General features: G+C 33.6%; 61 protein-coding genes and 1 tRNA gene (2 of these 62 only partly in view). 24 read left to right on the top strand and 38 right to left on the bottom strand.

Features of this window, described 5'->3' with window-relative positions:
• On the bottom strand, positions 1–145 hold the start of the coding sequence (locus tag DRF58_RS04120; protein ID WP_116033186.1) for a glycoside hydrolase family 3 protein. 1,604 nt of this gene lie to the left of the window's left edge; 145 of the gene's 1,749 nt are visible here — the first part of the coding sequence; it begins with the start codon at positions 143–145; its stop codon lies off the left edge, out of view.
• A gap of 114 nt (positions 146–259) precedes the next feature.
• Here DRF58_RS04120 and DRF58_RS04115 point away from each other — a divergent pair, with 114 nt between their 5' ends.
• Complete coding sequence (locus tag DRF58_RS04115; protein ID WP_116033183.1) at positions 260–775, top strand: hypothetical protein; 516 nt, start codon at positions 260–262, stop codon at positions 773–775.
• Between the two features lie 135 nt (positions 776–910).
• Positions 911–1,546: a peroxiredoxin gene (locus DRF58_RS04110; RefSeq protein WP_116033181.1), complete on the top strand. Its 636-nt coding sequence runs from the start codon at positions 911–913 to the stop codon at positions 1,544–1,546.
• A gap of 75 nt (positions 1,547–1,621) precedes the next feature.
• On the opposite strand, the gene DRF58_RS04105 is transcribed toward DRF58_RS04110, so the two are convergent.
• From DRF58_RS04105 to DRF58_RS04095, 3 genes are read right to left on the bottom strand one after another with little or no spacing between them, the layout of a single operon-like run.
• Entirely contained in the window at positions 1,622–2,371 is a 750-nt protein-coding gene (locus tag DRF58_RS04105) for a hypothetical protein (RefSeq protein WP_116033178.1), read from the bottom strand.
• Between the two features lie 25 nt (positions 2,372–2,396).
• The gene (locus DRF58_RS04100) at positions 2,397–3,479 is read right to left on the bottom strand and encodes a putative type IX sorting system protein PorV2 (RefSeq protein ID WP_116033175.1); all 1,083 of its coding nucleotides are present in this window, start codon (positions 3,477–3,479) and stop codon (positions 2,397–2,399) included.
• A gap of 10 nt (positions 3,480–3,489) precedes the next feature.
• Positions 3,490–4,389, bottom strand: coding sequence for a DMT family transporter (locus DRF58_RS04095; protein WP_116033173.1), 900 nt, complete (start codon positions 4,387–4,389; stop codon positions 3,490–3,492).
• 294 nt (positions 4,390–4,683) lie between these two features.
• Between DRF58_RS04095 and DRF58_RS04090 the strand changes: the two genes are divergently transcribed.
• From DRF58_RS04090 to DRF58_RS04065, 6 genes are all read left to right on the top strand, one after another.
• Positions 4,684–6,312, top strand: coding sequence for an acyl-CoA carboxylase subunit beta (locus DRF58_RS04090; RefSeq protein ID WP_116033170.1), 1,629 nt, complete (start codon positions 4,684–4,686; stop codon positions 6,310–6,312).
• A 141-nt stretch (positions 6,313–6,453) separates the two neighbouring features.
• Positions 6,454–6,720 (top strand): DUF2089 family protein, encoded by a 267-nt coding sequence (locus tag DRF58_RS04085; protein ID WP_116033169.1) that lies wholly within the window; start codon positions 6,454–6,456, stop codon positions 6,718–6,720.
• A gap of 5 nt (positions 6,721–6,725) precedes the next feature.
• Positions 6,726–7,130 carry a PH domain-containing protein gene (locus DRF58_RS04080; RefSeq protein WP_116033165.1) on the top strand — a complete coding sequence of 135 codons (405 nt, stop codon included), beginning with the start codon at positions 6,726–6,728 and terminating at the stop codon, positions 7,128–7,130.
• Positions 7,131–7,133: 3 nt separating this feature from the next.
• Positions 7,134–7,703, top strand: a complete 570-nt coding sequence (locus DRF58_RS04075; RefSeq protein WP_116033162.1) for a YIP1 family protein — start codon at positions 7,134–7,136, stop codon at positions 7,701–7,703.
• A 15-nt stretch (positions 7,704–7,718) separates the two neighbouring features.
• Positions 7,719–7,868, top strand: coding sequence for a hypothetical protein (locus DRF58_RS18350; RefSeq protein ID WP_157966704.1), 150 nt, complete (start codon positions 7,719–7,721; stop codon positions 7,866–7,868).
• Between the two features lie 391 nt (positions 7,869–8,259).
• Positions 8,260–8,565 carry a serine hydrolase domain-containing protein gene (locus tag DRF58_RS04065; protein ID WP_123902355.1) on the top strand — a complete coding sequence of 102 codons (306 nt, stop codon included), beginning with the start codon at positions 8,260–8,262 and terminating at the stop codon, positions 8,563–8,565.
• Between the two features lie 100 nt (positions 8,566–8,665).
• Here the strand turns inward: DRF58_RS04065 and DRF58_RS04060 are convergent, their stop codons facing one another.
• A complete protein-coding gene (locus DRF58_RS04060; protein ID WP_116033158.1) occupies positions 8,666–9,013 on the bottom strand; it encodes a winged helix-turn-helix transcriptional regulator in 348 nt (115 codons plus the stop codon).
• A gap of 166 nt (positions 9,014–9,179) precedes the next feature.
• Between DRF58_RS04060 and DRF58_RS04055 the strand changes: the two genes are divergently transcribed.
• On the top strand, positions 9,180–9,812 hold the full coding sequence (locus DRF58_RS04055) for an NAD(P)H-dependent oxidoreductase (RefSeq protein WP_116033155.1): 633 nt from the start codon (positions 9,180–9,182) through the stop codon (positions 9,810–9,812).
• A 75-nt stretch (positions 9,813–9,887) separates the two neighbouring features.
• Here DRF58_RS04055 and DRF58_RS04050 read toward each other — a convergent pair whose 3' ends face one another.
• The 3 genes from DRF58_RS04050 to DRF58_RS04040 all read right to left on the bottom strand — a co-directional run bounded on the left by DRF58_RS04050 (position 9,888) and on the right by DRF58_RS04040 (position 12,590).
• Positions 9,888–11,279 (bottom strand): type III PLP-dependent enzyme domain-containing protein, encoded by a 1,392-nt coding sequence (locus DRF58_RS04050; protein ID WP_116033152.1) that lies wholly within the window; start codon positions 11,277–11,279, stop codon positions 9,888–9,890.
• Positions 11,280–11,369: 90 nt separating this feature from the next.
• On the bottom strand, positions 11,370–12,002 hold the full coding sequence (locus DRF58_RS04045) for a thiamine diphosphokinase (RefSeq protein ID WP_116033150.1): 633 nt from the start codon (positions 12,000–12,002) through the stop codon (positions 11,370–11,372).
• Positions 12,003–12,017: 15 nt separating this feature from the next.
• Complete coding sequence (locus DRF58_RS04040) at positions 12,018–12,590, bottom strand: cob(I)yrinic acid a,c-diamide adenosyltransferase (protein WP_116033147.1); 573 nt, start codon at positions 12,588–12,590, stop codon at positions 12,018–12,020.
• Positions 12,591–12,838: 248 nt separating this feature from the next.
• Between DRF58_RS04040 and DRF58_RS04035 the strand changes: the two genes are divergently transcribed.
• Positions 12,839–14,566: an ABC transporter ATP-binding protein gene (locus DRF58_RS04035; RefSeq protein WP_116033222.1), complete on the top strand. Its 1,728-nt coding sequence runs from the start codon at positions 12,839–12,841 to the stop codon at positions 14,564–14,566.
• A gap of 134 nt (positions 14,567–14,700) precedes the next feature.
• A complete protein-coding gene (locus DRF58_RS04030; RefSeq protein ID WP_116033145.1) occupies positions 14,701–15,663 on the top strand; it encodes a helix-turn-helix transcriptional regulator in 963 nt (320 codons plus the stop codon).
• 45 nt (positions 15,664–15,708) lie between these two features.
• Here DRF58_RS04030 and DRF58_RS04025 read toward each other — a convergent pair whose 3' ends face one another.
• The 3 genes from DRF58_RS04025 to lptB all read right to left on the bottom strand — a co-directional run bounded on the left by DRF58_RS04025 (position 15,709) and on the right by lptB (position 17,709).
• Positions 15,709–16,191: a DinB family protein gene (locus DRF58_RS04025; RefSeq protein ID WP_116033142.1), complete on the bottom strand. Its 483-nt coding sequence runs from the start codon at positions 16,189–16,191 to the stop codon at positions 15,709–15,711.
• Between the two features lie 123 nt (positions 16,192–16,314).
• A complete protein-coding gene (locus tag DRF58_RS04020) occupies positions 16,315–16,953 on the bottom strand; it encodes a hypothetical protein (RefSeq protein WP_116033140.1) in 639 nt (212 codons plus the stop codon).
• Between the two features lie 27 nt (positions 16,954–16,980).
• On the bottom strand, positions 16,981–17,709 hold the full coding sequence (lptB, locus tag DRF58_RS04015) for an LPS export ABC transporter ATP-binding protein (RefSeq protein WP_116033137.1): 729 nt from the start codon (positions 17,707–17,709) through the stop codon (positions 16,981–16,983).
• Between the two features lie 92 nt (positions 17,710–17,801).
• Between lptB and DRF58_RS04010 the strand changes: the two genes are divergently transcribed.
• Positions 17,802–18,572 (top strand): TrmH family RNA methyltransferase, encoded by a 771-nt coding sequence (locus DRF58_RS04010; RefSeq protein ID WP_116033135.1) that lies wholly within the window; start codon positions 17,802–17,804, stop codon positions 18,570–18,572.
• 51 nt (positions 18,573–18,623) lie between these two features.
• Here DRF58_RS04010 and DRF58_RS04005 read toward each other — a convergent pair whose 3' ends face one another.
• Positions 18,624–18,836, bottom strand: a complete 213-nt coding sequence (locus tag DRF58_RS04005) for a hypothetical protein (RefSeq protein WP_116033132.1) — start codon at positions 18,834–18,836, stop codon at positions 18,624–18,626.
• A 169-nt stretch (positions 18,837–19,005) separates the two neighbouring features.
• Between DRF58_RS04005 and DRF58_RS04000 the strand changes: the two genes are divergently transcribed.
• Together DRF58_RS04000 and DRF58_RS03995 are read left to right on the top strand one after the other, a co-directional pair.
• Complete coding sequence (locus DRF58_RS04000; protein ID WP_116033129.1) at positions 19,006–20,103, top strand: hypothetical protein; 1,098 nt, start codon at positions 19,006–19,008, stop codon at positions 20,101–20,103.
• A complete protein-coding gene (locus DRF58_RS03995) occupies positions 20,087–20,683 on the top strand; it encodes a hypothetical protein (protein ID WP_185144527.1) in 597 nt (198 codons plus the stop codon). The genes DRF58_RS04000 and DRF58_RS03995 overlap by 17 nt, the downstream gene beginning before the upstream one ends.
• Positions 20,684–20,715: 32 nt before the next feature.
• On the opposite strand, the gene DRF58_RS03990 is transcribed toward DRF58_RS03995, so the two are convergent.
• From DRF58_RS03990 to trhO, 5 genes are all read right to left on the bottom strand, one after another.
• Entirely contained in the window at positions 20,716–20,952 is a 237-nt protein-coding gene (locus DRF58_RS03990) for a hypothetical protein (protein ID WP_116033126.1), read from the bottom strand.
• Between the two features lie 147 nt (positions 20,953–21,099).
• Positions 21,100–21,681, bottom strand: a complete 582-nt coding sequence (locus DRF58_RS03985) for a 5-formyltetrahydrofolate cyclo-ligase (RefSeq protein ID WP_116033123.1) — start codon at positions 21,679–21,681, stop codon at positions 21,100–21,102.
• A 1-nt stretch (position 21,682) separates the two neighbouring features.
• Positions 21,683–21,913, bottom strand: coding sequence for a ferredoxin (locus DRF58_RS03980; protein WP_116033121.1), 231 nt, complete (start codon positions 21,911–21,913; stop codon positions 21,683–21,685).
• Between the two features lie 36 nt (positions 21,914–21,949).
• The gene (locus tag DRF58_RS03975; RefSeq protein WP_116033118.1) at positions 21,950–23,194 is read right to left on the bottom strand and encodes a peptidase U32 family protein; all 1,245 of its coding nucleotides are present in this window, start codon (positions 23,192–23,194) and stop codon (positions 21,950–21,952) included.
• Positions 23,195–23,202: 8 nt separating this feature from the next.
• Positions 23,203–24,564, bottom strand: a complete 1,362-nt coding sequence (trhO, locus tag DRF58_RS03970; RefSeq protein ID WP_116033115.1) for an oxygen-dependent tRNA uridine(34) hydroxylase TrhO — start codon at positions 24,562–24,564, stop codon at positions 23,203–23,205.
• A 316-nt stretch (positions 24,565–24,880) separates the two neighbouring features.
• Here trhO and DRF58_RS03960 point away from each other — a divergent pair, with 316 nt between their 5' ends.
• Positions 24,881–27,019 (top strand): S9 family peptidase, encoded by a 2,139-nt coding sequence (locus DRF58_RS03960; protein WP_116033217.1) that lies wholly within the window; start codon positions 24,881–24,883, stop codon positions 27,017–27,019.
• Between the two features lie 349 nt (positions 27,020–27,368).
• Here the strand turns inward: DRF58_RS03960 and DRF58_RS03955 are convergent, their stop codons facing one another.
• Positions 27,369–27,626, bottom strand: a complete 258-nt coding sequence (locus DRF58_RS03955) for a hypothetical protein (protein ID WP_116033110.1) — start codon at positions 27,624–27,626, stop codon at positions 27,369–27,371.
• Positions 27,627–27,715: 89 nt separating this feature from the next.
• On the opposite strand from DRF58_RS03955, the gene DRF58_RS03950 reads away from it, so the two are divergent.
• Positions 27,716–29,386 carry a peptide MFS transporter gene (locus DRF58_RS03950; protein ID WP_116033108.1) on the top strand — a complete coding sequence of 557 codons (1,671 nt, stop codon included), beginning with the start codon at positions 27,716–27,718 and terminating at the stop codon, positions 29,384–29,386.
• 40 nt (positions 29,387–29,426) lie between these two features.
• Here DRF58_RS03950 and DRF58_RS03945 read toward each other — a convergent pair whose 3' ends face one another.
• On the bottom strand, positions 29,427–29,918 hold the full coding sequence (locus DRF58_RS03945) for a GNAT family N-acetyltransferase (protein WP_116033105.1): 492 nt from the start codon (positions 29,916–29,918) through the stop codon (positions 29,427–29,429).
• 110 nt (positions 29,919–30,028) lie between these two features.
• Between DRF58_RS03945 and DRF58_RS03940 the strand changes: the two genes are divergently transcribed.
• The 3 genes from DRF58_RS03940 (at position 30,029) to DRF58_RS03930 (ending at position 33,952) form a co-directional block, all read left to right on the top strand.
• The gene (locus DRF58_RS03940; protein WP_116033103.1) at positions 30,029–31,744 is read left to right on the top strand and encodes a peptide MFS transporter; all 1,716 of its coding nucleotides are present in this window, start codon (positions 30,029–30,031) and stop codon (positions 31,742–31,744) included.
• Between the two features lie 97 nt (positions 31,745–31,841).
• Entirely contained in the window at positions 31,842–33,353 is a 1,512-nt protein-coding gene (locus DRF58_RS03935; protein ID WP_116033100.1) for a peptide MFS transporter, read from the top strand.
• A 65-nt stretch (positions 33,354–33,418) separates the two neighbouring features.
• On the top strand, positions 33,419–33,952 hold the full coding sequence (locus DRF58_RS03930; protein ID WP_116033097.1) for a thioredoxin family protein: 534 nt from the start codon (positions 33,419–33,421) through the stop codon (positions 33,950–33,952).
• Positions 33,953–33,981: 29 nt separating this feature from the next.
• Here DRF58_RS03930 and DRF58_RS03925 read toward each other — a convergent pair whose 3' ends face one another.
• Both DRF58_RS03925 and DRF58_RS03920 read right to left on the bottom strand, forming a co-directional pair.
• Positions 33,982–34,239 (bottom strand): Txe/YoeB family addiction module toxin, encoded by a 258-nt coding sequence (locus tag DRF58_RS03925; protein ID WP_116033095.1) that lies wholly within the window; start codon positions 34,237–34,239, stop codon positions 33,982–33,984.
• Between the two features lies 1 nt (position 34,240).
• Positions 34,241–34,495, bottom strand: a complete 255-nt coding sequence (locus DRF58_RS03920; protein WP_116033092.1) for a type II toxin-antitoxin system Phd/YefM family antitoxin — start codon at positions 34,493–34,495, stop codon at positions 34,241–34,243.
• A 128-nt stretch (positions 34,496–34,623) separates the two neighbouring features.
• Between DRF58_RS03920 and recG the strand changes: the two genes are divergently transcribed.
• On the top strand, positions 34,624–36,714 hold the full coding sequence (gene recG / locus DRF58_RS03915; RefSeq protein ID WP_116033090.1) for an ATP-dependent DNA helicase RecG: 2,091 nt from the start codon (positions 34,624–34,626) through the stop codon (positions 36,712–36,714).
• Positions 36,715–37,216: 502 nt separating this feature from the next.
• Here the strand turns inward: recG and DRF58_RS03910 are convergent.
• The 6 genes from DRF58_RS03910 to DRF58_RS03885 form a co-directional block, all read right to left on the bottom strand.
• Positions 37,217–37,705: a GNAT family N-acetyltransferase gene (locus DRF58_RS03910; RefSeq protein WP_116033087.1), complete on the bottom strand. Its 489-nt coding sequence runs from the start codon at positions 37,703–37,705 to the stop codon at positions 37,217–37,219.
• 5 nt (positions 37,706–37,710) lie between these two features.
• Entirely contained in the window at positions 37,711–38,388 is a 678-nt protein-coding gene (gene recO, locus DRF58_RS03905; RefSeq protein WP_116033085.1) for a DNA repair protein RecO, read from the bottom strand.
• A 3-nt stretch (positions 38,389–38,391) separates the two neighbouring features.
• Positions 38,392–40,641: a type IX secretion system anionic LPS delivery protein PorZ gene (gene porZ, locus DRF58_RS03900; protein WP_116033083.1), complete on the bottom strand. Its 2,250-nt coding sequence runs from the start codon at positions 40,639–40,641 to the stop codon at positions 38,392–38,394.
• A 1-nt stretch (position 40,642) separates the two neighbouring features.
• Positions 40,643–41,593 carry a bifunctional metallophosphatase/5'-nucleotidase gene (locus DRF58_RS03895; protein ID WP_116033081.1) on the bottom strand — a complete coding sequence of 317 codons (951 nt, stop codon included), beginning with the start codon at positions 41,591–41,593 and terminating at the stop codon, positions 40,643–40,645.
• Positions 41,593–42,354, bottom strand: coding sequence for a 5'-nucleotidase C-terminal domain-containing protein (locus DRF58_RS03890; protein ID WP_116033078.1), 762 nt, complete (start codon positions 42,352–42,354; stop codon positions 41,593–41,595). The genes DRF58_RS03895 and DRF58_RS03890 overlap by 1 nt, the downstream gene beginning before the upstream one ends.
• Before the next feature lie 81 nt (positions 42,355–42,435).
• Positions 42,436–42,978 (bottom strand): class I SAM-dependent methyltransferase, encoded by a 543-nt coding sequence (locus tag DRF58_RS03885; RefSeq protein ID WP_245955359.1) that lies wholly within the window; start codon positions 42,976–42,978, stop codon positions 42,436–42,438.
• 449 nt (positions 42,979–43,427) lie between these two features.
• Between DRF58_RS03885 and DRF58_RS03880 the strand changes: the two genes are divergently transcribed.
• Complete coding sequence (locus DRF58_RS03880) at positions 43,428–44,957, top strand: hypothetical protein (RefSeq protein ID WP_123902354.1); 1,530 nt, start codon at positions 43,428–43,430, stop codon at positions 44,955–44,957.
• A gap of 83 nt (positions 44,958–45,040) precedes the next feature.
• The gene (gene dapA / locus DRF58_RS03875; protein ID WP_116033071.1) at positions 45,041–45,916 is read left to right on the top strand and encodes a 4-hydroxy-tetrahydrodipicolinate synthase; all 876 of its coding nucleotides are present in this window, start codon (positions 45,041–45,043) and stop codon (positions 45,914–45,916) included.
• 38 nt (positions 45,917–45,954) lie between these two features.
• On the opposite strand, the gene DRF58_RS03870 is transcribed toward dapA, so the two are convergent.
• Positions 45,955–46,350, bottom strand: a complete 396-nt coding sequence (locus tag DRF58_RS03870) for a hypothetical protein (RefSeq protein WP_116033068.1) — start codon at positions 46,348–46,350, stop codon at positions 45,955–45,957.
• An 18-nt stretch (positions 46,351–46,368) separates the two neighbouring features.
• Positions 46,369–47,850: a malate dehydrogenase (quinone) gene (gene mqo, locus DRF58_RS03865; RefSeq protein ID WP_116033066.1), complete on the bottom strand. Its 1,482-nt coding sequence runs from the start codon at positions 47,848–47,850 to the stop codon at positions 46,369–46,371.
• A gap of 169 nt (positions 47,851–48,019) precedes the next feature.
• Between mqo and DRF58_RS03860 the strand changes: the two genes are divergently transcribed.
• Both DRF58_RS03860 and DRF58_RS03855 read left to right on the top strand, forming a co-directional pair.
• On the top strand, positions 48,020–49,708 hold the full coding sequence (locus DRF58_RS03860) for an ABC transporter ATP-binding protein (protein ID WP_116033063.1): 1,689 nt from the start codon (positions 48,020–48,022) through the stop codon (positions 49,706–49,708).
• A 136-nt stretch (positions 49,709–49,844) separates the two neighbouring features.
• A complete protein-coding gene (locus DRF58_RS03855) occupies positions 49,845–50,180 on the top strand; it encodes a DUF3276 family protein (RefSeq protein WP_116033060.1) in 336 nt (111 codons plus the stop codon).
• A 102-nt stretch (positions 50,181–50,282) separates the two neighbouring features.
• Here the strand turns inward: DRF58_RS03855 and DRF58_RS03850 are convergent.
• The 9 genes from DRF58_RS03850 to DRF58_RS03810 all read right to left on the bottom strand — a co-directional run.
• A tRNA-His gene (locus DRF58_RS03850) sits at positions 50,283–50,358 on the bottom strand.
• Between the two features lie 33 nt (positions 50,359–50,391).
• Positions 50,392–51,114, bottom strand: coding sequence for a bacillithiol biosynthesis deacetylase BshB1 (gene bshB1, locus DRF58_RS03845; protein ID WP_116033058.1), 723 nt, complete (start codon positions 51,112–51,114; stop codon positions 50,392–50,394).
• Between the two features lie 85 nt (positions 51,115–51,199).
• Positions 51,200–52,852: a tetratricopeptide repeat protein gene (locus DRF58_RS03840; RefSeq protein WP_116033055.1), complete on the bottom strand. Its 1,653-nt coding sequence runs from the start codon at positions 52,850–52,852 to the stop codon at positions 51,200–51,202.
• 94 nt (positions 52,853–52,946) lie between these two features.
• Entirely contained in the window at positions 52,947–53,813 is an 867-nt protein-coding gene (locus DRF58_RS03835) for a PstS family phosphate ABC transporter substrate-binding protein (RefSeq protein ID WP_116033053.1), read from the bottom strand.
• Between the two features lies 1 nt (position 53,814).
• Positions 53,815–53,997: a C4-dicarboxylate ABC transporter gene (locus DRF58_RS03830; RefSeq protein ID WP_116033050.1), complete on the bottom strand. Its 183-nt coding sequence runs from the start codon at positions 53,995–53,997 to the stop codon at positions 53,815–53,817.
• A gap of 72 nt (positions 53,998–54,069) precedes the next feature.
• Positions 54,070–54,897 carry an energy transducer TonB gene (locus tag DRF58_RS03825; RefSeq protein WP_116033047.1) on the bottom strand — a complete coding sequence of 276 codons (828 nt, stop codon included), beginning with the start codon at positions 54,895–54,897 and terminating at the stop codon, positions 54,070–54,072.
• Between the two features lie 36 nt (positions 54,898–54,933).
• Positions 54,934–55,473 (bottom strand): ExbD/TolR family protein, encoded by a 540-nt coding sequence (locus tag DRF58_RS03820; RefSeq protein WP_116033045.1) that lies wholly within the window; start codon positions 55,471–55,473, stop codon positions 54,934–54,936.
• A gap of 7 nt (positions 55,474–55,480) precedes the next feature.
• Complete coding sequence (locus tag DRF58_RS03815; RefSeq protein ID WP_116033042.1) at positions 55,481–56,086, bottom strand: ExbD/TolR family protein; 606 nt, start codon at positions 56,084–56,086, stop codon at positions 55,481–55,483.
• A gap of 70 nt (positions 56,087–56,156) precedes the next feature.
• Positions 56,157–56,857, bottom strand: partial view of a MotA/TolQ/ExbB proton channel family protein gene (locus tag DRF58_RS03810; RefSeq protein WP_116033040.1) — the 3' portion only. 163 nt of this gene lie beyond the right edge of the window; only the last 701 of its 864 coding nucleotides appear in the window; its start codon lies off the right edge, out of view; the stop codon is at positions 56,157–56,159.

Raw genomic sequence — 56,857 nt, 5'->3', positions numbered from 1 at the left:
TTTCATCCTGCGAAAGTGAGTTGTATGTTTTATCAACCCAGTCATTAGCTTTTTTAATATCCGAATTGGAAATATTTTTAGGCTGATACTGAGTGAAATAAATTTGTGAAATAAAAGTTATTAATAGAAGACTTAACCTTTTCATATTTTGAAAATCTAAAATTCAGAAAGTTTCCATAAAGATATTAATTCCACGGAAATTAGCTATTTTTATGGTCTGTAATTTGTAATTAAATTTTAACGTAAAATATTTATACCTATGAAAAAGTTTTTGCCCCTTTTATTATTGTTAGTTGGTAGCTTATTTATCTTCAGCTGTAAGGATGACGATGATGTTTATGTACAAGTAGATGTGGATTATCCTGCTGTATATGACCTTAGAAATGTTAATTTTTCTTATAATAATGACTTGGGATGGCATTATGGTCAGAATTTTAACAATCCAATGTTGGATCAAGATTATGTTGTTATATTCAGACAAACAGGAACATCTGGCAATGCTCCAGTTTGGCAACAAATCCCAAGAACACTTTATTTAGATCAGGGAGAATTAGATTATGATTTTGATTTCTCTAAGAATGATTTTATGATTTATGCCGGAGGAACTTATGATCTTAGTACAACTCCGCAATATTTGAATAACCAAACATTCAGAGTGGTGTTAGTTCCAGCGGTATATGGAAAAAACGCTACCTTGGAAGATTTAAAAAAATTGTCTTACGAGGAGATTATTGCTAAATACAATATTGATGAAAGCAAAGTTGGAACATTGTAACCCCAACCTCACAAAAAAAGTAAAACCACAGAATTTGTGGTTTTTTTTGTGACTAAAAATAAATAATACTAAATTAGTATGAATTAAATTTTTTATATTAAATTTGTTATTCATTAATCAAAAAATGTAAATATTATGTCTATAAAACTTGGCGATACCGCTCCGGATTTTAATGCAGAAAGCAGTTTAGGAAATCTTAATTTTTACGAATTTCTCGGAGATTCCTGGGGAATTTTATTTTCACATCCAGCAGATTATACACCCGTTTGTACAACTGAATTGGGAAAAACATCACAACTGAAACCAGAATTCGATAAAAGAAATACAAAAGTTTTAGCGTTAAGCGTTGACGGAATTGACAATCATAAAGGTTGGATCTCCGATATTAATGAAACTCAAAATACAGAAGTTGAATTCCCGATTATTGCAGATCAGGACAAAAAAGTTTCAGAATTATACGATTTTATCCATCCGAATGCGAGCGCAACTCTGACTGTAAGATCATTATTAATTATTGATCCCAATAAAAAAGTAAGACTCATCATCACTTATCCCGCTTCTACAGGAAGAAACTTTACAGAAATCCTGAGAGTTTTGGATTCTTTACAACTCGTAGATGGTTATGGGGTTGCAACGCCAGTTGATTGGAAAGATGGAGAAGATGTGATAATTCCACCAGCTGTATCGCAGGAAGATGCCGAGAAGAAATTTACAAAAGGCGTGAAAGTTATAAAACCATATTTGAGATATACTCCACAACCTAATAAGTAAGGTCAAATTTTTCTAGTTCTAATTGAAAAAAGCTCCAACATTTGGAGCTTTTATTATATTCGATAATTGTGGAAATTAATTTACTGAGAAAACTTCTTTAGAAAATTCATCATTGTTTTTTGGAATTTCGATGACAATATTTCCGTTTTCATAATAACCAATTGTAGAAACACCAGAGGCTAATTTTACTCGAAAAACATCTTGCTTGGTTGTCGCTCTGAACGTTGCAAAAGGAACAGAACTGTTTCCATCTACCAAGATAAATTGACTATTATCAATTTGAATCCTTTGCAAACTCAAACTTCCGTTCTTATATTTTTGCGCTGCTGGAGATTGAGCAACTTTTACATCATCCACCTTTTTAATTTCTTCAACAGGCTTTGATTCTGCTATTTTTTCTATTGTCGCACTAGGATTTGAAATAGGAACTTTAGCCAAACCTTGTTTCAAAGCATCTTGAAAGCCAGGCTCGAATTCTTTAATTGTACTACTACCCTTTTCTGTAAAAACAACTTGATTATTACAATCTTTAAAATTCAAAATAATTTTGTTTCTGAACATACTTTTATCATTCAGAACGTCTGTTGCTAATACTTTACAAGGATTCGTAAGTGCCTCTGCTGGCCAACTTGTTTTGGTTTCAGAAAGAACAACATACTTTTTTCCTTTCAAAGATTTTTCCATGATAATACCTAATCCATAATCTTTGTTGTCTTTGAAATCATTGAATTCTTGTGGAATCAAAATGTATTTGTAATCGGAAACTGTTTGAGCCTTTATTAATACAAGAAAAATAACGGATAAGAAAATGGATATTTTTTTCATAATAACGAAGTTATAAATAATATTATTAATTTCTGAAGCCTTGCATATCCAACTTCAAAGAGAAGAAATTGGAGTAAAAATTGGAACCACCAATTCCAGAATTGGTGATGGCATAATCCAAAGTTAAGCCTTTATATTTGATTCCAATCCCTGCGCTTGGTTGGAAAGATACTTTTCTTTTAAGATCCTCGATGTCAGAAATCGTTTGAAATCTATTGAAACCTAATCTCACAAAAATCATATCTTGGAAAATCAATTCTCCACCTGCATAAGGTGTGATACTTGCAAAATCTGTAGAAATTAAAGCTGCAGTTTTTGCAAAATCTATATTAACGCCAGCTTCTGGTAATAATTTCAAATCTCTATTGAATTCAAAGGTTTTGCTAATACCGACATTAAGTTTCGGCATTGTGATTTCCATCTTATCCGCAGGAGCTGGATTAAATTCTTCTCCATTCACGACTGTTGATAATTCTGCCTGATTAATTGTCCAGAAATTGACTGTTGTAGTCGCATCTCTTAGCATAAATCCATAATTCCAATCTGTATCTGTATGGTAAATTGCACCAACATCAAATCCAAATCCATAGCCACTTGCAAACTTCCCAATATTTCGGTAAACTATTTTTGCGGTTGCACCAACGTCCAATTTTTGATTTCCGTTGGGATGAAAAGCGTATGAAAAAAGAGCAGCATAATCTGCTGTGGAAAAGGAACTGATTTTATCATAATCAATATTACCTTCAGAATCGATTAATTGAGTTGTATTAAGGATATTATCTACACCTAATCTCACTAATGAAATGGCAAAAACACCATTTCCATAATCCAAAGGTTTGGCATAGGAAAGATAATCGTATTTGGCAATCGACTCAAAGTATTCTGCATGCATCGCAGCTACTTGCCAATCCTGATCTATTTTCATCAGACCAGCAGGATTCCACATTGGAGAATAGACGTCATCTTGGTTAGAAACTACAGCACCTCCCATTGCAAGACCTCTAGCTCCAGCACCGATATTCAGGAATTCATTAGAATACTTTCTGATGATTTGAGCATCAGAAAATTGGGCCAAAATAATCAGTAAAAAAAATAAAATTCTTTTCATTAACAAGTGTTTACAGAGATTCTGAATCTGTAATTGCAACTTCTTTTTTTCTTTTCGATTTTATAATTCCATTCACTACAATCGAGGCAATCATTATAAAAGAAGCGCCATAAAAAATAGGACTCATATGCTCTGATGCTCCAAAGATAAAAAAAGCTAAGATAATCCCGTAAACTGGTTCAAGATTTACTGTCAAAATCAATGTGAAAGGGGAAATGAACTTCATCAATTTAACACTTTCAAACATTGGATAAGCCGTAAAGACAGAAGCCAACAATAATACTAACGCAATATCTGTATAACTTATTTCGCTGATAGACGAAATTTGTCCTGTAAAAAGAAAAAACAAACTGATAACCAACCAACCTCCTGCGATCTCATAAAAAATAATATTTCCTGAACTGGTTTTGCCAAAAATTTTTCCATTAAAAACAGAAAAAATGGTTCCAAAAAGTGCACATAAAATTCCGTAGATGATTCCTTCCTTATATTTAAGTTCCGCATTGAAGATTAAAGAAATACAAACCACAATAATGACTCCAATGATAATCTCTGTCCAATCTGGCTTTCTTCTGAAAACCAAAGGTTCTATCAATGCTGCAAATAACGTTGATAAAGAAAGACAAGACAAAGCGATGGAAACATTAGAAACCTTAATAGATTGAAAAAAGAACAGCCAGTGAAAAGCCATTACACTTCCAATTCCAATTAATTTGAATAATAAATTCTTAGAAACTTTGATGCTTTCTTTTTTTACTAATCTTAAATAGAAATAAAGAAAGATTGCAGCAAACAACATTCTGTAAAATACAAGAACCTGAGCCTCCGCCAAAATCAATTTTCCCAAAATAGCTGTGAATCCCCACAAAAACACAATAAAATGCAACCTCAGCAAATAAGAATTCTTCATTAGAACTATCGATTTTTCAATTTGCAAAATTAGAATAAAAAAGGGACATTTATCTATAAGAATTAGATTTGAAATACAAATAATATAAAAAATCCGTATAAAACTATACGGATCTCTTAATAAGAAAACTTATTAAAAATAAACATAAACTAACTAAAATTCATCTTATTCTAAACCTCTAACGATAAAATATTCAGATTATTATATTGGATGAGTTTACTCTAAGAAAAACAATATTGAATCTTATTTTAGTATCAATCAAAAAATTTTATCTTTAAGCCCAAAGAAAACCTTATGGATTTAGAATTCAATAAAAGAGAGGACATCAACAAACTGAAACTTTCTGACACCAAAAAACTCTTGGCAAAAATCAAGTTGGGCGGAGGTGAAAAAGCACTTCAAAAACAGCGAGATCAAGGTAAATTGACTGTAAGAGAAAGATTGGAATATCTTTTTGATAAAAATTCTGATTCTATAGAAATTGGAGCATTTGCTGGTTACGAGATGTACGAAGACCAAGGTGGTTGTCCTGCTGGCGGCGTAGTTGTGATGATGGGATATATATCTGGAAAACAATGTATTGTAGTTGCAAACGATGCCACTGTAAAAGCTGGTGCTTGGTTTCCAATTACTGGGAAGAAAAATCTAAGAGCACAGGAAATTGCCATGGAAAACCGTTTACCAATTATTTACTTAGTTGATTCTGCCGGAGTTTTCTTACCAATGCAGGATGAGATTTTCCCAGATAAAGAGATGTTTGGAAGAATTTTCCGAAACAACGCCAAAATGAGTTCGTCTGGGATTATTCAGATTTCTGCGATAATGGGAAGTTGTGTCGCTGGTGGCGCATATCTCCCAATTATGAGCGATGAAGCTATGATTGTAGACAAAACCGGAAGCATCTTTTTAGCCGGAAGCTATCTTGTAAAAGCCGCAATTGGCGAAAATATTGATAACGAAACACTTGGAGGCGCAACCACACATTGCGAAATTTCTGGCGTTACCGACTATAAAGCTAAAAACGACAAAGATGCTTTGGATAGAATTAAAACTATCCTGAAATCTATTGGTGATTACAACAAAGCTGGATTTGACAGAACCGAAAGTTTTCCTCCAAAAGAAAACCCTGACAATATTTTCGGTATAATGCCAGCTGAAAGATCTGAACAATATGACACTTTTGAAATCATCAAATGTCTGGTCGACAATTCAGAATATGAAGAATATAAACCCGATTATGGGAAAAGTATTATTTGTGCAACCGCAAGAATCGACGGTTGGAGCGTGGGAATTGTTGCCAATCAAAGAAAATTAGTCAAAAGTGGAAAAGGTGAAATGCAATTTGGAGGTGTGATTTATTCCGATTCTGCAGATAAAGCAACACGTTTTATTGCTAACTGTAATCAGAGAAAAATCCCGTTGGTTTTCCTTCAGGATGTTACAGGTTTTATGGTGGGTTCCAAATCCGAACACGGCGGAATTATAAAAGACGGCGCAAAAATGGTAAATGCAGTTTCTAATTCTGTGGTTCCAAAATTCACGGTGATTACAGGAAATTCTTATGGCGCAGGAAATTATGCGATGTGCGGGAAAGCCTATGATCCAAGATTAATTGTTGCTTGGCCGTGGGCAGAATTAGCGGTTATGGGCGGATCCCAAGCAGGAAACGTATTATTGCAAATCCAAGAATCTTCGCTTAAAAAACAAGGAAAGGAAATTTCGGAAGAAGAAAGAAAAGAAATTCTTGATAAAATCCTGAAAGATTACAACAAACAAATCCAGCCAACTTACGCCGCAGCAAGACTTTGGACAGACGCAATTATCAACCCTCTAGATACCAGAAAATGGATTAGTATGGGAATAGAAGCAGCTAACCATTCTCCAATTACGGAAAAATTTAATCTTGGAGTGATTCAAGTTTAAATTAAAAATACAATAATTGAAAAACTCTCTTCATTGAGAGTTTTTTTTATGACTATAAATCAAGATTGATTTTAATAAAATTAAAATTATTTTTAATTTTATTAAAATAATTATTACATTTGTAAAACAAAATTAAAATTAATGAAACTTCCTATCATCTGTCCAAGTTGTGACCATACGCTTAATGTTAGCCAAATGACTTGTCCATCTTGCGCAACTCAAGTGAATGGTGATTATGAACTTCCTACTCTTTTGAAACTGAATAGAGAAGAGCAGGAGTTTGTCCTCAACTTTTTTCTTTCCAGCGGAAGCATCAAAGAAATGGCGAAACAAGCAGAACTCTCCTACCCGACGATGAGAAACAAAATGGATGATCTCATCGAAAGAGTAAAAAAACTTCAAAACTGAAAACGATGAAAAACATTCCTGTAAGAGTCGGTTGGGAATTATTGCTTTTCGTTTTTGTGGTAATGATTTTTTCAACTTATCAAGAAATTTTAAAACATAATTGGAAAGCTCTGACATTTTCAATGATAATTTTTGGATTGGTTTTAGGTCTTTGTTTTTCAATCAAATATAAATTAGACCAAGAGTTTTTCTATATCAAAAATTCGATTTTTGGAACCACAAAAATTGATGTGAAAGAAATCTACAAAATAGAAAAAACCTGGAATCAACTTTCTTCACCGGCTCCGAGCGTTATTGGAAGAGTTGAAATCTATTACAGAAATAATAGCATCGTAATCTCTCCAAAAAACTTCGAAGAATTCAAAAATGAACTTCTGAAAATTAATCCAAATATTAATGTAAAAGAATAAACTATGACCTGGAAAACTATTTTTAATCCGTTTGAAAAATATGATGAGAAAAACCTCCTGATTACAGGAATACTATTTTTCATTCTGAACATCTTTGGTTGTTATTATGCCGGAAATGTGAATGACAGTATTTTTCACCTTTCTCATTTGGAAGAAAACCAAACAATTTGGGATGTTTTGAAAATCAACACCTTGAGTTATATTTTGGCAATCATCGTTATTTTTATTCTTGCTAAATTCCTTAATAACAGAACAAGAATTATCGATATTATCAATACTGTTTTGATTTGTACCATTCCTATGATCTTGATAATGCCAATTTCCGGAATGTCTTTTTTGAAAAATGCAACTGAAAGTATTACGAAAAGCGCCGGCAACCCAAATCAAATAGAAACAATCAACCTGATCGTTGTTACAGTTTTTGCATTAGCAACTTTACCATTTATGATTTACAGTTTCGTACTCTACTATAATGGATTCAAAACGGCTACAAATATCAAAAAGTGGCAACATATTGTACTCTTTGCAGTGGTTTCATTAATATTAACAATCTTTAGTCAAACTATACTTTAAACAAAATATAATTCTATGAAAACCAAATTTTTATTGGTGCTGATTTTATTAGCACAGACTTTTTACGCCCAAGACTTAACGGGTTCTTGGCAAGGAGAAATCGATCTTGGCGCGATAAAACTCCCTCTGATTCTGAATAAACTTTGGTCAAGATCAATTGCCTAATGTAAAATGGGATTCTAATACCAGATATCAAGTTGGTTCCATTAGCAAATTATTCAATTATGTTGATGCAACAAGTAGAAAAAGGAAAACTGAACCTCAGCGACAAACTTTCCTAATATTATCCAGATGCTCCAAATGCTGACAAAATCACAATCGAAAATCTTTTAACTCACAAAAGTGGTCTAGGAGATTACGCAGGAGAACATTACATCACCAGCAAAGCTAATCTGAAAAACACTTTTTCAGTTCTTGACAATCAAACTAATGTTTTCAAATCTTACGAGAACCAAGACGGAAAATGGGTAGAAGTTGAAGATTTTGTCTAGGCGACATTGTTTCAACGCCTAATGATTTGAATCTTTTCATTAATGCTTTATTCGATGGAAAGTTTTTGAAAAAAGAAACGCTAGACAAGATGTTGCCAAATCCTAAAAAACCTATGAATTTTGGATTAGGAATAATGGCTGTTCCGTTTTACAATCAGGTTTCTTTTGAACACGGTGGTGATAGTGCGGGAAGTCACGCTATCACATCTTATAATACGAAAGAAGATTATTCGGTTTCAATGATTATTAATGGAGAAAAATATCATCATAATGAGTTTGGAGCAGGAATATTGAGTATGATTTATGATGCAGATTATACTTATCCAAAATTCGGAAACGACGGAAAAATTTATAACTATACCAAGAAATAAGCAATAGAGATTGACTAATTAAAAATTAACAGGAAATTTTAAAAACACAATTCATCAATAAAAAACGAGGCTTTTCATTTCTGATAAGTCACGTTTTTGTTCAATTTTCTAAAACTTTCCCCGTAATCTGTTTACGATGCTGAATTCCCCATTCGGCAAGATGTTCTATGATTTTTTTCAGCGTTCTTCCGTAGTCTGTCAATTCATATTCTACACTGATTGGTTGAGTATTGAGAACGGTTCTTTTTACCAATTGATTGATTTCTAAATCTTTCAATTCGCTGCTCAGCATTTTCGCAGAAATGCCTTCGATTTCTTTCTGTAAATCCGAAAAGCGCATTTTATCGTAACACAAAGCCGCAATGATTGCGATTTTCCATCTTCCTTTCAGGATATCCATCGTATCCTGAACAGCTGCAAGATTTGATTTTGGGCATTTTATTTTCATAAAGAATTTTTATTTCAGATTATATTAATTTTCATTAAATCAAATTTATAAGAATCTGATTTTCAAATAAGTTACTTTTTCGTAACGGTAACTTTTTGTAACTTGATTACAAAAATAAACTTTTCTTATTTACCTTTGACTCTTCAAATCAAAAAATTATAAAAAAATGAGTTTATTAGAAGACTTGAATTGGCGTTATGCAACTAAAAAAATGAACGGGGAAATCGTTCCTCAAGATAAAGTAGATTACATTGTGGAAGCCGCGAGATTAGCTCCATCTTCCTCAGGTTTGCAACCATACAGATTATTCGTAATCACTAACAAAGAATTATTGGAAAAAATCCAGCCGATTGCTTTCGACCAAGTTCAAATTACTGGAGGTTCTCATCTTTTAGTTTGGGCAGCTTGGGACGGTTATTCTCATAACAGCATCTCCGAAGTTTTCGAAAAAACCACATCTGAAAGAGGAATTCCAAAAGAAGCGATGGACGATTATAAAACCAGACTTTGGGGAATGTACGAACCACTTGGCAACGAATGGCACGCAACTCACGCAGCAAAACAAGCTTACATATCTTTTGGATTGGCAATTGCTGCAGCTGCTGAACAAAAAGTGGACGCAACTCCAATGGAAGGATTTAACAATCAAGCTCTAGACGAATTATTAGGACTCGCTGAAAAAGGTTTAAAAAGTGTTGTGATTTTACCTTTAGGCTACAGAGATACAAGCGATGACTGGCTGGTAAATCTGAAAAAATACAGAACTCCAAAAGAAGAATTCATTACAGAAATCAAATAAATTAAAAAGCGTCCTGATATTTTCAGGACGCTTTTTTGTCTATTATCTTTTATCTAAATGTCTATTATCTAAAACTTAATATCCCAAAAGTTTCAAGACATCTTCAGCTCTTTGCTCTTCTCGGAACAATTCGTAAGTGATATTTCCGTCCTCGTCTTTATCAATCAAAATATGCTTTGGCTGAGGCATCAAACAGTGATGAACACCACCATAACCACCAATCGTTTCTTGATAAGCTCCCGTATGGAAAAAGCCAATATATAACGGTTTTGTCTCATTGAAAACAGGAAGATAAATAGCGTTCGTATGTTGTTCAGAATTATAGTAATCATCTGAATCACAAGTTAATCCGCCAAGAAAAACCCTCTCGTAAGAATCATCCCAACGATTAAGTGGCAACATAATAAAGTGACGAGAAATCGCCCAAGTATCTGGCAAAGTAGTCATAAAAGACGAATCAATCATATTCCATTTTTCTCTGTCGTTCTGACGTTTCTGAGAAATAATTTTATATAAATGTCCTCCACTTTCTCCAACTGTGAAACTTCCGAATTCTGTGTAGATATTTGGCTCTTCAACACCTTCTTCTTCACAAAATTTCTTGATCTGAGACACGATTTCGTTCACCATATATTGATAATCGTAATCGAAATTAAGTGAAGTCTTGATTGGAAAACCGCCACCAATATTCAAGGAATCAACTTCCGGAGCAATTTTTTTCAATCTTGCATAAACACGAAGACATTTGTACAATTCGTTCCAATAATAAGCCGTGTCTTTGATTCCCGTATTGATGAAAAAGTGAAGCATTTTCAGCCTAGCATTCGGATGTTCAGCAATTTTTTGGCTGTAATAAGGAATAATATCTTTGTATCCGATTCCTAATCTTGAGGTATAAAATTCGAACTTCGGCTCTTCCTCAGATGCAATTCTTATTCCGATATTGAAAGTTTTATCAATGCTTTCCGTAAGTTTATCTAGCTCTCTGTAGTTATCTAGAATAGGCGTTATATTTTCGAAACCTTTGTTGATAAGGTCAGAGATTTTTGCCAGATAATCGTCAGTCTTGAAACCGTTGCAAATCACCTCGATATCTTTATCAACTTTCCCTTTCTCATAAAGCGATTTCACGATATCCATATCGTAAGCCGAAGACGTTTCCAAACTGATGTCATTCTTCAAAGCTTCCTCTACAACGAAGGCAAAATGACTGGACTTTGTGCAGTAGCAATATCTGTAATTTTTCTGATAATCGTTCTTTTCAAAAGCTTCTTTGAACCAGAATTTTGCCCTTTCTATATTCTGAGATATTTTTGGTAAATAATTGAACTTCAAAGGAGTCCCGAATTTTTCCACAACTTCCATCAGATTGATGTCGTGGAACTTCAGATTATTTTCTTCTACACTGAATTCCTCAGTCGGAAAATAAAGCGTTTGGTCAATTAGTTCAGAATATTTTATTTTCATTTCTGGCTAAAAAAGTTTAATTGTTTTACGATGCAAAAATGATGAAATAAACTGAATATTCACGTTAATAATTCCATAAAAATTAATGAATTAATTCCCGACAAAAATCAGCAAATCACCTTTTTTATACTTGATTGTAACATCTTTATTTTCAGCAATATTCCGAGTTCCGATTCTTTCTCCGAGAATCAAATCTTCCTTATACAAAGGCCATTTCAATCCTTTTGTTTCGATATTTTTGGCAATTGGAAAAGGCATCAGGGAAATCATTTTCCCTTTGACATCAGAAATTGTGAATTTTTTCGGAATAAAGTAATATGATGAATATTCATCAAAAAAATGAAGATTCACTTTATCTTTAAATGCAAAAGCAACACTCAGATTCCCGAGAAAATGGTCCTGCTCTCCTCCACTTCCACCAAAAACATCGATGTTATCAAATCCTTTTTCGATAATGATTTCTAAAGCTTTATGAAAATCGGTTTTATTTTGGTCAGGAGTTTCTATGATTTCAAATTGATAATTCTGAGCTTGCTGAATAATTTCTTCTTCAATTTTATGTGAATCGAAATCTCCCGAGATAAAATCCAGCTTATCCAAAGGAAATTTCAATTGTTTCAAATAATGAAAAGCGCCGTCTGTACAAGCAATCAAATCATAACCTGACAAATTAGGAATCGCTTTTGGAGAATCTCCGTTGATGAAAAGAAGTGCTTTTTTCATTTAAAAAATTTAATTCTAACTTCTATAATTAGGATTCCAATATTCTTCTGGCTCATTATGAAGTTTCGAAATATATCTTGCCAAAACAAAAAGATAATCAGACAAACGGTTCAGATACTTGATTAATTCCGCTCTCACTTCTTCGGATTGATTAAGGAAAACCAAACTTCTTTCTGCACGTCTGCAAACCGTTCTCGCTACGTGAAGAAAAGTCGCCGCTTTTCCTCCTCCAGGCAAAATGAAATATTGCAAAGGTTCCACTTTCTCTTCCATTTCGTCCATCCAATTTTCCAGCTCTTCAATTTCTTTGTCGGAAATCACGAGGGGCAATCTTGCTTTTCCATTAGCCAAAAACAATTTATCAATTGGCGTCGAAGCTTCAGAACCGACGGTAAACAAATCAAACTGAATTTTTTTGAGCTGATTAATAACATTCTCATCCTCGATATGAGATTTTGCAACACCAATACAAGCATTCAATTCATCGATGTTTCCATAAGATTCTACTCTTGCGCTGGCTTTAGAGATTCTGCTTCCGCCGTAAAGTCCGGTTTCGCCCTTGTCGCCTGTTTTTGTATATATTTTCATTCTGAAATATTATTGGATAAAATTAACCTTTTTATTTTTGAACCACATACGCACAATAGAATTTAAAATGAATTTTTTCTAAAAGTTCAAATAGCTATTTAAACTTAATTCTGTTAAGCATTTCCTATGTGTCTATGTGGTTTTAAATTAATTCTTAACTTGCTGTTATGAAAAAACCTTTTCAGAAAACAACCAATCTTATCCACATTTTCAATCAATTGAAAAGTTTTATAAAACCTTACAAATGGATGGTTTTCGGAACTTTGGCATTGACTTTTATCGGCGCTTTATTTGCACAAGTCAACCCGATTGTTTTAAAATATACAGTTGATGAAGTCACAAAATTGACACAACTTCCTCATCCAATGTCAGAAGGAATTCACGTTTTGATTCTGATTTCGATTATACTTTTAGGAAAAGAATTGGCTAATATTTTTATTCAGTTTGGGCAGAAATTTTATGGCGAAAAAATTAGAATCAATGTTAGCTCAGAATTAGCGCAAGCGGCAATTGACAAAATCCTGACTTACAGAATCGCTTATTATAACGATGACCGACACGAATCAGGAAAACTTCAAATCCGCATCGACAGAGGAATTGAAAGCTTGACAAAACTCGTCCAAAACTTTTTCATCGATATTCTTCCATTATTTTCAACTGCGATTATTGCATTGATTGTAATGTATATGCAGAATCTTTATGTTGGTTTGGTTTCGACATTTGTAATTCCAATTTACTTTTATGTGACATCAAGACAAGCGAAAAAACTAGGAAATGTAAGACGAACTTTAAGAAATCAAAGAGAACAAAAAACTTCCGGGCTTCTGAATCTCATTAATTCGATAATGGTGATTAAGAGTTTTGTTCGTGAAAAATTTGAAGGCAGAAAACAATACAATCTCCAGATGCAATTGATGGAAAGTCAATTGTACACAAGGCGAACCAGTTTTATTTTCGATGGATTGAAAACGTTTATCGAGCAATTTGGCGTCGTTTTGATTATCCTTTTGACGGTTTATCTTGTACTTGACCAGCAGATGACGATTGGTGCGATTATGCTTCATATTATGTTGTTTAATAATGTTTCTGCGCCTATCCGTCAGCTTCACAGGATTTATGATGATATGAATGATGCTTTCATTTATGCCGAAGGTTATTTTGAAATTCTGAATGACGACGATGAAACCGAACCGAACGGAACAATTAATAATATTCCAATCCAAGGCAGTTTCGAAATCAAAAATGTAGATTTCACTTATCCAAACGGAATGAAAGCTTTGAAAAATGTTTCTCTCAAAATCGAAAATGGAAAAACGACGGCTTTGGTTGGATTAAGCGGCGCTGGAAAATCAACAGTTATCAATTTGCTTTGTAAGTTTTACGAACCTGATTCTGGAGAAATTCTTTTGGATGGTAACAATCTAAATGATTTCGACAATGAATATCTGCGTGATGACCTCGGTTTGGTTCTTCAGAAAAATCACATTTTCAAAGGAAGTATTGAAGATAATATCCGATATGGAAATCTGGAAGCCACTCTTGACCAAATCAAAGAAGCGGCGACAAAAGCTTATCTTCACGAACAGATTTTGGATTTACCGGATGGTTACAATCACGATGCAACACAACTTTCCGGAGGTCAACAACAAAGAATTGCCATAGCAAGATTATTCTTAAAAAATCCGCCAATTATTTTCTTGGATGAGCCAACGGCAAGTCTGGATGCGATTGCAACAGAGCAAATCAAAAACTCTCTGGACGCAATTAAAAAAGACAGAACTGTGATTATTATTTCGCATTCGTTGTCGCAGATTTTGGATTCGGATATGATTTATGTGATGAAAAAAGGCGAAGTTGTAGAAAACGGAACGCACGAGGAACTTTATGAAAAAGAAGGAACTTACCGAGAAATCTTCGATGCTTCTGCAAGAAGTCTGAATCTTGATAGACTCGTGAAAACTTACAAAGATGAATGATTAAAGTCTCGCAGATTGAGCAAATTGAGCAGATTATTTTGTTAAATCTGCAAAATCTAATTAATCTGCGAGAAAATTAACTTCAAAAAATTACTAAAATCAGTTTCTATTAATGAGTCATTGAAAACCCAAAAATGAACGAAGACCATTACATTAAAAAAATAGACCGAGTCACATCGATTCTGACACAACTGCAAACTAAATCAATTGTCCGTGCTCTGGATTTGGCGGAGAAATTTGATGTAAGCATCAGAACGATTTACAGAGATATCAAGACTCTTGAAAATGCAGGGATTCCAATTTTTGGAGAAGCTGGTTCAGGTTATTCTTTGGTTGACGGTTACAAACTTCCGCCTGTGATGTTCACAAAAGAAGAAGTTTTGAGCTTCATTACTGCCGAAAAATTGATGCAGAAATTTTCTCACGAAAGTCTCGATTCTCATTACAATTCTGCAATGGAAAAAGTAAAAGCGGTCATTAGAAATTCGGAGAAGAATCTGGTTCAGAATATTGAAAATCAAATTGACATCTATTCTTATCGACCTGAGAAATCTGATAATATCAAAAATATCATTCCAACAATTTTGGAAAGTATTGCTGATAAAAAACAATTGAAATTTCATTACCAAAATGTTAAAGATGAGGCTAGTGAAAGAATCATCGAAGCTGTTGGGATTTTCTACGAAGTCAATTATTGGTATGTGATGGCATTTTGTACGATGCGAAAGGATTTCCGACAATTTCGTGTGGACAGAATTTTAAAAATTGAGAAAACTGAAAATCCGTTTCATCAAGAATATGGAAACGTTGGCGATTATCGAAAAAAATCTAAAAATCAGAAAGTTGGTGTTAAGCTTTTGGTTGAGAAAAAAATCTTGCCTTTTCTCGTCAATTCGAAAAAATATTACGGGCTGATTTCTGAAGAAGAAATTAATAAAAAAGTACTGATGACTTTTGAAACCGAATGGATTGAAGAAGGTTTTCCGCGTTGGCTAATTACGTTTGCAGACTTTGCAGAAATCATAGAACCCGATTATCTCAAAGATACAATGAATGATTTAATCAGTAAAATTTCTAGCCAATTGAACAAAAAATAAAGCCTGCCAAAAAGCAGACTTTAAATTCAAATCAAGCATATAAAATTATCTTTCTCTCTCCCAGAAAAACGGAGGTTCAATTCCCAACGCTCTCAGGTAAACATAACCTTGTCCTCTGTGATGAATCTCGTTGTCCACGAAATAAAGAATATTCTGATAAATCGGAAATTCATACTGTCCAAAAAGATTGAACATCTCCTGAAAACGCTCTTCCGAAATTTGAGAAAAATATTCATTAATCGTTTCTGTTTCTTCATCCCATTTTGCAAGGATTTCTGCTTTGGTTGTTGGTTGGAAAGCTTCTTCGTTGAAAGCATCAATCGTTTGTCCAACGATACTTTTAAGTGCTGGTCCGCCAATAGCCAATAATTCTAAAGCCAATTTTGCGAAAGGTCTCATTCCGCCAATTGAAAACTCGAATAAATCTTTCTCTGGAAAAGCTTCGATCACTCTTCTTGTCAGATTTCTGTGGCCTTGCCAATGGATTAAAAGCTGTTGTGAGTCCAAGACTTTTGCGTTTGCGTTCATAATAGTTTGTTTTATTTGATACAAATTTATGGCGCAGTTGTGACAATAGTATGTCAGTAGAGTTTTGGGAAGATTAAATATTATTGAAAATAAATTTTAAAAAAATAAGATTATTCCGACCGCCTAATAAAAATCATTAATTGTTGAATCTTTGTCAGCACGTGCTGGATAATCTGGGTCAAAATCATAAATTGGTTCTTTACTTTGTCCTGTGATTATTTTTTTAGCAAACACCCATTTATTATTTACCCACTTACCTCTAAAAATTATTGTTGGAGTTCCGTTATTAGTAAAAAAGTGAAATTGTAGATAAACACCTAAATTTTTATCAAACTTAAAATTTTCAATTTCCTTAATTCCATTTTGTCGAAAATACCCCAAATTACTTAATGTACTATGTCTGCTCCTATTTTGATATTCACTAGCTTGCATACTACTCATTTTATCCCATCCATTCATATTTATATACCACATTTCAACATTTGAAAGGGGATATTTTCCTTTTTGTATTATAATAAATTTGAAAAAATCATTTCCTAACATTACTGGCATCATATCCAAATAACTATCTCCTCCAGTTGAATATCCCGTCAAATCATCTTTGAGTATCTGATTCTGTTGCTTTAAAGAAGTTATCTCTAATTTTTGCTTATCAGAATCAACTCGGGAAGAAATACTTTTTCTCCAAGTTCCAATACCTGCAGTTAAAGCTCCTAATACACTCAAAATTACACCAATAAAAATAACGTTATCTGGTTTCATAATTAATATCTATATAATTCCATCCATTTATATCTTCTCAAACCGAAAATTCTCTCCAAGATAAGCTTTCCTTACATCTGGGTCGTTTGCCAAATCTTCAGGAAGACCTTCTTTCAGGATTTTCCCTTCGAACATAATGTAAGTTTTGTTTGTAATTGCCAAAGTCTGCTGAACGTTGTGGTCGGTAATCAGAATTCCAATATTCTTCTCAACCAAAGACCTTACAATTTTCTGAATATCTTCCACCGCAATCGGGTCAACTCCTGCAAAAGGTTCATCCAAAAGAATAAAATTAGGACTTGTAGCCAAACAACGAGCGATTTCGGTTCTACGCCTTTCACCTCCGGAAAGCAAATCACCTCTGTTTTTACGAACGTGCTCCAAATGAAATTCTTCAATCAATTCATCACATTTTTTCTGCTGTTCTTTTTTGGAAAGCTTCGTCAATTGCAAAACACCCAAGATATTATCTTCAACAGACAACTTTCTGAAAACTGATGCTTCCTGTGCAAGATACCCAATTCCGTTCTGCGCACGTTTGTACATCGCATCTTTCGTAATATTTTGCTTATCCAGAAAAACATTGCCCAAAGTTGGCTTCACCAATCCTACAATCATATAGAAAGAAGTCGTTTTCCCTGCTCCATTTGGTCCCAAAAGTCCAACAATTTCTCCTTGCTGAACCTCCAATGACACGCCTTTCACCACCTTTTTCGGTCCGTATTCCTTGATTAAATTTTCTCCTCGTAAAATCATAAAACAAAGATATATATTTTTTTGTTGGAAGACAGATGTCAGAAGATGGAAGTTAAACTTTTACAATTTATTATCTTTGCAAAAATCTTAAAATGCTCATAGAAAGCCTTCAAAACGAAAAAATCAAAAGACTGACAAGACTTCTATCCAAAAATCAAGACAGAAGAAAAGCTGGCGTTTTCATCGTAGAAGGTCAACAGGAAAACGAAAGAGCATTACATTTCGGGAATCAGCCAGAAGAATATTATATCTGCGAAAGCATTTTCAACGGAAAATTACCAGATTCTAAAATTCATTTTGTTTCCGAAAAACTTTATGAAAAAATCGCTTATCGTGGAACAACGGAAGGGATTATCGGGATTTACAAATTAGAACAAAGAAATCTTGACGAGTTCAAACCAAAACAAGATTCTGCAATCATCATTTTAGAAAGTGTAGAAAAACCGGGAAATCTTGGTGCAATCTTAAGAAGTTGTGAAGCTTTCGGAATCAACGCTTTGATTATGACAGACCCAAGAACAGATTTCTATAATCCAAATGTGATTCGTTCAAGCGTAGGTTGCTTATTCGGAATGAATATCTTTCAAGCTTCCAACGAGGAAACTTTAGAATTCCTTAAAATCAATGATTATAATATCTTCACCACTTTTATGAGTGATGATGCGAGAAATATTCAAGAGAAGAATTTGAAAACCAAGTCTGCTATTTTATTTGGAACTGAACATTCTGGCTTAAGTGATTTTTGGAAAGGAAAAGGAGAAAATGTTTTAATTCCAATGTCAGGAACAATAGACTCTCTAAATCTAAGCAATGCCGCAGCGATTATTTGTTATGAAATCCTAAGACAGAAATTAGAGAAATAAAAAAAACCGCTTCTCGAAAGAAACGGTTTCAAATTCTTAACTGGGTTAAGATTATTTTTTAGCAGCAGCAGAGTCTACTTTAGCAACAGCTGAATCAGCAGCAGCTTTAACAGAATCAACACCAGCAGTAGCAGCTGAATCAACTACAGCAACAGCTGAATCAGTAGCAGTAGAATCAGCAGCAGCAGTATCTACAGTTTCAGTTTTTTTACAAGCTACAAGAGCAACAGCAGCGATAGCAGCTACGAATAATGACTTTTTCATAATAATAAAAAAATTTAAATTGTTAGTTAATAGATTGTCCTTATTTGAACGGCACAAAATTATAACGAGAAAAAATTTTTGTTTTGAAAATTAATTGTAATATATTTGTAAAACACGATTTACAAATAACAAATACTGTAAATCAACGAATTAAGAATAAAACAGAATTTTGAGCGATACCGAATTTTTACATTTTCAATCCTTAAAAAAGGCTGTTCAGGACAAATATCTTGAAACGCATTCCCCAGCATATGATGATATTTCCAAATGGAAAGGAATAGATATTATTTATTTCCAAGAAGATTTGAGACAAAAGGCTAAAGGAAATATAAGTGAGAAAACTTTTTATACTTACTTCAAAAATAATTCTCAGGAAAAAATCCCGCGAATCGATATGCTTAATATTCTAGCTGTCTATTCTGGATACAGTTCTTGGTCTGACTTTAAAAAGAAAAACCCTATAATTACAACTGAACAAAGAGCTGTAATTGAACCTAAAACTACTATTGAAACCGAATCACAAGTTTCTGAAATTATAAAAATTGAAGAAAGCAATCTTTCAGAAAAAATTACAAAACCTCTTGTTTCTATAGACAATCAAGCTTTTGATGAAATCAATCAAAATATTAATTTTAAAAGTGAAAAGCAGAGTTTTCTCAGAGGATATCTTTGGTTAGGAATTTCGGCATTTTTATTTGCTGTAGTTCTTGTATTGATTTTTTATGACAATCTCTTCTATAAAAAATACACTTATGCTTTTACTGATGCAGATAGAAACTCATCTATAAAAGGAGAGCTGGATGTGAAAATCATTAGAGAAAATGAGTCTCCTATTCTTTTCAAGGTAAAACCAAATTCGCCTTTTGTTTACGAGACAAAAAGTAAAAGTTTAAAAATGGTAATTTCTTCTCCTTTCTACAGGACAGATGTTGTTACTAGAGATCTCACGAATGCTCCTGAATCAGAAAACATAGAATTGAAACCGAACGATTATGCTATTCAGTTATATTATTATTCAAAATCAATCATAGATTTTAAGAAAAAAACGAGTGAACTAAATCGACTCATCAGCGACAACGCACTTATTTACCAAGTGGTTGATAGTGATATCTATGGCATTGAGACCTTAGATAAACAGAAATACATCTCGCTGGTTACGCTTCCGACAACTTCTTTGGAAAAGCTGGAAGTGATTGATTCTCAAATGAAAAATGGAAAAATAGTAATGATTAGATTCAAAATCACAGACGATGAAAAATCAAAATAAATTTTATTGGTGGGTTTTATCTCTATCAATGATCATCTTAGGATTTATTTCCTGCAACAAAAAGTATGAAGGCGAAGAGAACTCTTTGGAAACAATTAGAAATGCTAACAACAATGTAAGTTATTCCAAAACAAAACTGGATAGTTTGCAGGCAACCAATGTAATTACATCTCAAAAAGTTCAGGATTTGCTTGATTTATCCACGCTTTACACTTCGGGAAACAAAGACACAGAAATAGATTCAGTAATTTACACGCAAATGCAAGCCCATTTTCTGACAAAAGATTCTAATAATCTGAAGCCTTTGTTAAAAGAAATGGATAGTTTGAAAGTGAGGTTTGCCAAAGTGAATAATCTAACAACTTCAAAATCTGTTATAGACAAAGACACATTGGATTTTGCCAATTTTGATGTCGAATATTATGACAATAAAAGAACGTATATCACGACTGTTAATAGAAAAGCGCAATATATGTTGAAAGCTTCTCCTGTAAAATTCCAAAAAGAATTCAAATTCTATTTCTCAAATTTCTACAAGAAAGATTCTGATACTATAAAAACAACAAAACCCGCTCTATAGCGGGTTTTGTTTTAATTAAATCTGGGATTTAATTATTTTTTGATTTCTTCTTTAGCAGCTTTCTCGTCAGCTTTTACTTCTGCTTTAGCAGAATCAGCTGTAGCTTTTACAGAATCAACTGTAGCAGTTGCAGTAGAATCGATTGCTGCAACAGCAGAATCAGCATTAGCGTCAACAGAATCAACAGCAGCAGCTTCTACGTTATCAGTTTTCTTACAAGCTACAAGAGCGATAGCAGCAATAGCAGCTACAAATAATGACTTTTTCATTTTCTAAAAATTTAAATTATTAATATTGTTGTTTGTGAATTATCGTGTTATAATTACAAGACAAAGGTAGAACGGTCTGATAAAAATCACCAATAAATACTTTGTAATCTCATTGTAAACATTTTTACAAATTAACAATATTGATTTTCAATGATTTAAATTAAAACCACAATATTCATAGGGGGTAATTAAACCATCTAAAGGCAAATCTAGTTCAAAAACATCGGAGACATCTTCTTTTGGAGAGAAGAAATTTAATCCGATTTTATTATTAATTTTATAATTCCCAGAAAAAAAAGAATCATAGAACCCTTTTCCATATCCAATTCTATTTCCAGATCTATCACAATATAACAAAGGCGTCAAAACATAATCTAAATCGACATTTGAATCGACATCAGAAATCGGCTCTTTGATTCCCCAACTATTAATTTCATATTCTGAATCTGGAAAAACCTCTACAGAAATCAATTTTTCATTTTGAATTTTCGGAACAAAAACCCGAATTTTATTATTAAAAAAATAATCAATAAAAATCTGAGTATTTACTTCATTGAATTTTTGAATCGGTAAAAAAATGTTAACTTTTTGATTTTCAATAACATTAAATTGTAAAACAAATCGTTCATAGATTTTTTCAGATAAAAAATGGACCTCATCTTGTGATAAAGCCATTCTTTTCTCTTTATAAATCGTTCGAAGTTCCTTTTTTGTAAGACTAAAATTCATCCTAAATTTCTTTAACTGAAATGATATTCACAGGACAAGCTTTAGATGCTCTATCGCATGGTTCAAAAGACTCATGTTGTGGCGTTTTAATCGTGTAAAAGCCTTTTTTATCAATCGATCTCAACAATACTGATTTACCATCTTTTTTAGACATCCTAAAAAACTCTGGCGCGAACTCTTCACAATAGTTGCAACCGATACATTTATCTCGCTGAAGTGTTACAATTACCATCTTTAGGAATCAAAATATAATAGAAAAAATTCTTTATTAAGCTTGAACTATTTTATACAATCTATCAGAAGGACGAACACGGAAATCTGTCTTGATTGTAATTACATCAGATTTAGAAGCTTTGTTAGCTTCTGGCTTTTCGTCAACTTGCATGGCTTCAATAATCATTTCTTGTGAACCTGTTGTAGGACCTTGAATCAAAACTTTATCTCCCACAGTCAAATCATAAGCTTCTATAAGAAATTCTGCAATATTAGATTTTGGATAAAAATGACGACCTTTCCCAACGTAAACTTTCTTTTGAATAGCACTAGAGCCGGAATTGTCAGACCATTCACCTAATTCCTGACCAAGATAATATCCGCTCCAAAAACCTCTATTATAAACTGTTTCCAGCCTAGACATCCATTCTGTAACTTTTTCCTGAGAAAAAGTCTTTTCTGAAATAGCATCAATTGCATCTCTATAAGCTTTTACAACTGTCGCAACATATTCAGGAGCACGTCCGCGTCCTTCGATTTTTAGAACTTTCACACCCGAATCTATGATCTGATCAAGAAAACTGATCGTACAAAGATCTTTTGGTGACATCATATACTCATTATCAAGTTCTATTTCAAAACCTGTTTTCTGATCGATGACCGTATATTTTTTTCTACAATTTTGTTTGCAAGCTCCTCTATTAGCAGAAGAGTTGGCTGAGTGCAAACTCAAATAACATTTACCCGAAACAGCCATACAAAGAGCTCCATGACCAAAAATCTCAATCTCAACCAAATTCCCAGATGGCCCTCTTATATCATCTTTTATAATCTGGTCACATATTTTTTTGATTTGGGTAATACTCAATTCGCGACTCATAACCATTGTGTCGGCAAAAAGTGCATAGAATTTTACTGTTTCAATATTTGTGATATTGATTTGTGTAGAAATATGAACCTCCATCCCGATTTGTCTCGCGTAAGAAATTACCGCTTGATCCATCGCAATGACTGCTGTAATATTAGCCTCTTTTGCTTTATCAAGAAGTGTTTTTATAATAGATAAATCGTGATCGTATATAATTGTATTGAGTGTAAGATAGGTTCTCACTCCTTTTTCTGAGCAACGTTTATTTATTTCTTGTAAATCATCAATGGTGAAGTTCATTGATGCTCTAGCACGCATATTCAGTTGTTCTACACCAAAATAAATGGAATCTGCACCATTATCCAAAGCCGCTTGCATTGATGTAAAATCGCCTGCTGGCGCCATCAACTCTATTCTACCACTGTTTGTCATCTTAAATCTTATAAGATTTTATACAACTTATCGGACAAACGAACTCTGAAAGGAAGCTCAAAAGTAACTTGATTACCCACTTTAGCTATTTCAGTTGAAGCGCCATTTGCAAAAAGTTCTGTAATTGTAACTTCTTGCTCACCAGTTGTTGGCCCAGAAATCAAGACTTTATCACCTACAACAAGCTCATTATTTTCAATTAAAAACTGAGCAATTTTAGATTTGGTAAAATAATGTTCTGCTTTACCAATCAACGTTTTTTTAACTTTTATTTTTTGGCGGACATCCTTTGTTTTTGCCTCTGTTGCTTTAGCCAACGTAAATGTTGACAAATCCCCGGATTGTTTAAACTTCAACGCATCAGATTTGCCTTTTCGGAAAATTTTGTTACCAACCTGCAATCCTTTTCTTCTTGCAACCTGTTCTTCCCAAGGCAAATGGATGGTTTCCAGGCATTCTGTTGAGCAACAGTTTTCCATCTTAGCTTTACATTCATCACATTGGATGAACAACAAATGACAAGCATCATTCGCACAGTTTGTATGATTATCACAAGGCTTTCCGCATTGATGACACTGAGAAATAATATCATCCGTAATTCTTTCTCCTAAACGGTGGTCAAAAACGAAATTTTTTCCAATAAACTTACTTTCAATGTTTTCCTCTTTTATTTGACGTGTATATTCAATAATTCCGCCTTCTAACTGGTAAACATTTTTAAAACCTTGATGTTTGAAATAAGCACTCGCCTTTTCACAACGAATTCCTCCTGTACAATACATCAACAGATTTTTATCTTCTTTGAAATCTTGTAATTGCTCATTAATAATAGGTAAACTTTCACGGAAATTCTCCACATCCGGTGTAATGGCGCCTTCAAAATGCCCCACTTCACTTTCATAATGATTTCTGAAGTCTACTACAATTGTATTTGGGTCTTCCAACATATTATTGAATTCCTGAGCTTTTAAGTGAATTCCTTTATTGGTCACATCAAAAGTTTCGTCATTCAAACCATCAGCAACAATTTTGTTTCTTACCTTGATTGTTAATTTCAAAAAAGAGTGATTATCCTGCTCAACAGCCACATTCAAGCGAATGCCTTTCATAAAATCATAAACTTCCAGCGTATCACGAAAAGCATCAAAATTCTCCGCAGGAACACTCATCTGAGCATTAATTCCTTCGTGCGCTACATAAATACGACCCAACGCGTCAAGAGCGTTCCAGGCTATAAATAAGTCGTCACGAAATTTTTTGGGATCTTCAATTTTGGCGTACGCATAGAAAGACAATGTAAGGCGTTCCTTACCAGCTTCATCAATAAGTTGAGCTCTTTCTTCTGCGCTTAAGGTGTTATACAGTTGCATGCTATAAACGTTTTAAGTGAGAAAAATAATGGTGCAAAGATACAAATATTAGTTGATAGTTTCCAGTTGATGGTTGTCAGTTTTTGGGCGTGTCCCTTTCCAAGGCTAAGTCCAAAGCTTGGGTCGGGCTATCCGTTACAATCTTTTCTGTTTTGTAAACAGAAAAGGATTTCCTCTACTATCCCTCACGCATTGGCAATTCGATATTCCCAAAGATTATATTTGAAACAATTTATCTTTATTATATTTACGTCATTAAAATTTGAAAAATGAAACCGCAAGGTTCGTGAATTCCTTAAATAAAAATAAAAAGATAATGAACAAAAAAATCCTTGTTTCTGTTGTTATGATGACAGCAGTTTTCTCACAAAGTATTAATGCACAAGAAATTACATTAGACAAAATCTACTCTGGATATTACCGTGGAAAAGGAATTGCTGGAATTGCTTCCCTTAACGATGGTGAAAACTACGCCACTATAGAAAAAGACGGAATCGCAAAATATAGCTATAAAACATTCCAGAAAGTTGGAAATATCGTAAATGGAAGTTTCGAATCTTACATTTTCTCTCCAGACGAATCCAAAATTCTTCTTCAGAAAGAAAGTGAACCGATTTACAGACATTCATTCTTGGGAAAATTTGATGTTAAGGATTTGAAATCAAATACAGTAATGCCACTTAATAATGGAAACTGGATTCAGGAACCGAAGTTTTCTCCGGACGGAAGCAAAGTGGCTTTTATCGTTGATAATAATTTGTTCTATCAGGATTTGACTTCCGGAAAAATCACGCAGATTACAACTGACGGAAAGAAAAATTCTATAATTAATGGACTTGGAGACTGGGTTTATGAGGAAGAATTTTCACACGCAGATTATTACCAATGGAACAAAGCAGGCGATGCGATTGTTTTTGTAAGATTCGATGAGTCAAAAGTTCCAGAAATTTATATTCCAATCTACGGGAAATCGCTTTATCCAACGGAGATGCGATACAAATATCCAAAAGCCGGAGAAACTAATTCAACAGTTACTGCTAATCTTTATCAATTAAATTCAGCGAAAACAACAGCTCTGAATCTTGGAAGTTTTGAGAACCATTACATTCCACAACTTTGGCAAACGAACGATGCTAATGAAATTGTCATTGCAACCAGCAACAGACATCATAGCAAAGTGGATTTGATAAAAGTGGATACAAAATCCGGGAACTTAACCAAATTATTTTCGGAAACAGATAACGCTTGGATAGAAACCGACAATTTGACTTTGGAATTCTTGGATGACAACTCTTTCCTTTGGGCTTCGGAGCGTGACGGTTACAGACAATTGTATTGGTACGACAAATCTGGAAAACTGAAAAAACAAGTTGCAAAAGGCAATTGGGAAATCACAGATTATTATGGTTACAACCCGAAAACCAAAGAAGCTTACATCCAAACCACTGAAAAAGGAAGCTTGAATAAAGTCGTTTCTAAACTGAATATCAATTCCGGAAAAACAACTTTGATTTCTTATCCAGAAGGAAATAACTCGGCAAGTTTTAGCAAGTCTTTCAACTATTTTATTAACACCAATTCTACTGCTGCTTCTCCTTACAAATTTGTACTAAAAGATGCGAATGGAAAAGAAATTAAGGAACTTCAAAACAATAATGAATTGCTTTCTAAACTTCAGAAAGATAACTTTGTAACGAAGGAATTCATTACCATTCCAAATTCTGTTGGCGACCAATTGAACGCTTGGATTATCAAACCTAAAAACTTTGATCCGAACAAAAAATATCCATTATTTATGTTCCAATATTCTGGTCCTGGTTCTCAACAGGTTTCTAATTCTTGGGACGGCGGAAACGGAATCTGGTTCGAAATGCTGGCTCAAAAAGGTTACGTTGTAGCCTGTGTAGATGGACGCGGAACAGGCTATAAAGGTGCAAAATTCAAAAAAGCAACTTACAAACAATTAGGCAAATATGAAATTGAAGATCAAATTACTGCTGCCAAATGGTTTGGAAATCAGTCCTATATAGACAAATCTAGAATCGGGATTTTCGGTTGGAGTTTTGGTGGCTATATGACTTCTTTGGCCATGACAAAAGGTGCTGATGTTTTTAAAATGGGAATTGCTGTCGCACCCGTTACCAATTGGAGATATTATGACAGCATCTATACCGAAAGATTCCTACAAACGCCACAGGAAAATCCGGAAGGTTACGACCAAAACTCACCGACAACTTTTGCTAATTTATTGAAAGGAAAATTCCTTTTGATCCACGGAACAGCGGATGACAACGTGCATTTCCAGAACTCAATGGAGTTTTCCGAGGCTCTGATTCAGAATAAAAAGCAATTTGATTTTATGGCTTATCCGGACAAAAACCACGGAATCTATGGTGGACAAACCAGACCTCAGCTTTATGAGAAAATGACGAATTTCATTTTGGAGAATTTGTAGAAATTGCTAAAAGTCGGAAGACTAAAGTTTGAATATAAAAACCGCGGAAAATATTTCTTTTGCGGTTTTTTTAATAATTGTGTAAGCTTCTATTGTCAATAATTGTAATTAGAAAAATAGTGTGATTTACTTCTTGGTAAATTAAGGAATTATGTTCGTCAATAAGACATTTTCTATAATTTAGGAACTTAGATTTTGGGCAAATTTCTTTATTAGATTTAAATCGTTCTATAAGAGCATCAAAACTATTTTCGAACTTTTCAACTTCTCTAATCGTCCAATTCTCTAACAAATAGTCTAAAACTACAAAATAGTTTTGGAGAGACTCATCTGACCAAATAATTTCCACTTAGACAGTTTTTGAATTAAGGTATTCCTTTATCTTTTGTTTCGCTTCATCGTGGGAAATAACCCTTCCCTCTTCAATATCAGAAGCACCTTTTTCAATAGATTCTTTTTGGCTTGTGGATAAATAAGTTGCCCAATCCTCATTGACTTGTCCGTTATACTTTTGTTTCAAAAAAGCAACATAATCACTCACCTGTTGAAGAAGTTCTTTTGGCAAAGACTTCAAATCGTTTTCCAAATCTTTTATCGTGATTTCCATTTTCTGAATATTTAAGCTTATCAAAGTTAGAAAAATTTTCTAATCCATTTTAAAATCTTATTTTTGGGAACGTTGTGAAAAATTAAGCTATGAAGACTAAACATCCAAAAGGGTTACCTTTTTTGTTTTTTACCGAGATGTGGGAACGTTTTGGTTACTATTTGATTCTCGGAATTTTTGTTCTCTATTTGATAGAACCTCAAGGCTTGAATGGCGGATTGGGAATTCCTGATAAAGATGCCGATGATATTTTTGGGACTTTTATTGCGCTGACTTATCTAACACCGTTTCTTGGTGGATTTTTGGCTGATAGAGTTTTAGGCTATATCAAATCAATTTATCTTGGTGGCATTCTGATGGCGATTGGCTACATTGGTGTAGGTGTTTTCAAGGATTTGCCTTTGTTTTATGGTTCATTGGCTTTAATTATCATTGGAAATGGATTCTTTAAACCGACGATTTCTACACTTTTGGGAAATCTCTATTCCGAAGAACCTTATAAAGCAAATAAAGATTCCGGCTACAACATTTTCTATATGGGAATTAATATTGGAGCTTTTATCTGTAACATTATTGCGGCGTTTATGCGTAATAAATTCGGTTGGGGCGAAGCGTTTATTACGGCCGGAGTTGGGATGTTGCTTGGATTAGTAATTTTCACAATAGGAATGAAACATTACAGACACGCGGCGGTTATGAAACCAAGCCAAGAAGGCGACACAAAACTATCCGAAATTCTGATGAAGGTTTTTGTTCCAGCGATTGTTGCAGGCGTTGTCGGTTGGTTTGTTCCGACGATGATTTTTGGAACTAATATTTTTGGTAGCACAAATACGGATGCATTTATTTTTGCTTGCGTTCCTGTGATTTATTTTTACGTTTCCCTTTATTTCAAATCAAATCCGTTGGAGAAACCTGCGATTGGTGCTTTGCTTTCGATATTTCTTATCAGCATGTTTTTCTGGGCGGTTTTCAAACAAAATGGAACTGCATTGACAAGATGGGCAAATTATTACACCGACCGAAGCGTTTCCGAATCTGTAGAAAAACCTTTGGCTTCACTTTATTTGGTTGAAGAAAAAAGCTATGCTGATAAAGAAACCCCAATTTATGACAATCAATATCGTTCTCAGAAAGGTGACGATGGGAAGACTTTGAAAGAAACCGGGAAAGATATTTATTTCAGAAATATTTCGGCAGAAAGAAGGGCTGAACTGGAAGCTAAAACTGACAAGCCAGTTTTCCTTTATAACACAGAATTATTCCAATCGATAAATCCATTTTGGGTAATTGCATTGACTCCAGTCATTGTTGGTGTTTGGGCGATGCTCAGAAAACGAGGAAAAGAACCTTTGACGCCAAGTAAAATCGTTTTGGGATTATTCATCACCAGTTTGTCTTGTTTGGTAATGGTAGGCGCCGTTTACGCCGGAAACAATGGAGCCGAAAAAGTTTCTGCACTTTGGTTGATTGCTGGATATGGAGTCGTAACAATCGGAGAACTTTGTCTCTCGCCGATGGGATTATCATTCGTTTCCAAATTATCTCCAGCGAGATTGACAGCCTTGATGATGGGTGGATTTTTCTTAGCGAATTCCGTGGGAAACAAATTGTCCGGAATCCTTGCCAGCACTTGGTACAATTATGAAAACAAGGCCAATTACTTCTTGGTCAATTTTGGACTGTTGATTTTCGCAACCTTGTTGGGGTTGATGATGTTGAAGAGATTAAATAAAATAATGAAAGAAAGCGGACATTGATATTATAAATGATAAGAGATAAAAGATGATTGATTTAGAATTAATCATCTTTTGTTTTTTGAAATGCTAATCTCGGAGTTCCGTCCGCAACGTATATGATTCCGCATTTTTGGTAACCAAGTTTTCCAAGAACTTTTTGCATTGCGATATTGGTTTCGTGGGTATCGATTCTGATATTCGGGAATTGGGAAAAACACCATTCGAAACAGAATTGTGCGATTCCTTTTGCTTTACCATTAGAAGCGAGACGATGGATAACGCCATATTTTTCTTCATTAATCCAAGCTCCGTTTTCAATCACTGAATAATTTGGGTCGTTGCCAATGATAAAATCAAATGATGCCACAACTTCATTGTCATTAATAATCAGAAAATTAAAACCATTTTTGATACTTTCCAAAATTAATTCCCGTGAAGGATAACCATTCGTCCATTGCACTAGGTTTCCATTCTCACGCATCAATTGTCTTGCGATATCGATACAGTTCATAATCTCATTAATATCTTCCGGAGTTGATTTTCTGATTTCCATCTTGTAAAAATAATTTATTAGAATTGTATTAAAGCTGCGCAATTTAACTTCCCCGTTTATGAAAAAAAACTATATTTGTTACCTTTAAGAAAATTTAACAATTATTTTATATGGATACAGTTACGACTAATTCAAAACATCCTAAAGGTTTGTGGGTACTTTTCGGGACAGAAATGTGGGAGCGTTTCAATTTTTATGGAATGAGAGCATTGTTGACGCTCTTTATGGTAAATTCTCTCTTAATTAAAGAAGCAGATGCAGCGATTATATATGGTGGCTTTTTGGCATTGTGTTATTTGACACCACTTTTAGGAGGTTTTATTGCTGATAAATATATTGGAAACAGAAATGCAATCTTGGCAGGAGGTTCGTTGATGGCACTTGGACAATTGCTTTTATTTTTCAGTGCTTCTACCTTTTCTTCAGATTTAGGAAGTGCGAAAGGTTTGATGTGGCTGGCACTTTTCATCATTATTTTTGGTAATGGTTTTTTCAAACCTAATATTTCTTCGATGGTGGGAAGCCTTTATCCAAAGCAAGAAAAATCTAAATTGGACTCTGCTTTTACTATTTTCTATATGGGAATTAATATAGGAGCATTCTTAGGTCAGTTCATTTGTCCATACGTTGGAGATGTGAAAGATGCGGATGGCGTGCGAGATATTTTCGCTTTCAAATGGGGATTCTTAGCAGCTTCTATCGCAATGATGATTGGAACGGTTACTTTCTTTTTCTTTAAAAACAAATATGTTGTAACACCGGAAGGCAGGCCAATTGGTGGATTACCAAAAAATAACACAAAAGACGATTTTGAAGAAGGGGAAAGTCAAACTGCTAAATTTTCAGGCCAAAATATGGGAATAGCAGGCTTGTTATTTGTCGCTCTTTTCTTTGTTTTCAGATATATTTTGGTTAACGAGATTGGATTCAGCTCTGTGGGGATGGGACAATTGATTAAAGGTTTGATTTACCCATTCATCTATGCAGCGGGGATTTCATTGGCATTTTTGATTATGAGTTCTGCTGAAAATAAGGTTGAAAGACAAAGAATCTGGGTGATTTATATCGTTTCATTCTTTATCATTTTCTTCTGGGCAGCATTTGAACAAGCTGGTTCATCTTTGACTTTCATTGCGGATAATCAAACCGACAGAAGTATTTTTGGGTGGGATATGCCACCATCAATGGTGCAGATTTTCAATGGGTTGTTCGTGGTCTTATTGGCACTACCATTCAGTTTGCTTTGGGATAAATTAAGAGCTCAGGGCAAAGAACCCGTTTCTCCTTTGAAACAAGCCATTGGTTTAGCATTGATTGCTTTATCTTATTTGATTATCGCTTATAACGTTAAAGATTTAGGAAACTCTGGTTTATTGGCAATAAAATGGCTAATTCTACTATATTTAATCCAAACAATGGGAGAGCTTTGTTTGTCTCCGATAGGATTATCACTTGTAGGAAAATTAGCCCCAAAGAGATTTGCATCTTTATTATATGGTGTTTTCTTCATTTCCAATGCTGCAGGTTATGCGCTGGCAGGTTCTTTAGGAGCCATCATCCCGGCAACAGGTGACAAATTTGCAAAAGCTGAAAAACTAGGAGTAAACCTTCAAGATGTTTTGGACAAAAAAGTAACGTTGAGCGCCGAGCAAGTAGCATTGTTTGAAAAAGAACAAATTCCAGTAGCAAACACATCTTTCGCAGGGATAGAAATCCACAACTTGTTCGAGTTTTTTATGGTTTTTGTAGTTCTGTGCGGAATAGCTTCTGTGATTTTAGCAATTTTATCTCCAAGATTAAAGAAAATGATGCACGGTGTGAACTAAAAAACTTTCACATTTATTTATAAATTCAAACCACCTTTGCGGTGGTTTTTTTATTTAAATTTGTTTGTATTTTAATATCAAAACAAAATTATATTCGATGAATCTTACACTTGAAGAAATTCAGAGTTTCAAAGGAAAATATCCTAAACAAATTTGGTCTTTATTTTTCTCAGAAATGTGGGAACGCTTCTGTTTCTATGGGATGCGAGGAATGCTGGTATTCTTTATGATTTCTCAATTAAAATTTGGTGATGAACAAGCCAATCTTCAATACGGCGCAACACAGGCATTTGTTTATGCATTTACTTTTGTAGGTGGTTTGTTTGCTGATAAGATTTTAGGATTCAGAAAATCTCTTTTTTGGGGTGGAATTTTGATGATTATCGGAAGTCTTATTCTTGCCTCCAATCCGCACGATTATTTCTTTTTAGGGATTTCTTTCACCGTTGTAGGAACAGGATTTTTCAAACCGAATATCTCTACAATGGTTGGAAAGCTATATAAAGCAAACGATACAAGAACAGACGCAGGGTTTTCTTTGTTTTATGCAGGAATCAATCTAGGAGCACTTTTGGGTGGTTATCTTTGTATAGCAATTGGAAAAGGCGAAATGTTGTCTCATTTAATTCCAGAACATAAAAGATGGAATGTCGCTTTCGGATTAGCAGCCATTGTAATGGTTGTGAGTTTGATTAATTTTATTTTTACTCAAAGACAATTAGGACCAATTGGTCTTCAACCTCAAAAACTGAATTCCGATGGAACTTTTTCGCCTCTTGATAAATGGAAAGAATATGGTGTTTACATTCTATCATTAGTCTTCATTCCGCTAATTATGATAATGGTTTCTGTTCCGCAATACACCGATTATTTTATGTGGACAGTCGGACCATTGACACTACTCTATCTTTTTTACGAGATGACAAAAGTGACTTCACAAGAACGTAAAAAACTTTGGGCAGCCTTGATTTTCATTATTTTCTCAATTCTATTCTGGGGAATTTACGAACAAAGCGGTGGTTCATTAAGTATTTTCGCTGCGAATAACCTCAACAAAGACCTTTTTGGATTAGACCCAAATGGCGTTAATAATTCCGGAGGAGCTTTCTTTATTATATTCTTAGCACCTTTGGTTGGATTACTTTGGATTTGGTTAAGCAAAAATAAACTGGAACCCAATACAATCATCAAATTCGGATTAGGTTTTATATTCTTAGGATTAGGTTATTATGTTCTTTTCGGGACTAAATTTTTCGCCAATCTTCAAGGAATTACTTCTCTTAATGTTTTCACAATCGCATTGTTAGTTATCACTTTCGGGGAATTATGTTTGTCACCAATTGGACTATCGATAATGACAAAATTATCCACAGAAAAACTGCAAGGAATGATGATGGGAATGTGGTTTTTAGCTTCTGCTTACGGACAATATGTTGCAGGACAAATAGGTGCAGGATTGGCAAAAGTAAAATCTGGCGCAACTAATTATGACGCTCTTATCACTTACACCGATGGATATAAACAATTGGGATTATATGCCTTGATTGCCGGAGTTCTCTTAATTTTGATTTCGCCATTCGTAAAAAAACTGATGCAGGGAGTAAAGTAAAAAAATAATTGAAACGTCTAAGATTATGTGAAGCTGACTAAAAGAATTATAAAAACCACACACAAATGAAAAAAATAATACTAATATTTCTTTTAACAGTAGGATTCTTCGGAATCGCACAAGTCAACTGGATGACACTTGCTCAAGCTTTGGAAGCTCAAAAAAAAGAACCGAAGAAAATCCTAATCGATTTCTACGCAAATTGGTGTGCACCGTGCAAAGAGATGGAAAAAAGCACTTACAATCATCCTGAAATTGCCAAAATAATCAATCAAAATTATTACGCCGTTAAGTTTGAAAGTGACGGAAATGACATTGTTAATTTCGCTGGACACAAATTCACAAATCCAGATTACAAAAGCAAAAAAGGGAAAAATGGGCTTCATCAATTCTCGAAATATATGAACATCAACATCATCCCGACAATGGTTTTTCTGGATGAAAAAGCAGACCCGATTACGAGTCTTTCTGGTGCTCTAAAAGCCAAAGAAGTTGAGCCTTATTTCACTATGATTGCAACCAATGAGTACAAAAATATCAAGACTCGAAAAGAATGGGAAAATTATCGGACTAAATTTAAGTCCAAGATAAAACAATAAAAACATCCTTACTGGGATGTTTTTATTGGCTATTCATAATGAAACCTACACTTTGCAATCAAGATTTTATCTTCTTCATATTTATAAATCAATCGGTGCTCATCATCAATCCTTCGAGACCAAAAACCTGAATATTTATGTTTCAAGGGTTCTGGTTTTCCAATCCCATCAAATGGATTTCTAGAAATATCTTTCAGTAGCTCATTGATTCTTTTTAGTTTCTTTTTATCCGTTTTCTGCCAATACAAGTAATCTTCCCAAGATTCATCCACGAAAATATATTTCATATCATTCTTCGATTAATTGTTTTTCAAAAGATGTTTCAGCTTTCAATTTTTCAATCGCAGAATCCAAACGTTTTTCATTAATTCTGGAAGACAATTCGTGATTAGTCGCCATTAGCGAATTATATTCTTCAAGAGACATTACTACAATGCCAGAATCCTTACCTCTATTTATCAGTAAAGTTTCGAAATTTTTAGAAACTTTGTCTAAATAAGATTTAATATCTTTTCTAAAATCGGAAACGCTAGCAATTAACATAATTATTCGGGTTAAATTTTGTACAAATATAAGTACAATATTTTGTATTAGACTACATTTATAAAAATTAACAATTATTGCAGGTCACAATAAATTTCCCGAAATTCGTCGGAACAAATTTTCCTTAATTGACTTTAGAAACTTCCATAGAATTTCTCAAAAACATCGGAACCGAACGCGCAAAACTCATAAAAAACGTGTTGGGAATTTCGACTGTAGAAGATTTGTTGACGTTTTATCCAATCCGATATATTGATAAAAGTAAAATTTACAAAATCGGAGCTCTTACAAAAGAACCGGATGCAGACATTCAGTTACGAGGAAAAATAACGGATATTCAGGAAGTTGTTTACGAAAAAGGGAAAAAGCGACTTTCCGCAAAATTTCGTGATGAGACAGGAACGATGGATTTGGTTTGGTTTCGATATACGAATTGGATGAAAGAAGCGATTCCGCTCAACAAAGAAATTTTCATTTTCGGGAAAGTCAGTTTCTTCAATGGCAACTTTTCTATGTCTCATCCGGAGATTGAAGCTGATGAAAAAAAAGCTTTGTACGGCACACTTTTACCTGTTTATCCCGGAAGTGAAAAACTTAGTAAACGAGGAATTAGTAACAAGTTTTTTCAAAACGTCATCTACAGTCTTCTGAAAGATTTACCCAATTTAATTTCGGAAAATTTACCTAATTATTTGATGAAATCTTTGAAATTAATGGATAGAATTAATGCTTATTATGACATTCATTTTCCTAAAAATTTCAAACAATTTGAAGAAGCGGACAGACGATTAAAATTCGAAGAAGCATTTTTTTTTCAGTTGGGTTATGGACTCAAAAAACTTCATCAGAAAACAAAATCATTCGGAAATCCGTTCCCGATTGTCGGTGATTATTTCAATAATTTCTATGAAAACAATCTTCCTTTCGAATTAACCAACGCTCAAAAACGTGTTCTGAAAGAAATCAGAACCGATATGAAACGTTCCACCCAAATGAACCGTCTTTTGCAAGGCGATGTTGGTTCGGGAAAAACGATGGTTGCATTATTAACAATGCTCATTGCGATGGACAATGGTTTCCAATCTTGTTTGATGGCTCCGACAGAAATTTTAGCACAGCAACATTTTAATTCGATTCAGGAATTATTAGAAAATACAGGAATCAAAGTCAGACTTTTGACAGGTTCTTCCAAAACTAAAGAAAGAAAAATTATTCACGAAGAATTAGAAAACGGAGAATTGTCTATTCTGATTGGAACGCACGCCATTTTGGAAGACAAAGTAAAATTCAAGAATCTTGGTTTGGCTATTATTGATGAACAACATAGATTCGGAGTAGCACAACGGGCAAAACTTTGGGCAAAAAATAATATTCCACCACATATTTTGGTAATGACAGCAACGCCTATTCCGAGAACTTTGGCGATGAGTTTTTATTCGGATTTGGATGTTTCTGTGATTGATGAATTACCTTCTAATAGAAAACCGATTATTACCGCTCACAGACGGGAAAAAGACCGACTTTCTGTTTACAATTTCTGCCGAGAAGAGATTGAAAAAGGTCGTCAAATCTACTTTGTTTATCCATTGATTGAAGAATCGGAAACGCTAGATTATAAAAATCTGATGGAAGGTTTGGAAAGCGTGATGAATTTCTTCAAAAGCTACAATGTAACGATGGTTCACGGAAGAATGAAACCTGCGGAGAAAGACATCAATATGCAGTTTTTCGCTTCCGGACAAGCGCAAATAATGGTCGCCACAACCGTGATAGAAGTGGGTGTTAACGTTCCGAATGCGTCTGTAATGGTCATAGAAAGTTCGGAAAGATTCGGTTTGTCTCAACTTCATCAGTTGCGTGGACGTGTTGGTAGAGGCGCAGAACAAAGTTATTGTATCCTAATGTCGGACGATAAACTGAGCAAAGAAAGCCGAACGAGAATCAAAACAATGGTGCAGACGAATGACGGTTTCAAAATTTCGGAAGTTGATATGGAATTGCGTGGTCCAGGCGATATTCTGGGAACTCAACAAAGTGGTGTTGTGGATTTTAAAAAATTGAGCTTGATTGAAGATTCGGCGATTATCAAAGCTTCAAAATTGGCTGTGGAAAAGATTCTGGAACAGGATTCACTACTTAATCATCCTGATAATCAAATGATGAAACAATATTACATTAGACAATATAAAGGGAAGAATAAGTGGGCGCAGATTAGTTAGAGAGTCTGAGTGTGGAAGAGTTTTTGAGTTCTTGAGTAATCCATATTTCTTTCGAAAATAAAAAGCCAACTATAAATAGCTGGCTTTCTAAATTTAAAAAATAGTATATGAAGAAAAATTACTATCAGGCATCAGCTTGATTTCGTTCTGCGACAAATCTAAAATTATCTCTGATATTGAACTTTAAAGAATCATTAATCGTTTATTAAAGAATGGTAAGAATTAATTAAGATAATTTGCCCTAAAAAATTAACATTGTATTCTTCACAAACTTAAAAACAGAATTAATAAAATTTTACAAAATAATTATTCATTTAATATTCAAACAAATAGGAACTAATTTCAAGCTAACTAAAACCCCAAAAGAGTTTTTAAGTTTTTACCATTATTTTGAATATTAATAATTTATTCAAAAGAACTAATAATTTTCATCAAAAATAAAATCACAAAAAAAGCACTTGCGAATGAACAAATGCTTTTCAATATATTTTTGGAGTTATTGTTAAAGGATAAATTCCATCAAATAATCATCCATTACGTAGCCATTTCCGATATCAAAAACGCCTTCATCATAGACTTTGAAACCCTGAGATTCGTAAAAACTTTTGGCTTGATTATTTTTATTAACAGCTAAAATGATTCTTTTATCACCAATTTTTTTTACTTCTTCTTTTATAAAGTTCAAAGCTTTTTTACCCAAACCTTTTCCCTGTGCTTCTTTTAGAAAATAGATTCGATGGAGTTTGGTTGTCCCCAATTCTTGATGAAATTCGAAACCGATGAAACCTAGAAACTCGTCATTTCCTTTGATTAAATAATAATGGAAATTTGGGTTTTCTAAATGAATTTTGAGTGCGTCACTAGAATAAATCAGATCCAACATATAATCAATCTGTTCTGGTTTCAAAATATCGGCGTATGCAAAATTCCAAGATTTTTCTGCTAAATCCTGAATAATAGAAATATCTTTTTCTTCGGCTTTAATAATCATATTTTTTAAAATATTTCTTTGATAATTTCTAAAGATTTTGGTTCTCGAAAATCTGTAAAATGATAATGGTAATAAACTAAAATAGAATCCAGAAAATTTTGTTTTCCCATTCGGCTTAACTTAATATCATAAGGATTTGGGGAAATAACTAATTCTTTCCAAATTGCCGAAATATCCTTATTGAAAAAATGATGAGATTCGGTCTCTTCGAAGGTTCCAGACTCTGGATTGAGATAAGTTTTATCCGAAAACAAAGGCTGTAACCCTTGTTGTTTCAACAATCTGAAAATAAATATCAAATGTGATTGGAAATTATCCATTTGTAATTGACTCAGAAAAAGAGAAATCTCAGAGTAGATATTTTGATTTTGATTTTCATTTCTTAAAACCTGATTTAATAAATCTGAAATAAAAAAAAGAATAGAATTTTTACGAATATCTGTACTGAAGAGATCTGCATTTTTCTGTTCTATCTTCAAAATGTTTCGGATATTTTTCTTTTTGTCAGAGGTATAAAGCAACAACTCATTGAGAGGAAAAAGGAATGCTTTTTTCTTGTTTTTAGGCGCATAGATTCCTTTGGCAAAAAAACTTTCGAACCCATTTTCTCTACAAAAACAATGGAGAACAGCATCGTGATCTCCATATTTTGTATAAGACAGTAAAAAAACTTCTTGTGTCATTCTTTAATTCACAACAGCTATTTTTGCAGTTGCTGTGTCGGTTCCATCTTCGTTTGTCATTAGTACATAATAGATTCCAGAAGCGACTCTTACGCCTCTCTGATTATTCAGATTCCATTCGAAATAACCTCCGTTTGCCACTGCGGAATGAACCAAATTTCCAGCGGCGTCTGTGATTCTAATGTTTGTTTTAGAAGCTAATCCTCTGATCCTTACATTACCTTTGTATTGAGCATAAACAACTGGATTTGGATAAACTAAAACATCTCCAAAGTTGGAAGTTACCTCGGTTACATCACCTTGATAAACCATAATCCCATCCAATGTTGCAAAATAGACTTTACCAGTCTTCTCGTCTACTTGGATATCCGTTACACTATCATTGGGTAATGGAGAATTAGCTTTTGTAAAATGGTATATCGTTCTATCTCCACTAGGACTTAGGTAGAATACACCACCTCCATCAACCGAAACCCACTTTTGATTTCCTGAGTCCACCGTAATTTGTAATAACAAAGCATCACGGAAAAGCTCTTCCGCCAATCCGTTTTCTTCTATGATAATCTCATCTGTTTGCGGGCTATCTTCTAAGATTGCTGATTTTGGATTTGATAAAACTCTAAGCCCGCCTCTAGTACCAATCCAAAGATCATCATTTTTATCTAATGCAACGCTTGCACATCTATTATCAGTGGGTAAATTATTGTTTTTATTTAAAAACTTAAATGCATCATCAGATGTTGTAGCTGGTGTATTATTGTAGTTGTAAACCAGCATACCACCTGGTGTATAAGGTACAGGAATATAAATCATCCCGTCCTTTGCCAATGGCTTTTGAACATTATAAGTTACTGCAACATCAGTTAATGCAAAATTATCTGACTGTCTATTGTAGTAATAAAAACCACCCCCTTTAGTTGTATGGGAAACGGAACAAAGTAAATTATTTGTATCGTCAAAAGCACACCCAAAAGGTCTATTGATGTATGGACCTGCTGGTAAGCTATTAAGTTCTGTAAGGTAAGTCTTTGCCAAAACATCATCTGTCATTTTATAGATGCCTTTGCTATCAGTTTGCGTATAGTTGGTAAAAAAGACTTCAGAAGGATTGGAAGGATTAGGAACAACATCCATGATATTAAAAGTAATACCTGAATTTTGAATAAAATAATTTGGATATATCCACTTAGATCCATCAAAATGATAATAACCTAAATGGGAAGGATTTGGTGCAGTATCATAATCATCTCTTACACCTGAAGAAACCCATATCTGATTATTGAGAAGAGACAGTTTGTATGATGTGTTTTTATAAGGGCCATCCGGTTTCAAACTAACTTTTTGTTCATTATAAATCCCATCAAGTTTTGTCCCTGTATACAATATATTATTATACATTATTGCCGTATTCAACTCTTCGCTAGCATTGAAATTTTTCTGTTGTTCACCATTCACACTGTAAACATAAACCTGACTTTGATCTGTAACAATAATCTGGTTTTCTGTAACTCTAAGGTCTCGAATATCTCCAAAAGTTCTTGGTATATTAGAAAACGTAGTACCATCACCATATCTAACCTGATTACCAGAAGTAAAAGCAATAATATTATTAGCATCTACTTTTCTAAAAATACCAGATTGTATAAAATTCGGGCTTACATTCCATTCAGAATAAATGGCAAATGTAGAATTGAGTTCATGTCGTTTTAACCCTAAATTAGTAGCTACATATACAAAATTATCTTTGATAACTGCCGAATTAACAGCTTCATAAACGCCTCCACTTGCAAAAAATGCGGTATCCCCAAATTCTCTACGAGAAATATTAAAAATAGAAACTCCATATCCGGCAGAAATTACAGCTCTATCTCCATTAATAGAAATATGATTAATTTTTTTACTCCCATTGTATCCTGTTGCTAATGGAATATCAACAATAAAATAAATCCCATTGGACGTTATAACATCCATAGATCCATTTTGGTAACCCACAATCCCAGTTTGTGTAGCAGCATCGTAGTCAAACGCAGCAATCTTAACATCATGAAGACCGTTGGCTTTGGACAGTTTTTTGATCTCTCCTGTTGATGGATAATAGAAGAAAATACCATTTTCTGTAGCAGCAATCAATCGGTCATTATCTTCTCTAATTTTTAAAACATTGTTATACGAGAACAAATCACCCCATTTACTTGTCTGAGCGAATGTAATAATCGCTATAAAAAAAGATAAAAGCAATAAATTTTTCTTCATTCTAAACTAGTATGTTTTCATCTATTAACTGATTATTCCAAGAAATATTTTTTACATCCTTATTTTTATCAAAATAAAAATCTAACCTACCCAACAAAATCCCTGCCCATCCTACTTGATTCACAATCACATTTTTATGATCTTTATTTTGAAAAGTCATAGGTTCTGGCAAAAAAGTATGTGTATGACCTCCTAAAATCAAATCTATTCCCGAGGTCTTCACAGCCAAATATTTGTCCGAAATCTTCTCCGGATCATCTTTGTAATCGAAACCAATATGAGAAAGACAAATGATGACATCACATTTTTTTTCATTTTTCAAGAAGTCAGCATAATGTTGTGCCACCTCAATTGGATTATGATAGATAGTTTCGCCATAATTTTTCTTTCCGACTAAACCATTCAACTCAATTCCAACACCAAAGATTCCTACTTTGATTCCATCTTTGTTGAAGATTCTATACTGCTCGGTTTTCCCATCAAGAATTGTATTTTTGAAATCATAATTGGAACAAATGAAGGGAAACTTCGCATTGGGTAAAACTTTCAAAAAACCTTCTAAACCGTTATCAAAATCATGATTTCCCATTGTAGAGGCATCATACTTCATCATACTCATTAGCTTAAACTCCAGCTCTCCGCCAAAAAAATTAAAGTAAGGAGTTCCTTGGAAAATATCCCCCGAATCCAGAAGCAAAACATTTTTTTCCTCACTTCTTATTTTATTAATTAAGGAAGCTCTTCTTGCAAAACCACCTTGATTGGGATTTTTTGTATAAGAAGCGTCAAAAGGTTCTATCCTGCTGTGTTGATCATTGGTATGCAGAATCGTGAGTTTGTGCGCTGATTCTTTTTTCAGAATATCAAATTGCTCTGCTAATAAAAGATTGGGAGCTATTGTCAAAGCAAGACTTCCTCCACCAAGGTATTTTAAGAATTCTTTTCTTTTCATTAGTCCTGTACTTTTTTATCTTTGAAAATTAATCTTACATCATTAGGCTCCGAAACTTCTGGGTTTTGTTTGAATTTTTCCAGAAAAAGATCTCTCATTTTGATTCCCGTAGAGATGAGCTCTCCTTTTCCAAAGAAAAACATACTATCACCTCCCAAAGCTAAATAATCCGAAGTGGCGAGGTAATAAGTTTTATTATAATCTATCGTTTTTCCAGCAATAAGTTTTTTGGACAAGCTACCATTTTCTGTTTCGATAACGAGATGCGAAACAGGATTGTTCTTCTGAGTTTTCAAATAATAATCAAATAAACCTTCCAGCTCTTTTCCACTAATTTTAACGATAACAATCTCATTCTCAAAAGGCATCACCTCATAGATTTGCTTGGTAAGGATATCACCTTTTGGTATGATGGTTCTTATTCCGCCGATATTGATAACTGCAGCATCTACACTTGGTAGATTATTTTTCTTCGCCCACTCATCTGCTCCTTCAAAAGTATAATCTGCTAAAAGATTACCTAGATTACTGTTATCACCAGACTTTGTAAGTTCTACATTGGTATGAGAAATTTTTGTATTCATTTTACCTTCCAACTCATGTTTGTAAGGCTGGATAATAGCATCCATTTCCTTATTCTCATCAATGTCACTGGTAATATAAATATTCTTTTCGGTATGGATGTTTGCAATGTTAAGAGGTGCTTTACAACCAACTAACAGAAACCCAATGAGTCCGAATCCCAAAAGTTTGTTTTTCATTACAAGAAAATATGGATACAAATCTAATGAATTTAGATATTTTAAACTAACTATTTAATCAATAGACCTATTATAGATCTATTAATTCTTGGTTAGAAGCAAGATGGTTTCATCTTTTCGAAGTCCAAAATAATCATCTTCTCCAAATGTTTTTATCTTAACTTCAAAACCTGTCTTTTTCAAACGATCTGCTAAGCTATCAACAGAATATATTCTTACATGATCTTTTTGTCCAAAATACTTCAGCCGATCAGCTTCTGACTTTATGCTCGCATCTTCGTAAATCTCTCCTTGTTTAAAGGGCGTTTGGACAAAAGCGGTTCCTTTATTTTTCAAAACCCGATATAACTCTTTCATAGCTATTGCATCCTCATCAATATGCTCAAGAATATGATAGCAAAATATAAAATCAAAAAATTGGTCTTCTTTTGGAATATCCGTGATGTCGTATTGATATTCTGAAATAAAATCTGTAGACAAATCCGTTGGAAAATACTGGATGTTCTTTGTTTGCTTCAATCTTCTATACAATGATCGTGAAGGTGAGAAATCCAACAATCTTATCTTCTCTTGATTGGAAAATTCTTTTTTAAACTCCGCAAACAACCGTCTATCTCTAGGCATACTTCCACAACCTGGGCAAAGTTTTTCCTCTCGTTGATTTAATAAAAATTTCCTAAATTTTCTATCACATATTGTACATTGATGGCTATTTCCCCAATAGAAGATGCTAATAAATCTTCTGAAGAATAATTCGTTTTTGATTAAAAAATCTTTGGGCAGAATTTTTTTTAGGCTATTGTACATTAAACAAAAATAATAAATTAAAAGTTCATAATAATTACAAATGAAGCCACAGAATGATTTGATTATGATTCATATTGAAGATAAATAACCTAAAAAGACAACACCTGCGAACAAGAATAATATTTTTTTTCAATATAATCTGATTATCATAAAAATTACACCTTACATCACACATATTTACAAAAATATATTATTTGATGTATGTTTTCAAAAAAGAAACAGTACAAAATGTTGTTTTTCATTATTTTTGTGTTTTTAAGTGGTGTATGACTCTCAACTTTCTTCAACAAAAAGGAATCTTATATTTTTTTATCTGTCTTTCAGCAATATTTTTCTTATTCAATCCAGCGAAATTTCCGGCTGATGATGGCTTTTTCTACCCTCAAATTGCTTTCAATATCGTTCATGGGAAAGGTTCTTACTTCAATGATTTATATCTTACAAATGGATATCATCCGCTTTGGATGTTTTTTTGTGTCATTGCGGAGCTCATCAATCCGTTTGCCAAACAAAATGTAGTTTATATACTTTGGGCTTTACAAGTCATTTTTGTGTTATTAAGTTTCAAAAAGCTAGAAGTATTTTTCACAGATAATGTTGTTGGCAAAATTCTGGGATTCTTTTGCATCAGTATTTTATTTTTCAGCTTAGGAACACTTTATCTTATTGAGGCACATCTTAATCTGTTCTGTTTTTGCTTGCTGCTTTGGTTTTTAGCAAAACAAAAAAGCAACGATTGGATTTTTGGACTCCTATTTTCACTTGTTTTTCTCAGCAGATTGGATAACGTTTTTCCATTAGCATTTTTAGGAATTTATTATTTGGTTCAAAGAAAATGGGATTATAGAGTTTTTCTAAAATCCGGAATCATAATTATATTAATCGTAGGCGCTTATCTACTGAGTAATTTTTATTGGTTTGGAAGTCTTGTCCCAATTAGTGGAAGAATAAAAAGTTCTTTTCCTCATCTCCAACCCAACCTGTATCTAACGATCATTAGCAAGTTTTTCTTAGCAATTAATCTTATTGCAATATTATTTTTAATATTAATAAAAAGCACAAAATACCACTCTCTCAAGTTTTTCTTTGCATTAGGTTCATTATTCCAAATCCTTTATAACATTGGTTTTCAGTCTCAAATTGGACAATGGTATTATGTTGCGCAAACTTTGGTTTTGGTTTTATTGATTGGAGACCTTACATTGTTATTAATAAAAAGAAGAAATTCCAATTACGTTGTTTATCCTATTTTGATTTCAGGAATTTTAATTTCTTGTCTTATTGGATATTTTAAAATGAGTAGTAATTTCAGTATTCAATTTACTTTGTTAGATGAAAAATCTGAAATTGCTGACAGAAAACAAGATGAAGTAAAGGTTTTTGCTGAAGAAATTAAAAATACCTTACCCGAAAATTCAAGAATCTACACTTATGATTTTCCCGGAAAATTGGCTTTTTATTCTGATCTTAATATCATTCCTGCGGATGGATTGGTGGCAAATAAAACTTTCTTCGATGAAATATCAACTTTGAAATTTGATCAGTTTTTAAGAAAGAATAAAATTAGTTACCTCAATTTGCCAGCGGCTTTCATCAAAGATGATGATTATAATTTTATAGGGATTTTCGTAAAAGTAAGAAAAGGAAAAGCCACTTATTTCATCAAAAATTCGATGACAAAAGAAAAATTAGACTCGTTGGATTTGAAGAATTACAAGCTTATAAAATCCCATAAAAACCCTATCAAAACTTGGCAAAAAGAATATGATTCTATAATTGTTTTCCAGCTACAGTAACAATAAAATTACTTTTCAGACTATATATGTTCAAATTTTGTTTAAAATAAATTAACTTTGAGAAATTTAATTTTCAAATAATAATGAGTCAGTTAAAAGGCGTAGGTGTGGCTTTGGTAACACCTTTCAATGAAGATCTTTCTGTAGATTTTGATTCTCTTACCAGATTAATAGATTACAATATAGACAACGGAACCAATTTCCTCGTTGTTCTTGGAACTACAGCAGAAGCTGCAACACTTTCCAAGGAAGAAAAGGAAAAGGTGGTTGCGCACATCACTAAGATTAATAATAACAGATTACCTCTTGTTTTAGGAATTGGAGGAAACAATACGGCTGAAGTTGTAAAACAAATCAAGGAAACAGATTTATCAGATTTCGATGCGGTACTTTCGGTTTCTCCTTATTACAACAAACCAAACCAGGAAGGACTTTACCAGCATTATAAAGCTTTGGCTGAGACTGGCGAAAAAATTATCATTTATAATGTTCCGGGAAGAACTGGACAAAACGTAGAAGCTTCTACAACATTACGATTGGCTAATGAATTCCCCAATCTTTTTATGGTAAAAGAAGCCGCTCCGAATATCCTTCAATATTTTGATATCTTGAGACAAAAACCTGAGAATTTTTCTCTAATGTCTGGCGATGACGAGTACACACTTCCAGTAACTTTAGCAGGTGGAGACGGTGTGATTTCTGTAATTGGACAGGCTTATCCAAAAGAGTTTTCTACAATGGTAAAATTGGCTCGCAAAAGAGAAGTAGACGAAGCTTACAAGATTCATAATTCTTTGGTAGAAATCACCAGATTGATTTTTGCAGAAGGTAATCCTTGTGGTGTTAAAACTATTCTTGCAGAAAAAGGGATTATCAAAAATTACTTGAGACTTCCACTTGTTGCTGCTTCGGAAGGGCTTCAGGAAAAGATAAAACAAGAGATGCAAAAGCTTTCTTAATAAAACAAAAAGGTTCAGAAATTTCTGAACCTTTTTACTTACATATCTAATTTGATTTTATAAACATCTGAGGAATTTCTCACAATTCCTTCTTGGAAAAATCCATCATTTTGCGGAATTAGTTCTATAAAATCAAACACTTTACAACTTTTTGGTAACCCCGAGAAAACTAATGTAAACCAATATTCTTTTCCAAAAGGCACATCTGTCCAATCCGGAAAAAGACTGATATTCTCAAAATGAACCAACTTTGAAACGTGCTCAGATTGTCTATCAACCAAATAAGTGGAAGACCAAATCCTGATTTTCTCCTCCAGAAAAAATTCTGATTTGTAGCAACAGTGCAAAATCACCTGCTTTTCTTCTATAATTTCCGATTGGATTTTCTCCAGAAGTTCTTCTGCAATGTATGGTTTTACAATAGTTTCACTCATTTTGATTGAGTTCAAAAATTAATATTCCAATTCTAATTTTTCTTTAGAATATTCTCTGATTTGATTGATTAATTCTGGATGTTCAGCTAATTTTTTTCCATAGCTTGGAACCATTTCCAGAAGTTTGTCGTGCCATTCATTTTTCAGTTTTTCACCGAAACATTTCTCAAGAACCATAATCATTGCAAATGCAGAAGTACTAGCTCCTGGAGAAGCTCCTAAAAGCGATGCAATATTTCCTTCTTTATTTACCACAACCTCAGTTCCAAATTCCAATCTTCCTCCTTCGAAGCGGTCTCTTTTAATGATTTGAACTCGTTGTCCAGCGTGTTTCAATTCCCAATCCTCTTCTTTTGCATCTTTTACAAAATCTCTCAAATGTGACATTCTCTGAGACTTGTTCATTGTCACCTGCTGAATCAGATATCTTGTCAAAGGCATATTGTGCCACCATGCTCCAAATAATGAACGGATATTTTTGAAATTAACACTATCCGGCAAATCCAAATAACTTCCTTCTTTCAAAAACTTAGTTGAGAAACCTGCAAATGGACCAAACAACAATGCTTTTTTACCGTCTATGATTCTAAGGTCAAGATGCGGAACCGACATTGGTGGCGCTCCAACTGTAGCTTGCGTATAAACTTTAGCATTATGCTTTTCTACCAATTCCGGATTAGTTGTTACCAGCCATTGTCCACTTACTGGAAAACCACCGTAACCTTTACTTTCCTCGATTCCTGAACTATCCAAAAGAGGTAAAGCATATCCTCCGGCTCCAATGAAAACAAATTTAGCTTTCAGATTATGTTTAGTAAGGGTTTTTCTGTTTTTAACTTTCAGTTTCCATTCTCCTTTTTTCATTGGGGAAACATCTTTTACTTCGTGATAGGTGAAAACATCTATAGATTCTTTGTCCTTCAAATAATCAATTAGTTTTGAAGTCAATTTTCCAAAATCCACATCTGTTCCCTGATCCATTTTTGTAGCAGCAAGTTTGTCGCTAGACATTCTTTTCTGCATCATTAGTGGAACCCATTTTTCTAAAGTTTTGTGGTCATCTGCGTATTCCATTCCTTGGAACAATGCCGATTTTTGCAATGCAGCGTGTCTTTTTTTAAGATACTCTACATCTTTTTCACCAAAAACAAAACTCATATGCGAGCAAGAATTAATGAATTCTTTCGGATTATCAATCAAACCTTTGTTGATAAGATAAGACCAGAATTGCTTAGAAACTTCGAATTGTTCAGCAATATATTCCGCTTTTTTAATATCAATTTTACCTTCTTTCTCTGGTGTATAATTCAGTTCACAAAACGCTGAATGTCCCGTGCCTGCATTATTCCAAGCAGATGAACTTTCCTTTGCTACTTCACCAAGTCTTTCAAAAATTACAATTTTGAGCTTTGGGTCAAACTCGTGGAGCATTGCCGCCAAAGTTGCACTCATAATACCACCGCCGATTAGAGCAATGTCATATTTAGGTTTAGGAGTCATTTATTTAGATTTTTCGAGTGCAAAATTACTGATAAATGTCAACTTATCAGACTATTTGACTTAAAAAATCTTATCATTTGTTAAGAAAAATCAAATCTATTTTTAAACAAGGCTTTGAAAATTTTATTTATTAATTTTGCATCGGCTTTGGAAAATCAAAGTTTGAAGAATGAAAGCTTTAAAAACACTGAATCCATATTTCTGGAAACATCGCGTCTTACTTTTTTGGGGATTTTTATTTATTATTCTAAGTAACTTTTTTGCGATTTACAAAATCCAATATATCGGACAGACAATCAACATCATAGAGAAAAACTACTCAACTCTCAAGTTATCTTCTGACCTTAGCATTCTTGATAACGTCAAGAATAATTGGGCTTATTTCAAAATCATTTTTATCAATTCCGGAATTCTAATCGGCTGTTCTCTCCTATCTGGTTTTTTCACTTTTATGATGAGACAAACGATAATCGTAGCTTCCAGAAGAATCGAATATGAGTTGAAAAACAAAATCTATCGCCAATATCAAGAACTTTCAATTACCGATTACAAAAAGACGACAATTGGAGATTTATTAAATAGATTAAGTGAAGATGTTGTTGCCATTAGAATGTATCTTGGTCCTGGAGTAATGTATGTTGTGAATTTAATTATTCTATTAATTATCACAAGTATCTATATGTTTATGACGGATTTGCAGATGACACTTTGGACGTTAATTCCGCTACCCATTTTATCTTATGGGATTTATAAAGTGAGTGACATCATTAATAAAAAATCGAAAGTGATGCAGAAAAGCCAATCTGCAATTTCGACTTTTGTGCAGGATAGTTTTTCTGGAATCCGTGTTGTGAAATTCTTTAGTAAAGAAAGATATATTGAGAAAAATTACGGAATCAAGGTTAAAGATTACCAAGACAAAGCACTTGATTTGGCTAGAACAGAAGCTTACTTTTTCACGATTATCATTTTTGTCATCGGACTTCTGAACGTCGCAATTCTTTACATTGGTGGTCAAAAATATATTGCTGGGGAAATGAGCGTCGGAACTATTGCTGATTTCTTTATGTATATTAATATGCTGATTTTTCCTTTTTCAATGCTTGGCTGGGTAACCTCTGTCAATCAAAGAGCAGAAGCCAGTATGCAACGTGTGAATGAGTTTTTGGAAGTAGAATCAGAAATCGTCAATACAAATAATGAAGTTTATCCAATCAATGGAGAAATTGAATTCCGAAATGTAAGTTACACTTATCCAAATACAGGAATCAAAGCGATTGATAATCTAAGTTTTAAAATTGACGCGGGAAAATCTCTAGCCATAATGGGAAAAACAGGAAGTGGCAAATCGACAATCGCTCAACTTCTTTGTCGTTTGATTGATCCAGACGAAGGTGAAATTCTCGTTGATGGAAAAAATCTAAAAACCCATAATCTGAAACTTTACCGAGACAAAATCGGTTACACACCACAAGAAAGTTATCTATTTTCTGATACGATTGAGAATAATATTGGATTTGCTGTTGACAATCCAAATCACAGCTTGGTAGTAGAAATGGCGAAAAAAGCAGATGTACATAAAAATATTGAAGAATTCAAAAATCAATACGAAACAATGGTTGGAGAACGTGGCGTAATGCTTTCTGGAGGGCAAAAACAGAGGATTTGTATTGCCAGAGCTATGATAAAACAGCCTAATATTTTGATATTTGATGACTGTCTTTCTGCATTAGATACAGAGACGGAAGAAAACATTCTACAGAATATCGACAATGACATCAAAACCACTACTTCTATTATCATAACTCACAGAGAATCAAGCGCAAAAAGAGCAGACAAAATTTTGCATTTGGATTAATTATTCTAATATATTAATTTAAATTTATCAAAAATTTAAGAAAAACACTCATTTTAAACGTTTTTTTAACAAATAATTTTGAAATTCAGAGAATTCTATTATATTTGTTAATACACATTTCTAAAAATAAATAACAATGAGTGATTATAAGGAAAGACATGAGAATGAGATTTTCACTAAAGTGTTGAAAGCAGGCAGAAGAACGTATTTCTTTGATGTGCGAGAGACTAAGGCAGGTGATTATTATTTAACCATTACAGAAAGCAAGAAGAACTTTGGAGAGAATGGTGAAGCAACTTTTGAAAAACACAAAATCTATCTTTACAAAGAAGATTTCAAAAGCTTTCAAGAATTGTTTAATGACTCAACAGATTTTATCATCCAACAAAAAGGCGAAGATGTAATCTCTGAAAGACATGATAAAGACTTCAAATCAAAATCTTTTACAATAGAATCAGACGACGAAGTTTAAAAATAAAAAAAACGCATTATAAAATGCGTTTTTTATTTTTATAATCTTGATTACCATATAAAAACAAAAAAGCATTTCATAAATGAAATGCTTTTTTTCTGTGGGTGAATGAGGGGTCTCGAACCCCCGACCTCCGGAACCACAATCCGGCGCTCTAACCAACTGAGCTACAATCACCGTTTTTGCGTGTGCAAATATAACACTTTATCTTTTAATTACAAATTATTCCTTCAAAATTTTTAAGTGCAATCAATTTTTCTGTTGTAAAACCTTCTGCAAACTCAACCCCAGAAAGCCTTCCCAAATCTTGAGCTCTGTAAGTCAGGCTTTCTAGGAAGTCTTTTGTCGCAATAGGTGTTATTGGTTCTTTTGATTCTGGATTGTAAAATTGTGTTTTATAAGCTAAACAAGCTTCTATTTTTTGGTCCATAAACCCTGTAATATCAATCACAAACTCAGGGACTACATTTTTCCATTGGATATAATGAAAAATATGCTTAGGTCTCCAAACTTCCTGAGATTCGTTATTATCAAACGTTTCTATCTTTTTAAGCCCAGATAAGAAACAAGCATCAGAAACTAGTTTTGCAGCTTTTGCATGGTCTGGATGGCGGTCATCTATAGCATTTGCCAAAACAATTTCTGGTCTATACTTTCGGATTTTCTCTACTATTTTAAGCTGGTATTCTTCAGAATTATTAAGAAACCCATCTTTTAGTTTAAGATTCTCTCTGGCAGTAATACCTAAGATTTTTGCGGCATCGGATGCTTCCTGAGCTCGTGTCTCTGCTGTTCCTCTGGTTCCTAATTCGCCTTCCGTCAAATCAATAACACTAACTGTTTTACCTTCAGAAATTAATTTTATAATTGTCCCTCCACAACCTAACTCAACATCATCGGGGTGCGCTCCTATTGCCAGAAAATCACATTTCATAATTAAAATATTTTATACAAAATTACTAAAAACAAAACTTCCCAACTTTGTAGGTTGGGAAGTTTTTATAATTTAATAACCTAAATTATTTATTCAATGTATTTTGAAGATTAATAGCATCTTGGTATGTTGGGTCATACTCCAAAGATTTTGCGACATCTTGTTTAGCCTTTTCAGGATTTGTATCTTTTTCCATAAATGCAACAAAGAAATATGCATAACCCAAACTTGGTTTACTAGCTTCGATCTCTGCTGGTTTTACAAGAGAAATAAATTTCTCATAAGAAGCTTTAGCCATATCATTGTTTTTGGCTTGTTGATAAGCATAACCTTGACTGTAATAAGCAGGAGCCCAATCTGGAAGAGCAGATGACATTTTGCTCCAAGTTAAAATAGCTCCATCCCAGTTTTGAACGTTCTGATACTCTGTAGCTAATTTGTAAAGTGAATCTGTATCACTAGGATTTTCTACAATCTTTTTCTTAAGAGCTTCTATTGCTGGTGAAGTAGGACCTTGATCTACAGAAGCTGAATTGATTCCTCCTTTTACTTTTGCTAGTTCCTCGTCCCATTTTAATGTTTCGTCTTTTGCAGCTTTTGCAACAGCAATTTTTTGTTGAGAAAGTGCCTCCAACTGTGCTTTTTTAGCAGCATCTTTTTCATCTTTCGCCAATCCTGCAGCAATTAAACCTTGTAAACCATCATCAGATGGTTGGATTCTACTTTTTTCTGCTTTTGATAAAAATGTCTCAATGTTTTGTTGAGCTCCTACATAATCTCCATCTCCATACTGGATATAAGCACGCAATCTATATTTGATTACATCATCTACTTTATCAAAAACTGCATCTAATGTCTTTTTTGCATTAGCATAATCTTCATTTGTAAAATAAAGTTTAGCAATTTCTAATTGTGTATATGGATCCTCATCGGCATATTTGGTATAATTAATCAAATTCTGAGTTGCTTCTGCATTCTTCTGATATTTGATATTAAATCCTGCCAAAGCTTTGTAAGCTGGTGCATAAGTTGGATCTACAGCTATTGCTTTATCAATATTAGTTTTGGCTTGTTGCCATTGTTGAGCAGCAATCCAAAGTGTTCCTTTTCTTGTGTAAACAGAAGCTTTATTTTTTGCAACAGCCTCTGCTTTATCATAAGCTGTCATTGCATTTCCTGGATCTTTCTTGATTCTATAAGCATCTCCAAGAGAATAATAATAGTTAGCAGGGACACCTTTTTTCTCTGCTTTTTCAATTGCTTTGTTCAAAAATGTAATTGCTAAATCTGGAGAACTATTTTTTTCAAACAACGTCAAAGCTTCACCAGCACGGAAAAGAACTTCTGCATCTTTTTCTCTAGAGTCTTTTACAATCTGCTGGATTTCTGCAACTGCAGACTTATCTCCCTTTCCTAATTTTACAGAAGCTAAGCCGAGTTTATTCAAATAACTTTTAGGATCTGCAGCAAGTCCTTTGTTGAAGCTTTCTTGTGCGGAATCAAAATTTGGATCAAATTGAGTTAAGAATGTATTACCTAAGTAGAAATAATTGTTAGCATCTTTAGGATCTTGATTAATAAGGTCAGTGAAATTTTGTTTTGCTTTCGCATATTTTTGGCTATCTACAAAATTAATACCGTCTTGTACAGATTGTGCAAAACTAAAACTTGTAAAAAACCCTACTGCTGCTGTTACAGCAATCTTTTTTGATAAATTCATTATATACTCTGTTTTCATTTTTCGTAACTATAAAATTCTTTTAGTGACAATATTTAGACCAAAATAAATATTTATATTTAAACTTTCTGTTAAATAAATATTAAAAGTTCAATTATCTCATTTGAACCTCTCTTTTAAAAATATTATACGGCTGGAGACCTTCTTTCTCTACAACAATCTGTCCTAACTGTTGACAAGAAAATCTAATAAATCCATTTCCCAGTCCATAATATGCTTCATTCGTAAGTAGATATAATACTCTTGTGAATGGATAAGTCATATCTTTCAGATTATCACCATAAACATCGTAAGCTTTGTTATCCTTTATTACTTTAAGAACTTTCAACTCATTTCGAAGTTTTTCAGCTTCTTTGCCAAAAGGTCTACTAATAGTATTATAACTGATAACGCCTATTTTATCGGGATAATTTTTAAGTTGTTCTGCCACATTCTCATTTCCATTGATGATAGAAAACTTAAGATCCGAAGGATTTTTATGGAACTTCTGAGCAATAAAATTAAGATTACTGGAATTAGTCCCATCAAAAATTAATCTTTTTTTGTCTGATGAAAGTTCATTGTAGATTTCATCTATAGAAATTGATTCTAATGGAGAATCTTTTGGAACCACAAAAAGAACAGCATCAGCAGCAAATCTGGCAGGTTTCCAAGGTAAATCAATCTTTTTGTCAAAAGCCTCTTTTTCTTTTTTCGACAATTCTCTGGACATTACAATCACTCTAACTTTCTTATCCAAAAGATCAAGCAATCCCAAATCTTCTTTTTTTATAACAAGATTAATTTTTGTTTTTGGATTAAGTGCAGTATATCGTTCAACTAATGCTTCTGAGACGCTTTTAAAAGATTCATCAGCTTCAATTGTAATTTCACCTTTATTTGGATTGTCAATATCTTTATCTTTTGAACAAGAGTACATCATAGCAAAACTTGCTATAATCAGAAAAAATATTTTTTTCATTTTAATTATCTTTTTTGAGCGCTAATATTGCTCTTACAAATCTGAATATACCATAAACTATTAATAAAGCTCCCAGAGGATAAGCGATATTAGATATTACGATTTCCAGATATCTGTAAGCAATAATAAAGATACCGAAAGCAATGTAGAGAAATCCTACAATTAGAGAAAGCCATTTATACATATCACAAATTTAATAAAAAAAAGAGAAGTTATAATAACTTCTCTTTTATATAAAGTATTACAAATTAAATCCTTATTGGAATTGCATTGTAACAGGAATAGAATAATAAGATCTTACATTTTCTCCATTTTTCTTAGCTGGAGTCCATTTTTTAAGTTTCTTAACAACTCTAATTGTTTCTGAGTCAAAATCACTATTTCCAGATTTTTGAGTAACTCTAACATCAGAAACAGTTCCATCTCTTTCCACAATAAACTTAAGTTTAACAGTCAATTGACCTTCTCCTTCCATTGATGATGTATCAACATTATCCGCGATAAATCTTCTTACACCATTTAATCCTCCTGGGTAATCCGCATTTTGATCTACAGATTCATAAACTTCGTTCGTATTAATTTTAACCTCAGCAACCTTACCTGTTCCACTAGATGGTGGTGGAGGCGGTGGAGTATAAGCAGGAGTCTTAACTCCTTCTTGGTTAGCGAGCCCCGTGGTTGTTTCCAATTGTTTTGTAATTGGTGGTGGTGGTGTTTCAATCTTTGGTGCCTTCTTAGGTTCAGGAACAACATTCTGAATCACCTCTTGTTGTTCCGGCTCCTTTGGAGGAGGCGGAGGTGGTGGTTCTTCTTCTTTAGGTTGCTCTAGGATTGGTTCTTCTTCCAAGATATTCACCAACTCAGCCTCTACTTCTACTTTATCTTTAGCATTCATTTGCTGAATTTTAAGATAGACAAGAGGAGAAACCGCAAGAAGAATAAAGAAAGCAGTTCCTATCAAGAAAGATCTTGTAAGCAACTTAGGATACGCAGTTCTAAGATCATACGCACCGTATTCTTTATTTCTATTTTCAAATACAATCTCGTCAAGAGAAAGATCGTACTTCAAATTTTCGTCTGCCATTTTAATAATATTAAATATGATATTTGTAGTGAGAAATTACTCCCCAACTTTCTTTTTGTAAATGGCTAACTCCCAAGGTTTGATATCGGTAACCCCATATCTTTCATTTTTGGTAATGGCCATTTCATCAAGAATATCTACAAAATTCTTATATACTGCATCGTCTGTTGGCTTGATAATTACTGTGAATTTTTCTTTATCAGATGCTCCAGCTCTTGCTCTCTCAATTACTTTCGTAATACCTTCTCTATCGAAGTTTGTTTCAACAAGTGTTTGATCATTAAGACCAGCTTGATCCTGTTGGTGATAGAAAATTTTGTTATCTTTTCCTATAATAATAGAAATTGAATTATTCAATTTGATTTCTGTCTCTGGTGGTTCCTGGTGCTCCTTCGGTTTTGCCGGAAGACCAAGATCCATCACATTTGGTTTACTAAATGTTGTGGTGAACATGAAGAACATCAACATTAAGAAATTCAAATCAACCATCGGTGTCATATCTACACGTGGATTCTGCTTTTTCGAGCGGACCTTACCGCCTTTCCCGGAATCCTCTTTTACTTGTACTTCTGCCATTTCTTGATTAATTTTTATTTGTCTCTTGTGATGTAATCAACCAAAATTTAAGAAAATCAATATCTCTTAAACCTTCAAACAAGCTTTTTACTTTAGGATATTTTGTAGTCACATCTCCTTTAATCGCTAGCTTGTAGTTAGGATTAACGGCAAGACTCTGCTCTACCCAATCAATTAATTGCTTATTTGTACTATCCATCGGGATACCTTCTTTTGCTTTGAAAGCTTTTTGTTGTTCTGCAGGCAGATTCAAAAAACTTTTCAACTGTCCCATTGGTACGCTTACCGCTTCTACTTTTGCAAATGCAGCTTTTTCTGGGTTTGTAAAAGTCATTTTGTACTTCGCTCCCATTTTATCCAAAAGTTGTATTTTCTCTGAACCGTTATCTACCGGCTGAAAATAGAATACACCATCTGGAGTAACACTTACAGTCATAAGACTTGCATCAGGAAGTAACTTCTCTGATATAGAAGAAGGCGGTTTTATCTGTGCCACATCGGGCTTTTTGAACTGGGTAGTCATAATGAAGAATGTAAGAAGTAAGAATGTTACGTCACACATTGCTGTCATATCTAGAGCTACACCATGTCTTTTTGGTTTAATTCTCGCCATTATTTTGTCTATTTAACTATTTGATGAAATTTAAAATGTAAAACTACATTTTAAGAAAACACTCAGTTTCTTAGTGAAACTCAGCAAAAGATTGTTGGATGCTCATAGAGATCTCGTCGATCTTGTAAGTCAAACCATCAATTTTTGATGTAAAATAGTTATAAAGAATAATTGCAATTGCAGAAGTACCAATACCTAAAGCTGTATTCATCAAGGCCTCAGAGATACCGATTGATAATGCAGCAGCATCTGGCGTTCCACCTGCTTCTCCCAACGCTTGGAATGAACGAATCATACCTAATACCGTACCTAATAACGCTACCAACGTTGCAACTGTTCCTAATGTAGAAAGAATATTCATGTTCTTTTCTAACATTGGCATTTCAAGAGTAGTAGCCTCTTCAATAGCCTTATTAAGACCAGCCATTTTTTGTTCTTTGTCTAGAGTTGTATCGTGAGCTAATGCTTTGTAAGTCGTAAGACCTTCTTTCACTACATTCCCGATAGAACCTTGTTGTTTGTCGCACTCTTCTAAAGCTTCATCTACTTTATTTTTGTTAAGTAAGCTTCTGATTGTTAAAACAAAGTTATCTACATTTCCGCTTCCGGCTGCTTTGCTCAATACAATAGCTCTTTCAATAGCGAAAACAATAACGATAATCATAAAAGTAATCAACACAGGAACAAGAACTCCTCCCATATAAATAACTCCTAATCCGTGTGGGTGCAATTCTGTCCCTTTGATATCAGCAAATGCTACTGAAGCTGTAC

The sequence above is a fragment of the Epilithonimonas hispanica genome (assembly GCF_003385395.1).
GTDB classification, from domain to species: domain Bacteria; phylum Bacteroidota; class Bacteroidia; order Flavobacteriales; family Weeksellaceae; genus Epilithonimonas; species Epilithonimonas hispanica.
This window is presented reverse-complemented; position numbering and strand designations above follow the sequence as displayed.

What these genes read in the sequence shown, in the direction of transcription:
- DRF58_RS04115 (WP_116033183.1), top strand. Translation starts at nt 260, where the DNA reads ATGAAAAAGTTTTTGCCCCTTTTATTATTGTTAGTTGGTAGCTTATTT.
- DRF58_RS04110 (WP_116033181.1), top strand. Translation starts at nt 911, where the DNA reads ATGTCTATAAAACTTGGCGATACCGCTCCGGATTTTAATGCAGAAAGC.
- DRF58_RS04105 (WP_116033178.1), bottom strand. Translation starts at nt 2,371, where the DNA reads ATGAAAAAAATATCCATTTTCTTATCCGTTATTTTTCTTGTATTAATA.
- DRF58_RS04100 (WP_116033175.1), bottom strand. Translation starts at nt 3,479, where the DNA reads ATGAAAAGAATTTTATTTTTTTTACTGATTATTTTGGCCCAATTTTCT.
- DRF58_RS04095 (WP_116033173.1), bottom strand. Translation starts at nt 4,389, where the DNA reads ATGAAGAATTCTTATTTGCTGAGGTTGCATTTTATTGTGTTTTTGTGG.
- DRF58_RS04090 (WP_116033170.1), top strand. Translation starts at nt 4,684, where the DNA reads ATGGATTTAGAATTCAATAAAAGAGAGGACATCAACAAACTGAAACTT.
- DRF58_RS04085 (WP_116033169.1), top strand. Translation starts at nt 6,454, where the DNA reads ATGAAACTTCCTATCATCTGTCCAAGTTGTGACCATACGCTTAATGTT.
- DRF58_RS04080 (WP_116033165.1), top strand. Translation starts at nt 6,726, where the DNA reads ATGAAAAACATTCCTGTAAGAGTCGGTTGGGAATTATTGCTTTTCGTT.
- DRF58_RS04075 (WP_116033162.1), top strand. Translation starts at nt 7,134, where the DNA reads ATGACCTGGAAAACTATTTTTAATCCGTTTGAAAAATATGATGAGAAA.
- DRF58_RS18350 (WP_157966704.1), top strand. Translation starts at nt 7,719, where the DNA reads ATGAAAACCAAATTTTTATTGGTGCTGATTTTATTAGCACAGACTTTT.
- DRF58_RS04060 (WP_116033158.1), bottom strand. Translation starts at nt 9,013, where the DNA reads ATGAAAATAAAATGCCCAAAATCAAATCTTGCAGCTGTTCAGGATACG.
- DRF58_RS04055 (WP_116033155.1), top strand. Translation starts at nt 9,180, where the DNA reads ATGAGTTTATTAGAAGACTTGAATTGGCGTTATGCAACTAAAAAAATG.
- DRF58_RS04050 (WP_116033152.1), bottom strand. Translation starts at nt 11,279, where the DNA reads ATGAAAATAAAATATTCTGAACTAATTGACCAAACGCTTTATTTTCCG.
- DRF58_RS04045 (WP_116033150.1), bottom strand. Translation starts at nt 12,002, where the DNA reads ATGAAAAAAGCACTTCTTTTCATCAACGGAGATTCTCCAAAAGCGATT.
- DRF58_RS04040 (WP_116033147.1), bottom strand. Translation starts at nt 12,590, where the DNA reads ATGAAAATATATACAAAAACAGGCGACAAGGGCGAAACCGGACTTTAC.
- DRF58_RS04035 (WP_116033222.1), top strand. Translation starts at nt 12,839, where the DNA reads ATGGTTTTCGGAACTTTGGCATTGACTTTTATCGGCGCTTTATTTGCA.
- DRF58_RS04030 (WP_116033145.1), top strand. Translation starts at nt 14,701, where the DNA reads ATGAACGAAGACCATTACATTAAAAAAATAGACCGAGTCACATCGATT.
- DRF58_RS04025 (WP_116033142.1), bottom strand. Translation starts at nt 16,191, where the DNA reads ATGAACGCAAACGCAAAAGTCTTGGACTCACAACAGCTTTTAATCCAT.
- DRF58_RS04020 (WP_116033140.1), bottom strand. Translation starts at nt 16,953, where the DNA reads ATGAAACCAGATAACGTTATTTTTATTGGTGTAATTTTGAGTGTATTA.
- lptB (WP_116033137.1), bottom strand. Translation starts at nt 17,709, where the DNA reads ATGATTTTACGAGGAGAAAATTTAATCAAGGAATACGGACCGAAAAAG.
- DRF58_RS04010 (WP_116033135.1), top strand. Translation starts at nt 17,802, where the DNA reads ATGCTCATAGAAAGCCTTCAAAACGAAAAAATCAAAAGACTGACAAGA.
- DRF58_RS04005 (WP_116033132.1), bottom strand. Translation starts at nt 18,836, where the DNA reads ATGAAAAAGTCATTATTCGTAGCTGCTATCGCTGCTGTTGCTCTTGTA.
- DRF58_RS03995 (WP_185144527.1), top strand. Translation starts at nt 20,087, where the DNA reads ATGAAAAATCAAAATAAATTTTATTGGTGGGTTTTATCTCTATCAATG.
- DRF58_RS03990 (WP_116033126.1), bottom strand. Translation starts at nt 20,952, where the DNA reads ATGAAAAAGTCATTATTTGTAGCTGCTATTGCTGCTATCGCTCTTGTA.
- DRF58_RS03985 (WP_116033123.1), bottom strand. Translation starts at nt 21,681, where the DNA reads ATGAATTTTAGTCTTACAAAAAAGGAACTTCGAACGATTTATAAAGAG.
- DRF58_RS03980 (WP_116033121.1), bottom strand. Translation starts at nt 21,913, where the DNA reads ATGGTAATTGTAACACTTCAGCGAGATAAATGTATCGGTTGCAACTAT.
- DRF58_RS03975 (WP_116033118.1), bottom strand. Translation starts at nt 23,194, where the DNA reads ATGACAAACAGTGGTAGAATAGAGTTGATGGCGCCAGCAGGCGATTTT.
- trhO (WP_116033115.1), bottom strand. Translation starts at nt 24,564, where the DNA reads ATGCAACTGTATAACACCTTAAGCGCAGAAGAAAGAGCTCAACTTATT.
- DRF58_RS03960 (WP_116033217.1), top strand. Translation starts at nt 24,881, where the DNA reads ATGAACAAAAAAATCCTTGTTTCTGTTGTTATGATGACAGCAGTTTTC.
- DRF58_RS03955 (WP_116033110.1), bottom strand. Translation starts at nt 27,626, where the DNA reads ATGGAAATCACGATAAAAGATTTGGAAAACGATTTGAAGTCTTTGCCA.
- DRF58_RS03950 (WP_116033108.1), top strand. Translation starts at nt 27,716, where the DNA reads ATGAAGACTAAACATCCAAAAGGGTTACCTTTTTTGTTTTTTACCGAG.
- DRF58_RS03945 (WP_116033105.1), bottom strand. Translation starts at nt 29,918, where the DNA reads ATGGAAATCAGAAAATCAACTCCGGAAGATATTAATGAGATTATGAAC.
- DRF58_RS03940 (WP_116033103.1), top strand. Translation starts at nt 30,029, where the DNA reads ATGGATACAGTTACGACTAATTCAAAACATCCTAAAGGTTTGTGGGTA.
- DRF58_RS03935 (WP_116033100.1), top strand. Translation starts at nt 31,842, where the DNA reads ATGAATCTTACACTTGAAGAAATTCAGAGTTTCAAAGGAAAATATCCT.
- DRF58_RS03930 (WP_116033097.1), top strand. Translation starts at nt 33,419, where the DNA reads ATGAAAAAAATAATACTAATATTTCTTTTAACAGTAGGATTCTTCGGA.
- DRF58_RS03925 (WP_116033095.1), bottom strand. Translation starts at nt 34,239, where the DNA reads ATGAAATATATTTTCGTGGATGAATCTTGGGAAGATTACTTGTATTGG.
- DRF58_RS03920 (WP_116033092.1), bottom strand. Translation starts at nt 34,495, where the DNA reads ATGTTAATTGCTAGCGTTTCCGATTTTAGAAAAGATATTAAATCTTAT.
- DRF58_RS03910 (WP_116033087.1), bottom strand. Translation starts at nt 37,705, where the DNA reads ATGATTATTAAAGCCGAAGAAAAAGATATTTCTATTATTCAGGATTTA.
- recO (WP_116033085.1), bottom strand. Translation starts at nt 38,388, where the DNA reads ATGACACAAGAAGTTTTTTTACTGTCTTATACAAAATATGGAGATCAC.
- porZ (WP_116033083.1), bottom strand. Translation starts at nt 40,641, where the DNA reads ATGAAGAAAAATTTATTGCTTTTATCTTTTTTTATAGCGATTATTACA.
- DRF58_RS03895 (WP_116033081.1), bottom strand. Translation starts at nt 41,593, where the DNA reads ATGAAAAGAAAAGAATTCTTAAAATACCTTGGTGGAGGAAGTCTTGCT.
- DRF58_RS03890 (WP_116033078.1), bottom strand. Translation starts at nt 42,354, where the DNA reads ATGAAAAACAAACTTTTGGGATTCGGACTCATTGGGTTTCTGTTAGTT.
- DRF58_RS03885 (WP_245955359.1), bottom strand. Translation starts at nt 42,978, where the DNA reads ATGCCTAGAGATAGACGGTTGTTTGCGGAGTTTAAAAAAGAATTTTCC.
- DRF58_RS03880 (WP_123902354.1), top strand. Translation starts at nt 43,428, where the DNA reads ATGACTCTCAACTTTCTTCAACAAAAAGGAATCTTATATTTTTTTATC.
- dapA (WP_116033071.1), top strand. Translation starts at nt 45,041, where the DNA reads ATGAGTCAGTTAAAAGGCGTAGGTGTGGCTTTGGTAACACCTTTCAAT.
- DRF58_RS03870 (WP_116033068.1), bottom strand. Translation starts at nt 46,350, where the DNA reads ATGAGTGAAACTATTGTAAAACCATACATTGCAGAAGAACTTCTGGAG.
- mqo (WP_116033066.1), bottom strand. Translation starts at nt 47,850, where the DNA reads ATGACTCCTAAACCTAAATATGACATTGCTCTAATCGGCGGTGGTATT.
- DRF58_RS03860 (WP_116033063.1), top strand. Translation starts at nt 48,020, where the DNA reads ATGAAAGCTTTAAAAACACTGAATCCATATTTCTGGAAACATCGCGTC.
- DRF58_RS03855 (WP_116033060.1), top strand. Translation starts at nt 49,845, where the DNA reads ATGAGTGATTATAAGGAAAGACATGAGAATGAGATTTTCACTAAAGTG.
- bshB1 (WP_116033058.1), bottom strand. Translation starts at nt 51,114, where the DNA reads ATGAAATGTGATTTTCTGGCAATAGGAGCGCACCCCGATGATGTTGAG.
- DRF58_RS03840 (WP_116033055.1), bottom strand. Translation starts at nt 52,852, where the DNA reads ATGAAAACAGAGTATATAATGAATTTATCAAAAAAGATTGCTGTAACA.
- DRF58_RS03835 (WP_116033053.1), bottom strand. Translation starts at nt 53,813, where the DNA reads ATGAAAAAAATATTTTTTCTGATTATAGCAAGTTTTGCTATGATGTAC.
- DRF58_RS03830 (WP_116033050.1), bottom strand. Translation starts at nt 53,997, where the DNA reads ATGTATAAATGGCTTTCTCTAATTGTAGGATTTCTCTACATTGCTTTC.
- DRF58_RS03825 (WP_116033047.1), bottom strand. Translation starts at nt 54,897, where the DNA reads ATGGCAGACGAAAATTTGAAGTACGATCTTTCTCTTGACGAGATTGTA.
- DRF58_RS03820 (WP_116033045.1), bottom strand. Translation starts at nt 55,473, where the DNA reads ATGGCAGAAGTACAAGTAAAAGAGGATTCCGGGAAAGGCGGTAAGGTC.
- DRF58_RS03815 (WP_116033042.1), bottom strand. Translation starts at nt 56,086, where the DNA reads ATGGCGAGAATTAAACCAAAAAGACATGGTGTAGCTCTAGATATGACA.